At 73.9% G+C, this 57671-nt stretch carries 33 protein-coding genes and 2 pseudogenes (2 of these 35 cut by a window edge); 15 read left to right on the top strand and 20 right to left on the bottom strand.

The annotated features are described in order from the left end of the window. Positions 1–2323, top strand: partial view of an amino acid adenylation domain-containing protein gene (locus ACZ5FU_RS30750; RefSeq protein WP_468834973.1) — the 3' portion only. Its footprint begins 1316 nt before the window's first position; the window shows 2323 of its 3639 coding nt (coding positions 1317–3639); its start codon lies off the left edge, out of view; the stop codon is at positions 2321–2323. Positions 2324–2491: 168 nt separating this feature from the next. Beyond that, entirely contained in the window at positions 2492–3592 is a 1101-nt protein-coding gene (locus ACZ5FU_RS30745) for a hypothetical protein (RefSeq protein ID WP_468834976.1), read from the top strand. 77 nt (positions 3593–3669) lie between these two features. On the opposite strand, the gene ACZ5FU_RS30740 is transcribed toward ACZ5FU_RS30745, so the two are convergent. The 3 genes from ACZ5FU_RS30740 to ACZ5FU_RS30730 all read right to left on the bottom strand — a co-directional run bounded on the left by ACZ5FU_RS30740 (position 3670) and on the right by ACZ5FU_RS30730 (position 6280). Continuing rightward, positions 3670–4314, bottom strand: a complete 645-nt coding sequence (locus tag ACZ5FU_RS30740) for a hypothetical protein (protein WP_451781123.1) — start codon at positions 4312–4314, stop codon at positions 3670–3672. Next, complete coding sequence (locus tag ACZ5FU_RS30735; protein ID WP_451781121.1) at positions 4311–6065, bottom strand: S9 family peptidase; 1755 nt, start codon at positions 6063–6065, stop codon at positions 4311–4313. Before ACZ5FU_RS30735 ends, ACZ5FU_RS30740 begins: the two co-directional genes overlap by 4 nt. A gap of 92 nt (positions 6066–6157) precedes the next feature. Beyond that, a complete protein-coding gene (locus ACZ5FU_RS30730) occupies positions 6158–6280 on the bottom strand; it encodes a hypothetical protein (RefSeq protein ID WP_451781119.1) in 123 nt (40 codons plus the stop codon). 491 nt (positions 6281–6771) lie between these two features. On the opposite strand from ACZ5FU_RS30730, the gene ACZ5FU_RS30725 reads away from it, so the two are divergent. Next, on the top strand, positions 6772–7308 hold the full coding sequence (locus ACZ5FU_RS30725) for a hypothetical protein (protein WP_468834981.1): 537 nt from the start codon (positions 6772–6774) through the stop codon (positions 7306–7308). Here the strand turns inward: ACZ5FU_RS30725 and ACZ5FU_RS30720 are convergent. Continuing rightward, entirely contained in the window at positions 7299–8129 is an 831-nt protein-coding gene (locus ACZ5FU_RS30720; RefSeq protein WP_468834984.1) for a thioesterase II family protein, read from the bottom strand. The two genes, ACZ5FU_RS30725 and ACZ5FU_RS30720, sit on opposite strands and share 10 nt — an antisense overlap. Positions 8130–8194: 65 nt before the next feature. On the opposite strand from ACZ5FU_RS30720, the gene ACZ5FU_RS30715 reads away from it, so the two are divergent. Beyond that, positions 8195–9520 carry a cation:proton antiporter gene (locus ACZ5FU_RS30715; RefSeq protein ID WP_451781114.1) on the top strand — a complete coding sequence of 442 codons (1326 nt, stop codon included), beginning with the start codon at positions 8195–8197 and terminating at the stop codon, positions 9518–9520. A gap of 968 nt (positions 9521–10488) precedes the next feature. Here ACZ5FU_RS30715 and ACZ5FU_RS30710 read toward each other — a convergent pair. From ACZ5FU_RS30710 to ACZ5FU_RS30700, 3 genes are all read right to left on the bottom strand, one after another. Continuing rightward, a complete protein-coding gene (locus tag ACZ5FU_RS30710) occupies positions 10489–10650 on the bottom strand; it encodes a hydrophobic protein (protein ID WP_451525876.1) in 162 nt (53 codons plus the stop codon). Between the two features lie 267 nt (positions 10651–10917). Beyond that, positions 10918–13140, bottom strand: coding sequence for a helix-turn-helix domain-containing protein (locus ACZ5FU_RS30705; protein WP_468834987.1), 2223 nt, complete (start codon positions 13138–13140; stop codon positions 10918–10920). A 358-nt stretch (positions 13141–13498) separates the two neighbouring features. Beyond that, entirely contained in the window at positions 13499–15007 is a 1509-nt protein-coding gene (locus ACZ5FU_RS30700) for a DUF4246 domain-containing protein (protein WP_468834990.1), read from the bottom strand. A gap of 614 nt (positions 15008–15621) precedes the next feature. Here ACZ5FU_RS30700 and ACZ5FU_RS30695 point away from each other — a divergent pair. The 7 genes and pseudogenes from ACZ5FU_RS30695 to ACZ5FU_RS30665 form a co-directional block, all read left to right on the top strand. After that, the gene (locus ACZ5FU_RS30695; RefSeq protein ID WP_451781111.1) at positions 15622–16983 is read left to right on the top strand and encodes a bifunctional o-acetylhomoserine/o-acetylserine sulfhydrylase; all 1362 of its coding nucleotides are present in this window, start codon (positions 15622–15624) and stop codon (positions 16981–16983) included. Positions 16984–16988: 5 nt separating this feature from the next. Next, positions 16989–18125, top strand: a complete 1137-nt coding sequence (metX, locus tag ACZ5FU_RS30690; protein ID WP_451525872.1) for a homoserine O-acetyltransferase MetX — start codon at positions 16989–16991, stop codon at positions 18123–18125. A 478-nt stretch (positions 18126–18603) separates the two neighbouring features. After that, positions 18604–19248 carry a GAP family protein gene (locus tag ACZ5FU_RS30685; protein WP_451525871.1) on the top strand — a complete coding sequence of 215 codons (645 nt, stop codon included), beginning with the start codon at positions 18604–18606 and terminating at the stop codon, positions 19246–19248. Between the two features lie 237 nt (positions 19249–19485). Then, on the top strand, positions 19486–19989 hold the full coding sequence (locus ACZ5FU_RS30680) for a hypothetical protein (protein ID WP_469047486.1): 504 nt from the start codon (positions 19486–19488) through the stop codon (positions 19987–19989). A 702-nt stretch (positions 19990–20691) separates the two neighbouring features. Beyond that, positions 20692–22410, top strand: a complete 1719-nt coding sequence (locus ACZ5FU_RS30675; RefSeq protein ID WP_451525868.1) for a VanW family protein — start codon at positions 20692–20694, stop codon at positions 22408–22410. Positions 22411–23176: 766 nt separating this feature from the next. After that, positions 23177–23569, top strand: coding sequence for a hypothetical protein (locus ACZ5FU_RS30670; RefSeq protein ID WP_469047484.1), 393 nt, complete (start codon positions 23177–23179; stop codon positions 23567–23569). An 81-nt stretch (positions 23570–23650) separates the two neighbouring features. Further along, positions 23651–23832: pseudogene (locus ACZ5FU_RS30665) on the top strand (IS21-like element helper ATPase IstB); the annotation flags it as partial. A gap of 46 nt (positions 23833–23878) precedes the next feature. On the opposite strand, the gene ACZ5FU_RS30660 reads toward ACZ5FU_RS30665, so the two are convergent. Then, positions 23879–24412, bottom strand: coding sequence for a GNAT family N-acetyltransferase (locus ACZ5FU_RS30660; protein ID WP_469047483.1), 534 nt, complete (start codon positions 24410–24412; stop codon positions 23879–23881). A 425-nt stretch (positions 24413–24837) separates the two neighbouring features. Beyond that, the gene (locus ACZ5FU_RS30655) at positions 24838–25611 is read right to left on the bottom strand and encodes a response regulator (RefSeq protein WP_451525865.1); all 774 of its coding nucleotides are present in this window, start codon (positions 25609–25611) and stop codon (positions 24838–24840) included. A 115-nt stretch (positions 25612–25726) separates the two neighbouring features. Between ACZ5FU_RS30655 and ACZ5FU_RS30650 the strand changes: the two genes are divergently transcribed. The 3 genes from ACZ5FU_RS30650 (at position 25727) to ACZ5FU_RS30640 (ending at position 29729) form a co-directional block, all read left to right on the top strand. After that, complete coding sequence (locus ACZ5FU_RS30650; RefSeq protein WP_451525864.1) at positions 25727–27331, top strand: sensor histidine kinase; 1605 nt, start codon at positions 25727–25729, stop codon at positions 27329–27331. After that, on the top strand, positions 27328–28521 hold the full coding sequence (locus ACZ5FU_RS30645; protein ID WP_451525863.1) for a PP2C family protein-serine/threonine phosphatase: 1194 nt from the start codon (positions 27328–27330) through the stop codon (positions 28519–28521). The genes ACZ5FU_RS30650 and ACZ5FU_RS30645 overlap by 4 nt, the downstream gene beginning before the upstream one ends. 125 nt (positions 28522–28646) lie before the next feature. Further along, a complete protein-coding gene (locus tag ACZ5FU_RS30640; protein WP_451525862.1) occupies positions 28647–29729 on the top strand; it encodes a protein kinase family protein in 1083 nt (360 codons plus the stop codon). A 239-nt stretch (positions 29730–29968) separates the two neighbouring features. Here the strand turns inward: ACZ5FU_RS30640 and ACZ5FU_RS30635 are convergent, their stop codons facing one another. The 4 genes from ACZ5FU_RS30635 to ACZ5FU_RS30620 all read right to left on the bottom strand — a co-directional run bounded on the left by ACZ5FU_RS30635 (position 29969) and on the right by ACZ5FU_RS30620 (position 35192). Further along, positions 29969–30796 (bottom strand): hypothetical protein, encoded by an 828-nt coding sequence (locus ACZ5FU_RS30635; RefSeq protein ID WP_451525861.1) that lies wholly within the window; start codon positions 30794–30796, stop codon positions 29969–29971. Between the two features lie 306 nt (positions 30797–31102). Further along, complete coding sequence (locus ACZ5FU_RS30630; protein WP_451779214.1) at positions 31103–32071, bottom strand: zinc-binding dehydrogenase; 969 nt, start codon at positions 32069–32071, stop codon at positions 31103–31105. Between the two features lie 151 nt (positions 32072–32222). After that, on the bottom strand, positions 32223–33443 hold the full coding sequence (locus ACZ5FU_RS30625) for an acyl-CoA dehydrogenase family protein (protein ID WP_451525859.1): 1221 nt from the start codon (positions 33441–33443) through the stop codon (positions 32223–32225). A 114-nt stretch (positions 33444–33557) separates the two neighbouring features. Then, on the bottom strand, positions 33558–35192 hold the full coding sequence (locus ACZ5FU_RS30620; protein ID WP_451525858.1) for an acyl-CoA carboxylase subunit beta: 1635 nt from the start codon (positions 35190–35192) through the stop codon (positions 33558–33560). A 231-nt stretch (positions 35193–35423) separates the two neighbouring features. Between ACZ5FU_RS30620 and ACZ5FU_RS30615 the strand changes: the two genes are divergently transcribed. Beyond that, positions 35424–36215: a putative protein N(5)-glutamine methyltransferase gene (locus ACZ5FU_RS30615; RefSeq protein ID WP_451525857.1), complete on the top strand. Its 792-nt coding sequence runs from the start codon at positions 35424–35426 to the stop codon at positions 36213–36215. A 64-nt stretch (positions 36216–36279) separates the two neighbouring features. Here the strand turns inward: ACZ5FU_RS30615 and ACZ5FU_RS30610 are convergent, their stop codons facing one another. The 7 genes and pseudogenes from ACZ5FU_RS30610 to ACZ5FU_RS30580 form a co-directional block, all read right to left on the bottom strand. Next, entirely contained in the window at positions 36280–37566 is a 1287-nt protein-coding gene (locus ACZ5FU_RS30610) for a phthiocerol/phthiodiolone dimycocerosyl transferase family protein (protein WP_451525856.1), read from the bottom strand. A gap of 56 nt (positions 37567–37622) precedes the next feature. After that, positions 37623–38441: an arylamine N-acetyltransferase family protein gene (locus tag ACZ5FU_RS30605; protein ID WP_451779224.1), complete on the bottom strand. Its 819-nt coding sequence runs from the start codon at positions 38439–38441 to the stop codon at positions 37623–37625. Between the two features lie 60 nt (positions 38442–38501). After that, positions 38502–54302, bottom strand: a pseudogene (locus ACZ5FU_RS30600) (SDR family NAD(P)-dependent oxidoreductase); the annotation flags it as partial. Positions 54303–54503: 201 nt separating this feature from the next. Continuing rightward, positions 54504–55772 (bottom strand): cytochrome P450, encoded by a 1269-nt coding sequence (locus ACZ5FU_RS30595; RefSeq protein ID WP_451525854.1) that lies wholly within the window; start codon positions 55770–55772, stop codon positions 54504–54506. A 41-nt stretch (positions 55773–55813) separates the two neighbouring features. After that, entirely contained in the window at positions 55814–56524 is a 711-nt protein-coding gene (locus ACZ5FU_RS30590) for an O-methyltransferase (protein ID WP_451525853.1), read from the bottom strand. Continuing rightward, entirely contained in the window at positions 56521–56772 is a 252-nt protein-coding gene (locus ACZ5FU_RS30585; RefSeq protein ID WP_469047480.1) for an MbtH family protein, read from the bottom strand. The genes ACZ5FU_RS30590 and ACZ5FU_RS30585 overlap by 4 nt, the downstream gene beginning before the upstream one ends. After that, positions 56769–57671: the 3' portion of a cytochrome P450 gene (locus ACZ5FU_RS30580; RefSeq protein WP_451525851.1), read on the bottom strand. The gene runs 339 nt beyond the window's last position; the window shows 903 of its 1242 coding nt (coding positions 340–1242); the start codon falls outside the window, past its right edge; it ends in the stop codon at positions 56769–56771. The genes ACZ5FU_RS30585 and ACZ5FU_RS30580 overlap by 4 nt, the downstream gene beginning before the upstream one ends.

The following is a 57671-nucleotide window of genomic DNA, read 5'->3' as shown; positions in this document are numbered from 1 at the left end:
CTTCCCGGGCGTGCGCACGGTCGTCACCGGTGGTGACGGGTTCGGTCAGGCGCTGGTCGACCGGTGGCAGCCAGGGCGGGACCTCATCTACGTCTACGGGCCCACCGAGGCGACCGTCTTCCAGTCCTGGCACCGGTGTGTCGCGGACGCGACGGTCCCGCCGGCGACCGTCGGCCGCCCGCTGCCGAATCTGCGGTACCAGGTGCTCGACCGGTTCGGCGAGACGACGGTTCCGGGGGCCGTGGGCGAACTGCACATCCGGGGCGCCGGAGTGGGGCGCGGCTATCTCGGCTCCCCGGCCCACACCGTCTCCGCGTTCTACGCGGATGCCGCGGGGCGGTGGACGTACCGCTCGGGCGACCTGGCCGGCTACCGGGCGGACGGCACCATCGACTTCCGGGGGCGGGCCGACGGTCAGGTGAAGATCCGCGGCTTCCGGATCGAGCTGGGCGAGATCGAGGGGGCGCTCGCCGACCGGCCCGGCGTGCGCGCGGCGGCAGCCGTGGTGCACCGGCCGGCCCCGGGCGCCGATCCTCTGATCGTCGGGTACGCGCAGCCGAAGGATCCGGTGGAGCACCCGCTGGACGGGGAAGGGCTGCGCACCGCCGTCGCCCGCGTCCTGCCGCACTACATGGTGCCCGCGGTGGTGGTGCCGGTGGAGAGTCTGCCGTACACCCCCAACGGCAAGATCGACCGCCGGGCTCTCGCCGCCCTGCCGACGCGGCGGGAGCCGTCCGCGCGCCCGCCCGCCGACGAGGCGGAGCGCCGGCTGACGACGTTGTTCGCCGAGGTCCTGCCCGGCGTGGAGGTGGGCCCGGACACCGACTTCTTCCTGTCGGGCGGGACCAGTCTCGCCGCGGCCGAACTCGCGGCGGCCGTCAGCGCCTCGTGGGGCCGGCGGGTGGGGGTCCGGGACGTCTTCCTGTGTCCCAGCCCGGCGCGGCTCGCCGGCCGGATCGGCCCCCCGGCCGGCACCGCACCGCGGGTCGGCGACGCCGCGGCCGAGGGCTCCGCGGCCGGGGGCTCCGCGGCCGGGGGCATCGTCAACTGGCTGTGGCTGGAACGGCAGATCCGGCCCCCGGACTACGCCGGCTACAACGTGCCCGCCCTGTTCCGGGGCGAGGGGACCGTCGACCCCGGCCGGCTGCAGCAGGCGTTCCACGCGGTGCAGTGGCGGCATCCGGTGCTGCGCACGGTGGTCTCCGAGCGCGGTGGCCGGCCCGAGGTGACGGTGACGGACCGGGTGGCGCCGCTGGAGGTGGCACGGGTCGACGGCCCGGCCGAGCTGGACCGGGCCGTCGAGCAGCGGGCGAACACGCCGTTCGACCTCGCTCGCGGCCCGCTGTTGCGCGCCACGCTGTTCCTGGGCCGCGACGGTGGGTGGTGGCTGCTGACGGTCGCCGATCACCTGGTCTGCGACGGCCGCGGCCTGGAGATCCTCCCGGCCGAGATCGCCGCCGCGTACGACGGCGAAGCCCTCCCCGTGCCGGTCGTCACCGAGCCGCCGCAGGACCGGGAACGCGCCCTCGCCCACTGGCGGGAGCTGCTGACCCCGGTGCCGGACGCCCTGCCGCTGCCGGTGGACGTCCGGCGGTCGGGCACCGCGCGCACCGCCTGCGCGAACGTGGTCGCCGACATCGACGCCACGACCGTGCGGAGGCTGCGCGCGCTGGCCTCGGCGGTGCACGCGGGGATCTTCGCCCCCCTGGCCGTGGCCGTCGGCACCGTCCTGCGGCAGACGACGGGTGCCACGGACGTCTGTCTCGGTACGGCGGTCGACCGCAGGCCCGCGCTGCGTGCGGCGAACGCACTGGGTTGCCACGTCACGACCGTGCCGGTCCGGGTCGACGTCACGCCCGCCAGGCCGGTGCGCGCCGTGGTCGGCGCGGTGGCCGAACAGACCTTCAGCGCCATGGACCACGGCGTGGTCCCCTTCGACGAACTGGTCGCCGCCCTGTCCGTACGGACCGCGCCGGGCCGGCATCCGCTGTTCGACGTCTGGTTGTCGCACTACCACCGGACACGGGTGCCGCGCGCCGCCGAGGACGGCATCGGCTTCACCGGCGAACCGGTTCCGTTGCGGCACGGCAAGCTGGACCTGGCCTTCCTGTTCTGTGAACACCCCGACGGGCTCCGTCTGACGCTGCGGTACGACAGCGAGCTGTACCGCGCGAGCACCGCGCGGGCGTTGGCGGACCGTGCGGTGAGCGTGCTGCACCGGCTCGCCGCCGCGCCCGCCGACGCGAGCCTGGCCGTCGCCGACGACGGGCGGGATCCGGCCGCCCCGGTGTTCGCCGGTTTCCGCTTCGACCCGTCGGACTGATCCGACCCCGCTCATGACACTGCGACTCGAGGAGCGATCGTGCCGAAGATTGAGGTCAGCCGCGGCAACTGCCCGTGCTTGCGCAAGGATCCGAGGGAACTTGCGGCCGACGGACAGGCTCCCCGGTGCCCCGGGGGGAACTGCGGGCCGGAGGAGATCTGGGGCGCCATGCCGGACCCCGCCGTCAGGCAGCTGGCCGAGGTCGCCTCGGACGAGTACGCCGAGCTGCGGGTCTCCGGGCTGCGCGGTCTGGTCGACGGCGACTTCGGCGACCAGATCGTCCTCGTCTGCGCGCCGGCGGTACGGGCCCAGCTGAAGTTGTACCGGGACGTGCCCACCCCGGTGCACGAGCTGGTCTGGTCGGATCCCGACAGCCGCACGGACCTTCTGGAGGTCCTGCGGGAGGCGCGCCGGGTCGGCCTGCGGACCACCGTGCTGTGGATCGCCGACGACGAGTTCGAGCACCTGCTGCCCGAGGACATCCAGGACACCAAGCTCGGCGCGATCTCGTTCTTCTCCACCGGCTTCTCCGTGCGGTCGCTCGCCCGGCATCTGGAGATCGTCTGCGCCACCGACTACCGGAGCGAGCTGGAGATAGAGGAGCGGCTGATCGACAACCTGGAGGAGGCGGACAGTCTGCTGCTGCTGAACTCCGATTTCGACACCTCCTGCCGGTTCCACCACCAGGAGTCCCCGCACTGGTTCTCCCTGCACGGCCCGCTGCGCTGGGGGGACCAGACCGTGCTGCCCACCGGGGAGCTGTCCACGCTCGCCGACGACGCCGGCCGGTTCGACGCCGACAGCAGGGTCCGGGTCAACGGTGACATCGTCCTGAAGGGTTCGCCGATCATCCACCGCGGTGAGGCGGCGGTGACCCGCGAGGACACCGCGCAGACCTACGCGCGGCTCGCGGGCATGGAGGACGCCCCGGTCATCGCCCGGGTCTCGGGCGGGTGGATCCAGGAGTTCGTCGCGCCGACCGCGGTGTCCCGGCGGGTCAAGGACGCGTTCACCGCGCTGGTGGAGGCCGAGCCCCGGTACCGGAAGATCCACGAGTTCGGTTTCGGGACGCACCCCCTGTGCGCGGACCGGGTGCGTGGCAACTTCCACCCCAACGAGCGCCAGCCGGGAATCCACCTCGGACTGGGGCTGGGCCACTACACGCCGTTCCACATCGACCTGGCGCTGACCGGGGTGCAGGTGCTGCTGGAGGCCTCCTCCGGGGAGCCGAAGCCGCTGTACCCGAGCCTCGGCCTGACCGCCTCCTGAGCGCGCGCACGGGTTCTGGGCACGCGCACGGGCCGGACACCGACTCCTCGGTGTCCGGCCCGTGCGCGTGCCGCGCGTCAGGCGGCGTCGGCGAGGATCCGGGTCAGCCGCTCCGCGGCGTCCGTCCCGCCCGGGCGCTCGGCGAGATGTCCGGCCAGCAGCTTCAGGGCGGCGATCGCCTCGGCCGACTGGCCGACGGTGTCGAGCAGGTGCAGGGACGTCCTGATCTCGTCGCCCGTCCCGGGGTCGAGGACCAGCGTGCCCTGCTGCTCCTCGACCCGCATGGCCGTCAGGGCGACGACGGGGTGCAGGCCCGCGCGGATGGCCTCCATGGCGGGCAGCAGCCGGGTCGCCAGGGTCTGCAGCTGTGACACCGCGACCGGATGCGTGTCCGGCGCCGCCAGTGCGTTGGCCAGGTCGAACAGGGTCATCACGCATCTGCGGACCTGGTCGTAGGAGGCCGGCAGCATCAGGCGCAGGGGCGCGGAGCCGAGCAGTTCGGGACGGTAGCCGGCGCCGGGCTCGCCGGCCACCCGGACCGAGTCCTCCGCGAGCTCGCGCAGCGCCTGGGCGGCCGGTTTCGTGGATCGGTCCGGTTCCCGCTCCAGTTCCGCGGCCAGTGCCGCGATGTCGGCCAGCGGCTTGCCGAGATCGGCCCCCGCCGCGGTCCTGGCAGCAGCGGTGGCCGGGGCGGGGACTGCGGAAGAGCCCTGGTCTGTCACGGTGAGACCTTTCTTGTTCCTGCCTTGCGCCGGGCGAAGTCCAGTTGGAGGCGCAGCCGGTGCAGTTCGTCGTGTCCGGACGCCGCGCCGTGGCCGCCCTGGACGAGGTGGAACTCCACGTCCGCGCCGCGGGCGCGGAGCCGGTCGAGGTAGCCGCGGGTCTGCTGCGGCGGGCAGCGCGTGTCGGCGTTCCCCACGATCAGCAGCAGCGGCGCCTCCACCCGGTCCGCGTAGCTCGCCGGGGAAGCCCGGCGGTACCGCTCGGGCACCTCGGACGGTGAGCCGCCGAACATGGCGCGGTCGAACGCCTGCAGGATGGGCGGCTCCTGTTCGTAGGCGGCCGCGTAGTCGGCGATCGGGCTGCTCGCGAGGACGCAGGCCCAGTTCCGCGGCTCCAGGCCGGCGCCGAGCAGGGCCAGATAGCCGCCCCAGGAACCGCCGGCAAGCAGACAGCGGTCGGGGTCGACGAGCCCTCGGGAGACGAGATCGGCACGGACCGCGTCGACGTCCCGCAGTTCCGCGAGGCCCACGTCGTCGAGGGCGGCGTCGCGCCAGGCACAGCCGTACCCGGTCGACCCGCGGTAGTTGACGCGTACGACGGCGAATCCGGCGTCCTGCCAGGCGAGGGCCTCCGCGGAGAACTCCTCCCCGTCGTGCGCGCGCGGCCCTCCGTGCAGCAGGAAGACAGCGGGTGCGGGACGCGGCACGCCGAGCGGCATCGTGATCCAGCCGGGTATCCGCAGACCGGTGGGGGTGCGGGTCTCGGACGGCTGCGGGACGGCGTGTGCGGCGGCTTCGAGGGCGGTCCCGGTCACCGGGCGGAGCACCGGTCGGCGGCCCTCGTCGAGCACGGCCGGCGGGGACACCGACGACGACCACACGTACCAGGCCCGCCCGTCGGGCAGTGAGGTCACGCCCTCGACGACGCCGTACCGGGTCTCGATCTCCTCCAGCCGGGCGGAGTCGAGGTGGTACCGGTACAGGCCGGTACGGCCACGATGGGTGTGGACGATCAGCAGGGCCGAGCCGTCGGTGGTGAACCCGCCGGTGACGTCACCGGGCAGCGGGAGCGGGAGTTCCGTCACCTCGCCGGTGCGGACCGACCACAGGAGCAGCTCGGTGCGCCCTCGCCGCTCGTGCCGGGCCACGACCCGGTCGTCCCCCGGGACGGGCGAGAAGCTCGCCAGTGACGGGTACGTCTCCAGGCCCCGTCCCACCCCGTCCCACAGCTCGCGGACCGTCCGGCCCTCGGTGTCGAGGACCTGCATCGCGGGGCAGCGGGCGTTGCCGTGACGTGCGTGGAGCAGGAGGACGAGCGACTCGTCCGCGGACAGGCCGGCGACCTGGAGGGGGGCCTCACCGGAGTGGATGTTGCGGCAGTCCCCGTCGGGCGAGAGCAGGTGGACCTCATGGCCGGCGCCGGGAACGGCCAGTGCGGCGACCGCGGTTCCCGTCGTGCCCAGCGCCAGCCCCCGGGCTCCTCCGGAGGGCGCGCGGGGCATCGCGTCGACGCTCTCCCCGCCCTCGAAGGGCGTACGGCGCCACCGGCCGGCCTGGTCGCCGAACAGATCGTCGAACCACCAGATGTGCTCACCCGAAGGGGAGATCCGGACGTTCGACCCTATGCCGCGCAGGGACGGGAGAGGACGCGGCTCTTCCTTTCCGGGCTGCCAGCCGTGCCAGGTACGGCCGTGCCGGTCCTGGACGCTGAAGACGCAGCGGGCCGGGGCGGTGCGCGAGAAATCCGGCAATGAGCAACGGGCGGACATCAGCCACTCGGCCCAGGCCGTATGCGGAGCTGATTCGTCGGATTCGTCGTCGTGCTGTGGCGCGGTGACCGTGCTCACTTGCCGGTGGCGGGCGTGGCGACGGCTTCGCGTTCCTGGATCCGGGAGAGCGCGGCGGTTCCCGCGACGAGTTCGAGGGCCAGCCGCAACCGGTCGGATCCCACCGGAATGGAGTGCATGCTGGCACCTATTCCCTGGCTGGTGATCATCGGCAACCTCCCAGTAACGCACACGAGTTGACGCCCGGTACTACGTTCTTGCGGAGCCCTCGCATGGTAGCCGCAGGGGTTGCGCGGGAGCAATGGGGCAGTGATCTCGGTGACGTGCGGGGATTCCCGGGGAGTCATGAACGACTGATTGACCCGTGTCCCGCGCAACGCTAGCGTTGCGCGGGATGACGACTTCATCATGGCGCGTCCTGGGGTCTGCTGATCCGGCATCCGGGATCGTGCTTGCCGTGGACTTCCCCTCCCTGTCACGGAGGGATTCCGGATTTCCCGACCTGGAACCGCTCCTGACCCCCCGTCGACCGTTATGGCTCACCGGATCCCAGGATTCACCGATAGCCGAGAAAGCAGATTTCGACTGTCTTTCCGCATGGTTGGGCGAGGTTGAATCCAGCGCCTTTCCGGTACGTGCCGTACTCGGTTACTGCATCGGAGCGGCGTTCGTGCCACGTATGGTTCAGGCGGTGGCGGCGCGGCAGGGAACCCGCCCGAGAGCGATCGTCCTGGAGCCCGAACCGGCGAGCGCGGCCGGTCTCGTCAAGGATTTCGGCAGGGCCGTGGAGCAGTTCTCCGCGGTGCTGTCCGAGGAGGAACTGGCCGATTGCCTGCAGTCCGCCGACCGGTTGCGGACCCGGGGGGACGGACTCGCCGGACTCGGCCGCGGCCTGCTGGATCTGTTCGGCGAGTCGGCGGGTCGTTCGTTCCGGCGGGCCGGCGTCCCGGAGGCGTCGATCGGCGAACTGACCGAGGACCTGGTCAGCCGGTTCGCGGCGTTCGTGGCGTACACCCGAGCCGCGCACCGCGCCGATCCCGAACCGGACTTCTCGTCGACCGTCGTCATCCGCTCGGCGGGCCCGGCACGTCATCCGACCCCAGGGGCGAGGGAGTTGTTCTTCGACGTCGAGCGGTCCGAGATCGCGCGGGACCCGAGGGTCGCCCGCGCGATCTCGGAGCTGCTGGCGGACGGCGGTCAGGGGTGACCGGAGGATGTCCGCTTCGGCCGGCGCGCACGCCGGAAGCGGTCGGCGACGAGTTCCGTCACGGCGTCGAGATGCTCCACGAGGAGGAAACGGCCGCCGGTGAGGATCCGCCGTCCGGACTCGCCCGTGGTGTGCTGCCGCCAGGCGTCGGCGTCCGCCCGCGTCGCCGTCCCGTCGCCGCCCCCGACGAGGGCCACGACGGGGCAAGTGAGGACGGCACCCCGAGTGCCGGTGCACGTCTCGGCCGCGCGCTGGTCGGCACGCGGCGCAGGGAGGACCGGACGCAACAGTCCGGGGTCCGCGAGCAGCCGGGGGTCGGTGCCGCCCAACGCGCGGACCTCGTCGATCAGGGCGCTGTCGTCCACGGCTCCGTACATCGTGACCGGGGCTTCCGTGCGCGGGCGGGACGGCGCCGGGCACCCGGACACGAACAGCCCGCTCGGACCGCCGGGTTCGCCCGGCAGGCGCAGGGCCACCTCGTACGCGAGCGTGGCGCCCGTGCCGTGTCCGAGGAACATCCTCGTCCGGGCGGGCGGCCGGGCCGCGAGGACCTCGCCGATACGGTCCGCCAGACGGTGCAGATCGTCGACCGGCGGTTCCAGGTGGCGGTCCCGGCGGCCCGGATACCGGATGGCGAGCACCTCGACCGACGGCGCCGAGGACGCGGAGAGCGGGAACCAGTGGCCGGCAAAGCCGCCGGCATGCGGGAAGCAGATCACCTCCTCGCCCTCGGCGGCCGGATGAAAACGGCGGCCCCGGACATCCTGTCGTCTCCGCGCCCTTTCGTCTCCTTCCCGCTCGTCCTGCTCCAGAGTCGACACCGTAAAGACCGGCGTCAAGCGTGAGGTTTCGTGACGGAGCCGGTCCACAGGGAGGTTGGTAATCCATGAGTCAGTCCGTAAGTCTTGCGCTCGCTCGTGACCCGAACCTGAATCTCATCCTCAAGGTCCTCCCGGCGATCGTGCTCATTCTGGCCGCCTCGGCCCTGTGCGGGCGGCTGGCGGTGGCCGTCAGACAGCCGAGAGTGGTCGGCGAGATGGTCGCCGGCGTCCTCCTGGGCCCGACCCTCTTCGGAGCCCTCTTCCCGGGGGCGCAGGAGGCGGTGTTCGCCCCGGAGGTGAAACCGGTCCTTTACGTGCTGAGCACCATCGGGCTGACCCTGTTCATGTTCCTGGTGGGCGTCGGCCTGGATCACGGCACCCACGGGAACCGGGAGTTGGGGAGGAATTCGGCGGTCCTCGCCGTGTCCGGAATAGTGCCCGCCCTCGCCCTCGGGGCCGGTGTGGGTTTCCTCCTGCACGGCAGGCTGTCCCGAGGGGACGTCAGTCCTGTCGAATTCGCGTTCTTCGTCGGCGGCGCCCTGTCGGTCACCGCCTTCCCGATGCTGGCGAGGATTCTCTACGAACAGGGCCGGCAGAACACGCATCTGGGACGCCTCGCCCTGCTGGGCGCTTCCATCGACGATGCCGCGGCGTGGTGCTTCCTGGCCCTCCTCACCGCGCTCCACTCCGGAGCGCCCACCGACGCACTGGTGACCATCGGTTTCTCCATCGTCTTCGTGATTGTCATGCTCACGGCGGTTCGGCGGCTGCTGAGGCCGCTCGGCACACACGTGGCACGCACGGGCTCCCTCTCCTTCGACCACATGTACATCGTCGTCGGTGTCGCACTGCTCGCCGGCTACGTCACCGACTACATCGGCATCTATTCCGTGTTCGGCGGCTTCATCGCCGGCGTCGCCATGCCTCGGGACGCCGCGTTCCGCGAGGCCGTCCACGGCCGGATGATGGACCTGGTCTGCGTCTTCCTGCTCCCCATCTTCTTCACGTACTCCGGACTCAACACGGAGCTGAACGGCCTGGCCGGCTGGTCCATGGCCGTTCCGTTCCTGCTCATCCTCCTGGCCGGCTTCGCGGGCAAGTACTTCGGCTGTGGTCTCGCGATGCGCGCCCTGGGGTTCTCGTCCCGGGAGTCCTACGCGATCGGGGCCCTGATGAACGCCAGAGGACTGATGATCCTGATCTTCATCAACATCGGCCTCGCCCAAGGACTGATCAACCGGGAGGTCTTCTCCATGCTGGTCCTGGTCGCGGTGATCACGACGGCGGCAGCCGTCCCCCTCTTCCGTCGCGCGCTCCCCGATCCCGTGCCCGCGCCGCCGGCTCCCGAGTCCGCCGCCGAGGAAGGAAAGAGCGTCCGCGCGGTCCCGTGACGCTCGGGACCGGAACCCCGCACGGCGCTCCGCCCGCTGCGAGAAGAGGATTCCCGGGCCGTCCGCCGGGGCCGTGCCCCCGTCGCTCGACGCACGAGCACAGGCCGAGGAGGGGAGGCAGCAGACGGCGACCGGGACGCACGGCGGCATGGCGTATGCGGCCGAGGAAGGCGTACGGGTGCGGGCCGCGACCGGGCAGAGCCTTGACGGCGGCCGGCGGGCGAGCCACCCGCACCGGGTCGGGCACGCGGTCCGGGTCGACCTCATCGGTGGCCTCCGGCGCAGACCACCGCAGAACGCTCGGCGGGTTCCGCGCGAAGCACCCGCGCTCCGCTGCCACCCCGAACACGCTCGGCGGTGATCTGGCGGGTCGGCTCCGGTGAGCTCAGCGGGACCACGACGGCGGGCCGGGCCCGAGGAGTGCCTCCGGGCCCGGCCCGCCGTTCAGCGGGCGTCGGACGTGCCCCGTCGGAAGGTCGTCGCGGCCCGGTGCCGCCGGCCGCTGGTGCGTGGGCGCGGCCGGCTCCGCGGGCGCGGCCGGCCGGGCGGCACCGGTCGAGGGGGTGGAGTGCCGGCGGGTCCGGTGTGCCGGAGGAGCGGGCCGCCGGAGCGCCAGGCCGGGTGGTGAGGGCGCGCGGGGACGACTCCGGCCGGGCGGCCCGCGAGCCCTGCTGCCGGGCGGTGCACCTCGAAGGCGTCGACCGATGGGGGCGGGCCTTCTTGCGAGGGTCCGACAGCGAGGCGCGACCGGACCGGTCCCCGCTCCGTGGAGGCCAGCAGGTTCCCTGCCGCATCACGGCGACGGGCACGCCTGATCGCCGCACACCCCGGGCCGGCGGCCCCATCCCCTTCGTCCCCACGTGCCGGTCCGTGCGAAGCGGCGGAGGCCGCTGCAAACGGCGGTGGTCCGCCCCCGATGTCGGGGGCGGACCACCGCCGTTTCGCATCACGCCGCCCGGCGCTTGTCGTTACCAGCGGTACCAGCGGCCGCTGCCGCCCTTGGGACGGGCGACGAACCCGATCAGCCACAGCACCAGCACCGCGATCGCGATCCACCAGAGGATCTTCACCGCGAAACCGGCACCGAAAAGGATCAGGGCGAGCAGAAGAACGAGAAGCAGGGGAACCATAGTCATCAACCTCCGAAGCAGCAGGTGCCCGCCCCGCCGCCAGTCATGCACGCATTTCTTTATCTGCTTCTTATTCGCGCAGGCGGGCAGGCGGGCAGGTGGGCGGCACGCCGGTCGCCCCGGACGGCCGCAGTGCGAAGACGGTTCCCCGACACGGCACGGACCGAGCTCGACGGCATCGGCATCGGCGCATCACCCTGGACGATCTCCGCGACGAGGCGCCGCCGGGGGCCGGGCCCTCAGCGGGCGGGTGTCGGCCGCCCGGTCTCACGTCCGCTTCGTGAGGCGCGCGACCGCCGCGTCGTACCGTGCCTGGAGTCCCGCGTCCGCCGACACCCGCAGCAGCGCGCCGAGCGCCCGTACCGCGCCGTCCTCGTAGCCGGACGACTCCGCCTCCCGGGCCGCCAGGTCGAGTTGTCCGATGCCCCCGGCCTCGTCCCCGAGCCCCAGCAGCGCCTCTCCCCTCACCATGAGCAACAGTACCCGCGGCACGTCGGCCGTGCCCGACCGGTCGTCGAAGGCCAGGGCCTCGGTCGCCGTGTCGAGGGCTCGGCGCCATTTCCCGGCGTCGGCCCAATGCCGGGCGAGGTGCTGCATGGCCAGTCGCTCGATGGTCCGGTCGCCCGCCTCGCGCGCCAGCTCCACCGCCCGCTCGCATCCCCGCGCGGCCTCGTCCAGGCTGCCGAGCGCCGCTTGCGCCACCGCCAGGACGATCAGGGCGTTCGCCTCGGCCACCGTGTCGCCTGCCCGGGAGGCGAGCTCGGAGCCGGCCCTCAGGTGAATCAGCGCCTCCTCGATGCGTCCTTCCTCGATCAGCACCCAGCCGAGCACGTTGAGCACCCGTGACTCGCCGTACTGCTCGTCGTCGGCCCGTGCCGCCTCGAGCGCGGTCTCCAGGAGCGGGACCCAGCCGTCTCGCACGCGCCACACGATCAGCGGCCACAGCGTCAGGACGATCCGCCAGGTCCTGCCGTGCAGCCCGGCGGCGTGCGCCGCGGCCACGGCCAGCGTGAGGTCGTCCCTCTCGGCCGCGTACCAGGCCACGGCGGCGGACCGGTCGCCGAACTCCCGTACGGCGGCGGGCGGCAGGTGGTCCGCCGGCAGCGGGAGGCATTCCTCGTTGCCGGGCTCGGCCGCCGCCACGGCTGCGAGGGCCGTGGCGATGTAGTGGTCGAGCACGCGCTCGAGTGCGTGGGGCCCGACGTCCAGGCTGCGTGCGTAGAGCCGTACGAGATCGTGCATCGTCCACCGGTCGGACGCCGTCTCCGTGACGAGGTGCGCGGCGGCCAGCCGTTCCAGGGAGGTTTCGGCGGTTGCCGGGTCCGTGTCCGCCAGGGCCGCCGCCGCGAACCGGTCGACGTGCGTACCGGGGTGGCGGCCGAGATGGGCGAACTGCCGGTAGACCTGCGGCGGGAGCTGTTGCAGCGTCACGCGCAGCGCCGCTCGCACGCCGGTGTCCTCCACGTCCAGCAGACTCAGCCGGCGCGTCTCGTCGGACAGCTCGGCGGCCAGCGAGCCCAACGACCGGCCGGGCCGTTGCGCCAGCCGGGCAGCCGCCACCCGCAGCGCGAGGGGCAGCCCGCCGCACAGCTCGGCCAGCCGTCGCGCGGCCACCGGCTCCGCGCGTACCCGTTCGGTGCCGAGCACCCCGGCGAGGAGCATCGTGCCGTCCTCCGGCCCGAGCACGTCCACGGCGACGGGCCGGGCGGTGTCGGTGACGATCAGCCCCGACAGCCGGTGTCTGCTGGTGACGACGGTGACGCAGTGGCGACCACCCGGCAGGAGCGGTCTGACCTGCTCGGAGTCCCTCGCGTTGTCGAGTACCACGAGGAGCCGGCGGTCGGCGGCGAGCGACCGGAACAGCGCGGCCGCGCCGTTGGCCGACTCCGGTATCCGGCCGTGCGGCACGCCGAGCGCCGGCAGGAACTCCCGCAACACCTCCTCGAGGGCCGGCTCGCCCGTGTCGCCGAAGCCGCGCAGGTCGGCGTAGAGCCGCCCGTCGGGAAATCCGTCACGGCCGTGGTGGGCCCAGTGCAGCACGAGGGCCGTCTTCCCCACCCCGGCGGGCCCGACGACCAGGCAGACGGGCGCCTCGCCCGCGGCGGCGCGGGACAGGGCGAGGAGCTCCTTCGCCCGCCCGTGAAAGCCGCGCGGCGCGCGCGGCAGCAGATCGGGCGCGCCGTTTCGGGCAACGGCGTCCGGTACGGCGGCAGGTGGCGGAACGTCAGCCGTGGGGGCCCGGCGGGTACGGCCCAGGCTCGCGGTGTGCTCCAGTTCGCGGGCACAGGCCGCGTTCAGGTCCAGGGCCGTGGCCAGCGCCTGCACGGTGCGGCGCTGCGGACCCCGGGAGTGTCCGCGCTCCATGTCCGACAGGGCCCGCACGCTCACTCCCGCGGCATGCGCCAGTTCCTCCTGGCTCAGCCCGGCCCCCGTCCGCAGCCCGCGCAGGAGCGCGCCGAAGCGGTTGGTGGCCGGTGTACCGGTGTCCACGTCTGGATGTCCCCTGGTCAGTTCGGCCCAGCCAGAACGCCGTACCTCGCCCGCAAAAGTATGCACGCCGATACTTTTGCAGGCGAAGGCGAAATATACGTTCCCGGCCTCTCCCCCGGAGTCGGCCGGGCCCGTCCCGGGGCGGAGGTCATCTGCCGGTGGCGGCCCTCGCCGGGCCAGGGGGGCGCCCGCTTCGTGCGGCTTCAGGTGTCCCCGTCGCACACCTTGCGCAAGGAGCGGCCTCTCCCCGCCCGGCGCACCGTCCACCCGCCGGGCGAGGCCCCCTCCCCGGAGTCCCGGCCAAGGCGTCCCGGGTGACCGGTCCACCGGGCCCCGCGAGCGGACCGAGGCGCCCGCCTCAGTGCTCGCAGAGGGAGAATTCCCGCTCGTAGAGCTGCTCGTTGTGCTCGTCGACGAAGAACTTCCGCTCCTTCATGAGTTCCTCGCGGTAGGTCTTCGCCTGCTCGAGCGTCATGGTCGACGTGTCGGACCACGGCTGCTGCGGTGGCACGTCGGAGGTCGAGACGATCTCCGTCGACGGGTCGACCAGGAAGAAGGCCAGAATCTTGCGGTGCCCCGGCCGGGTGGGGTCCGCGAGGCGGAAGGAGCCGACCCGGTGCTGCAGGGTGTTCGGGAACGCCAGGCAGCGTCCCGCCGGGGTCGACGCCGTTCCCAGCGGCTGGTTCAGAGCGTCCGCGTCCTCCAGGCCGTACACCTCACGCAGGCCGTCGTCGTCGTTCTGTGCGTAGTCCGGGTCGTCGAGGGCGGCCCGGAAGCTCAGCGAGCTGTCGGTGATGTTCTCGCTGTCCCAGTAGTAGATGCCGGTCGAGACGATCCGCTCGTTCAACATCCCCTCGACGTGCCAGGAACCGCCACGGTACTCGGGCTTTTCCGGGGTGAGACGAATGGTGGCGAGCTTGACGACGACCTGGAGGCGGCGGCCGCGCAGGTCGACCCGGGCGGATGCGTCGGGCACCTCGGGCGGGGTGAAGGACGGGGCGTCCGGGACGATCGGCCGACGGTTCTCGTACCAGGCCTCGTAGGCCTGTTCCCATGCGTCACGGGCTTCGCGGTACGCGTCGTCGTCGGCGTGGTCGGACCTGTCGGGGTACTCCGGCTCCGAGTCGTACCACCCGTAGGGATCGGCCTCGATCCGCGGAGGCCGTGGATGACGGAGATCGGTGAGCACGTTCTCCAGCAGCGGGCGCATACGCGCGAACAGGTCGGGCAGGACGGAGGCCAGTTCGCGGTGCTTCTCGGGGTGGACGTTGTTGACGTACGAGCGGAAGGCGACACCACCGTCGTCACTCACGTCCACGTCCGTGGGCAGCCACTGGAACCTCTCCGAGAACTCGTACGCCGAGTACCGGTCCGTCGGGTTCCGCCAGGCCCGTTCGGGTGCGCCGCTCACCTCTCGCACCAGGCAGAACATCGAGGGGTGAACCAGATCCAGCACCTGGCCGTCGGATCCGGGATGCCAGTCCTGTTCCGCTTCGGGGACCTGCTCCAGGACCTGGACCGCGTCGCGCAGCCGCGCACGGAGCGTGTCGTCGACCAGCGCGTCCGACTGCCACACCCCGTCGACGGCCGACACCTCGACGCCGGTCCGTTCGTCGCGCAGCGCGGCGTAGTGCGCGAGCTCGGCGAGAACGTAGCGGACCTGCGCCTCGGTGAGGCCCTGGGCGACTGCCTCCTGCGTCCACCGGCCGACGACGACGGCGTCGTTCATCTTCTCGAACCACCCCGACTTGGCCCGGATGCGGGAGCTGAACTCCATCATCTGTAGCTCCCGCAGCGTTCGGGGTGTCGCGAACGCCGTGGAGCGCGAGGCGTGGAAGGGCAGCGGAAAAGCAGACAGGCCGGACAATGCTCCAGTCCTCCAAGTCGGTGTGCGGTGGGCCGGAACGATACTTCAGCGCACCGACACCCCGGCCGCGGCAGGCGCCGCCGCGCTCCGACGCCCAGGTCCGCTTCCGGTGCGCGGGTCGCGTCCGTGAGCGGGTGTCCGGTGACACAGGCCTGGACGGCCCGTTCGATCCCGGTTCCGGTGTCGTAGGCGGACGGCGAGGCTCGACCCGATCGCCCGCGCCGTGGGACGGCAGGTGCGGTCGCCGTCCACGCACCGGACGTCCCGACGGGCTTTCACGACGGCTGTGTTGCGGGCGCGTGTCAGGATCCGCTTCCCTGCCCGCCGTGCTGGTGCTCCAACGCCGGCGTGTGCTTCTCTGACCTCATGACCGTGCTCGTGACCCGCCGCCACGTCGCCTACGTGCGTGTCACCACCACGGGCTGTACCTCTCGGGGCTGACACCTCACCCGGGCCTTCGCCCCGCCCTTCCCCCGCACCGCACCGACCGCTGCCCTCGTCCGGCGCGGCGCCCGGTCCCGCGGCCCTTCCCCGCACCGTCGGCGCACCACGGCGCGCTGCCGCGATGCGTGCCCGCGTCACGTACTCGACCCTCCGCACAAGGGAGCAGCACCATGAGCCAGCCGATCGACTCCGTCACCGCCGGTCACACACCGGACGAGGAGTCCACCGGGCCCGACACCTCGGCCTGGTCCTTCGAGACCAAGCAGATCCACGCGGGTGCCGCCCCGGATCCGGTGACCGGCGCCCGGGCGACGCCGATCTACCAGACGTCGTCGTTCGTGTTCCGGGACACGCGGCACGCCGCCGACCTGTTCTCGCTCACCGAGCCGGGCAACATCTACACCCGTATCCACAACCCCACCCAGGACGTCCTCGAACAGCGCGTCGCCGCGCTGGAAGGCGGCGTCGCGGCGGTGGCCCTGGCGTCCGGGCAAGCCGCACAGACCCTGGCGATCCTCACGCTGGCCGGCTCCGGTGACCACATCGTCTCCAGCGCTTCCCTGTACGGGGGCACCTACAACCTGTTCCGCCACACGCTGCCCAGGTTCGGCATCGAGGTGTCCTTCGTCGACGACCCGGACGACGTGGAGGCCTGGCGAGCGGCGATCCGGCCCGGCACCAAGGCACTGTTCGCCGAGACGCTGGGCAACCCGCGCGGCAACGTCCTCGACGTCCGGGCCGTGGCGGACGTCGCGCACGAAGCAGGCGTCCCGCTGATCGTGGACAACACCGTGCCCACGCCGTACCTGCTGCGGCCCATCGAGCACGGCGCCGACGTCGTCGTCCACTCGGCGACCAAGTTCCTCGGCGGGCACGGAACCACCATCGGGGGCGTCGTCGTCGACGGCGGAACCTTCGACTTCGGCGCCCACACCGAACGCTTCCCCGACTTCACCGAGCCCGACCCCAGCTACCACGGCCTGCGGTACTGGCCCGCGTTGGGACCCGGTGCCTTCGCCGTCAAGCTCCGGGTCCAGTTGCTGCGCGACCTCGGCCCCGCCGTCTCCCCGCACTCCGCGTTCCTGCTGCTCCAGGGCGTGGAGACGCTCAGCCTGCGCATCGAGCGACACTCGGCGAACGCCCAGGCCCTGGCGGAATGGCTGGAGCAGCGCGACGAGGTCGCCGCCGTCCACTACCCGGGGCTGCCGTCCAACCGCTGGTACGAAGCCGGTCAGCGCTACCTGCCGCGCGGCGGGGGCGCCGTTCTGGCCTTCGAACTGCGCGACGGGGTCGAGGCCGGGAAGCGATTCGTCGATGCCGTCGAGCTGTTCAGCCACCTCGCGAACATCGGTGACGTCCGCAGCCTCATCATCCATCCGGCGTCCACCACCCACAGTCAGCTGGACGAACGGCAGTTGGAGGCCACCGGCGCCTCGCCCGGCCTGGTGCGGCTCTCGGTGGGCATCGAGAACCTCGCCGATCTGAAGGCCGACCTGGAGGCCGGGTTCCGGGCGGCGAAGGGCGCGTCCTGAACACCGTGCTGACGCCCCCGCAGCTCCCCCTCCCGCCGGTCTCCGGGGCCTGGCGCGAGGGGGACCCGCCCGGGCGTCGTCAGTGGTACGAGCGTGGGACGCCGCTCGTCCTGGAGGCCGGCGGTCGACTGCCGACGCTCCGGCTGGCCTTCGAGACCTGGGGCCGGCTCGCACCGGACCGCTCCAACGCCGTACTGGTACTGCACGCCCTCACCGGTGACAGCCATGTGAGCGGACCCGCCGGACCCGGACATCCGACTCCGGGATGGTGGGACGGGCTCGTCGGACCCGGACGGGCGCTCGACACGGACCGCTGGTTCGTCGTCGCCCCCAATGTCCTCGGCGGATGCCAGGGCAGCACGGGGCCGGCCTCGCTCCGCCCCGACGGACGGCACTGGGGAGGCGACTTCCCGTTCCTGACACCGTGTGACCAGGTCGCCGCCGAGGCCGGCCTGGCGGACACACTGGGCGTCGACCGCTGGGCCCTGGTGGTGGGCGGCTCCATGGGCGGCATGCGGGCGCTGGAATGGGCCGTGGCGTGTCCCGCGCGGGTGGACGCGCTGCTGCTGCTCGCCACGACGGCCGCCGCGAGCGCCGAGCAGATCGCGTGGACCGACATCCAGCTGCACGCCGTCCGCTCCGATCCTCACTGGCGCGGAGGCCATTACCACACCACGACGCGGGGGCCGCACGCAGGACTCGGCCTCGCCCGACGACTCGCCCACGTCACCTACCGCAGCGAACCGGAACTCCAGGCCCGCTTCGGCCGCTCCGCCCAGGCCGGGGAGGACCCGTGGTCGGGCGGGCGGTATCAGGTCGGGTCCTACCTCGATCATCACGCCGCCAAGCTGATACGCCGCTTCGACGCGGGCAGCTACGTCGCGTTGTGCGAGGCGATGAACAGCCACGACGTCGGCCGTGGCCGCGGGGGCGTGCGAGCCGCACTGGGCCGGGTGACCGCCAGGACCCTGGTGGCCGGGGTCGATTCCGACCGGCTCTACCCCCTCTCGCAGCAGGCGGAGTTGGCGGCGGGCATCGGTACGGCCGACGGCCTCCGGGTCATCGCGTCCCCCTACGGTCACGACGGCTTCCTCATCGAGGTGGAACAGGTCGCCGCGCTCGTGGACGAGCTCCTGCCCTGAGCCGGCCGACTCGCCGACCCACCGGGTCGCCAGGGGGGCCGGCGCCCGTCGGCCCCCCTGGCGACCCGGCCAGGATCGGTGTCCCGGTGCGTCCTCCCGGTGCGCCCTTCCCGCGTGGTGGAGAGGCGGTGCATGAACTGTTCCGGCGCTTCGGCGGCAGGACCCGTACGCGTCCACCGGCAGCACACGGTGTTCCGACGGCCCGGAGCCGGCGAGGCCGGTCCCCCGGAAGGGCGAAACCGACTGCCGAGCCTGTGCCGGTCGCCGTCACCGTCACCGTCGCCGTCGCCGTGGATCGGCTGCCGGCCGTGTGAGCCGGTGAGCCCCGTCCCGGCCGCGCGGGCGTGGCCTGCTTGACCGGCCGGGACGCCGCCTGCAGAGTCGGGGTGCGGTCCCACAGCCCCACCCCGTTCCCCTGCCGACCGCTTCCTCGTCGACGGGTGACGGACAGCCACGAGATCCAGGAGCAACTGATCCGATGGTCCTCGACCTGGCGCTGATCGGTATGGCCATCACCCTGGGGCCCCTGCACAACAGCGCCTTCATCCTGCTGCTCTCCTCGCGGCGCGGCGTTCGACAGGGTCTGGCGTTCCTGCTGTCGTGGCTGGCCGACCTGGTGGCGGTGATCGCCTGCGTGCTGCTGCTGACCGGCGGTCACCCCCCGGCCCGGCACAGTGCGCCCTCGACTGCCGCGATCGCCGCGAAACTCGCCATCGGACTGGCGCTGGTGCTGTACGGCGCGTACCGGTACCGTCGGCCGCCCCGTCCGCACGGCCCGCCACGCTGGGCCGCACGGATCGACAACGCCTCCCCGGCCACGGCAGCCGGTCTGGCGTGGCTGCTGCAGCCCTGGGCGCTGGTCGGCGCCGGCGCCGCGACCGCCCTCGACGCGAACCTCTCCGCCCTCGCCGACTGGCTGGCACTGACCGGCTACTGCCTGCTGGCCACACTCAGCCTCCTCCTCATGGAGATGTACGCGGTCCGGGCGCCCGCGATCGCGAACGCCCGCTTGAACGCTCTGCGGAGCCGGCTGGAAGAGCACCAGGAACAGCTGGTGGTCACGCTCTCCTTGCTGATCGGCGTGCTGCTGACGGCACGGAGCGTCTACGAGCTGGTCACCTGACGCAGGCATCGTCGGCTTCGTCCCCTGTGTCCCGGCCCGGTACGTCGCCTCGACGCACCGACCTGTGATCGACCGGACAGGTCCCGGGCGGTTCGGTCCCCGGATCCCACCGGGCGACGAGCGTCCCGCCCGGGCCCATAGGACAGTAAGAACCATGAACCGTCACCGACGCTCGCCCCGACGGGCTCCGTGGATCGCGGGTGGTGCCGTCCTGCTCGTCCTCGGCGGTGTCGGCGTATGGGCCCTGGTGGGGCAGCACGGCGACACGTCCCGTCCGGAGCCTTCTTCCTCGGCCGACCTGTCCCTGCCGACGCTGAACCCCCTGCCGACCTGGAGGCCCAAGCCGGAGACGCCGGGCACGCCACCGCCGACGGCGTCGGAGCCACGCTCGACCGGGTCGACGCCCGCAGGGTCGCGCTCGCCCGTACCGACAGGAGCGGGCTCACGCTCGCCCGTACCGACGGGAGCCGGATCGCACTTGCCCGTACCGACAGGAGCAGGCTCACGCTCGCCCGTACCGACAGGAGCGGGCTCACACTTGCCCGTACCGACAGGAGCGGGATCACGCTCGCCCGTACCGACAGGAGCGGACCGTACCCGTACGGCCAGACCGCCCGCCGAGCGGTCGACACCGGTGGACGGAACCGGGCAGCGGCAGCCGTCCGCACACCGGCCGGCGTCCCCGCGGACGACGGCGAGAACGACGACGAAAGCAACGGCGAGAACGACGGCGACGGCTGAGGCGTCTGCCGGTCGGACGCGGAAAGCGACCCCGACGCACACCCGGCCCGCGGCACCCGAACCCTCGGCCCGGCCGCCGCGAACCACGACGACACCGGCACCGGTACGGCCGGCGAGGCCGGCGACACCCTCACCGTCTCCCTCCGCCACCCCTCCCCCGCCCGAGCCGGCGGCACAGACGCCGACGCCGACGCCGACGCACGGCGGCGTCGAGGCGGCGACGACCACGTGGTACACGTCTCCGACAGCGGTGGCCGCCGCCCGGCGGATGGCCGTGGCGGGGGTGGTCGGTGACCCGGCGTGCTCGATGGCGGCCGTGGGGCGGCCGGACCCGGGCCTGGTTCCGCGAGGCGGCCGTATCGGCATCGGCCACCACGGCCACTACTGGTGCCTGATCTGGTAGGAAGAGGCCGGCCCCGGACGCCGGTCCCGTTCCAGGCGGCCGGGCAGTCGGGCGGCCGGGCGCCGCCGGAAAGTCGTGTCAGAGCCGAGGCCCCGCTCCTGGGGCAGGTACTCCCACCGGGTGATCGGGGCGCCGAGCATGCCGGGGGCCATCGCGCCCATCACTCGGGCCTCTGATCCAGAACGCCCGATGTGACCTGAGCTATACGCTTTGAAGCTTTTTGCGCGTAACCTGGCCGACTGCTTTCGCCCACATGCCGCGACATCAGGTGTACGTGCCATCGATCTTTCAGGAAACCTATGCGTCCCCGATTCCCCTCCGTCCGTCGTACTGCCTCCCTCCCGCCCGTCGCCCTGGCGGGCGGTGCGCTGGCCGTCGGCATGGGTGGCCTGTATCTGGCCGCGCTGCTGCTCACCGGCGGTGAGATCGAAGCGGGTACGACGGTGCGCGGCGTGGACATCGGGGGCCTGACCCACGAGGAAGCCGCCCGAAAGCTGGAGCGGCACCTGGTGGCGGACGGCCCCCGGAAGCTGGCCGTGCGGGTCGGTGACCGCAGTGCTGTGGTCGATCCGCGGCAGGCGGGGCTCACCTTCGACATCCGGGAGACCCTCGACCGGGCGGCGTCCACCGGCACCGGTCCGGTCAGCGTGATCGGCGGTCTGTTCCGCTCGGGCGGTGACCTGGAGCCGGTGGTGCGGACGGACGGGAACAAGGCCCGTGCCGCCGTCGGGAAACTGGCGGGGAATCTCGACGAGAAGGTCCGCGACGGCTCCGTCTCCTTCGCCGAAGGCCGTGTCGAGCAGATCGCCCCGCGCACCGGGTACGCGCTGGACGTGGACGCCGCGGTCGGCGCTCTGCGGACTTCCTTCCTGAACGGCGCGGCCGACTCGGTCACGGTGCTGCCCGTACGCGAGACCCGGCCGAGCGTCACGGCGGAAGAAGTGCGACGGGCGGTGCGCGAGTTCGCGCAGCCCGCGATGTCGGCACCGGTCACGCTCACCGCGGGCGGCAAGCGGTTCACGATCACCCCGGCCGTGCTGGGCGAGCACCTGACGATGCGGCCGGACGACGCCGGCAGGCTCACCCCCGAGCTCGACGGCAAGGGCCTGCGCGCCGCCCCCGCGGTGGCCGGCGCCCTGAACGACCTCCCCAGGACACCCCGGAACGCCCGGCTGGGGCTCGACGGCGACAAGGCCGTGGTCACCGCCGACGCCGCACCGGCCGTGGAGGTCACCGACAAGGCCCTGAGCAAGGCCGTCCTGCCCCTGCTCACCGAGTCGGGCGCCGCCCGCAGCGGCAAGGTGACCACACGGCAGATCCAGCCGGAGGTCACCCGTGCGAACGCGGCACGCCTGGGACTGACCGAGAAGATGTCCTCCTTCACCGTCGACTTCGAACCGGCCCCCTACCGCACGACGAACATCGGCCGGGCCGTGGAACTCATCAACGGTTCCGTCGTCATGCCGGACGAGACCTGGAGCTTCAACCGGACCGTCGGCGAGCGCACCGAGGCGAACGGCTTCGTCGAGGGCATCATGATCTTCGGCGACCGGTACACCAAGGCGCCCGGCGGCGGTGTCTCCGCGGTGGCCACGACCGTCTTCAACGCGATGTTCTTCGCCGGCGTCAAGCCCGTCGAGCACGGCGCCCACTCCTTCTACATCGAGCGCTATCCCGAAGGCCGCGAGGCGACGGTCGCCTGGGGCAGCCTCGATCTGAGGTTCACCAACGACTCCGGCAAGGCCGTCTACATCCAGGCCGAGGCCACCGACACCTCGGTGACCATCACCTTCCTCGGCACGAAGAAGTACGACGAGATCACGTCCGTCAAGGGGCCGCGCACCGACGTGCGGCAGCCGGCGGAGAAGGTGAGCACCGCTGAGAAGTGCGTGCCGCAGACCCCGCTCGAGGGTTTCGACGTCACCGTGGAGCGGGTCTTCAAGAACGACGGCCGGGAAGTCAAGCGGGAGCCGTTCCCCACGCGCTATGCCCCGCGTGACGAGATCACCTGCGAGTAAGGACCGGGCAGGCGTCAGCCCGGAGCGGGCAGCCGGACTCCCGGCATTCCCCTCCGACGTGACCGAAGGGCACAGCAGCCGCCATCAGGACGCTCGAGCGGCAGATGTCCGCGGGGAGAGCGCTCACGGCCGGTGGTGACACCCCGTCGGCGGCGCCGAGGACGAGCGCCGACGGGGCCGGCGGCCGCACTCCGGGACCGGTGGGGAACAGCCGTGCGACCATCACGAGGACGGCCGCACGGCGTCGCCGGCGGGGCGGACGCGGACGCGGTCGCGGTCGCGGTCGCGGTCTACTGATGCGCCTCGCGATGACCGAGTTGTCGGGGAACGCGGAGCTCAGAGCCGCGTTCCACCTGAGGGTGAGAGTCCACGAGGTGGCCGTGGCGTCGACCGCCGGCGTGGCGTGGGACGGCGCCGGAGTGCCCGCGGGGCGTCGCCGGCCGTCGAGGGTGAGGCCGCCGTCGGAGGACGTGCTCTCCCAGATGTGACCATCGGTCCCGGCACAGGCGATCAGCACACGCTGCCGACTGGCGTACCCGTCCGCGCTGAATCCAGCCGACCCCGGTCGGCCTCGTAGGTGAACTTCGCGCCGCCCCGCCCCCGGACGACGACGGGGTGTCCTCCCCTCGAGCGGATCGGCGGGCCTCTTCGACCATGGCCGACACCTCCACCGGCCGGTGGGCAGGCCCGGACCGGACGGGCTGACACGGGCCGGACGGGGCATCCGCAACTGCACCAGGAACAGCCCACCCACCGGGAGCCACCCGTGACCCGACACCTCGTCACCGCCCGCACCTGTCGCGCCCTCGCGCTCACCGAACTGGCCGCCGCGGCCTGGCTCCTCGTCCACCACGAGTGGCTGCTCGGCGTCCTCGTCGCGTGGGCCGCGCCCAGCCTGCTCGCCGCCGACGCCGTATGCCGGTGCGCACACCGCCGCGCCCGGGCCGAGGCGCGGCGCGCGGCACGGCTGGAGGCCGGCGAGCAGGTCCGGCCGCTCGCGCCGTGCTGCCCGTTCTGGAAGCACTCCGACGGCCAGGTCCACGGGCCGGGCTGCACCCGCCCGCCCCTGCCCCGCCGCGACACCTACCGCCTCGACGACGCCGACCGGGACGCGTTCGACGAGATCGTCCGCCACTACAACGACCGGAGCGCGGCATGACCGGCCCGTCGTCCGCTCCGGGTCGAAGGTGTGGTGGCGGCCTGGTCGTCGCGGTACCCGACGTCGGTGACGGGGCCGATGGCGGCCGCGGACGAGAAGCAACCGGACAAGACCGCCGCCCGCTACGACCGTGCGGACCTGCTCCGCGTCGATGAGCTCGACCGCGGGAGCCCGACCGCCGCGGCGCCGAGCTCCTCTTCCGGTTGCCGACCGGGCGCGAGGAGAGGAATGGCATCGCCATCGCATCCGACGAGCCCTCCGGTGAAGCGCGCACGTCGCGGCGGACCCGCGCGTGGTGTCGCCGGAACCTCACGGGTTCGCGGTGGAGGGGGGAGGAGGCGACGTCTCCCTCGGAAACAGTTCGGCGCGGATCCCGGCGGCGTCCCGGCTCGCGACGAGCGTCGCGCCGTTGCGGCGCAAGGCACCGAGTGCCGCCGTGTTGTGGGCCTCGGTGTCCGCGACCACGGCCCGTGCACCGGCTCCGGCCGCTTCGTCGAGGAGGATGCGGACCGTGGCGGTGCCGATTCCGCGTCCGCGGTGTGAACGGCCGAGCCACATGCCGGTTTCGAGGACGTCGTGGCCGGCGCGGAGAGCCAGACGGGCCGACCCCACGACCTTCCCGTCGTGGGTGATCGCGAACGTGGACTCGCGGAGCGGGCCGGCGAGTCCGGGGCGTCGGGCCCGGTGCCAGTTCCGGAAGGCGTCCCGTCGTTCCGCCGTCCATCCGGGTGGACCGGTCACGGGAGGCATGACCTCTTCGGGCACCGCGTCCTCGACGGCCACCGCGAGGAGTTCTTCGAGGCTTTCCTCGTCCAGCTGCCGCACTTCCACCCGACCGACCACGCCGGTTCCCTTCCGCCGAGTGCTGGACACCGTTCGTCGATCCTCACGTTCCGTGCGGTGGTGCGCCAGCGGTTTTCGACGGCGGGTCCGGCAGCCGTCCGGGATCGACGCGGGCGTGGACGGGGGGACGCGCGAGGAGCGCCGGGGTCGGTCCCCTCCCCCCTGCCCGGTCAGTGGCGCGGCAGGACGGCGGCCTCGTGACCGTGTTCGCGTCCGCGGGCGCGGGCGCGGGCGACCGGATCAGGCGTGTCCGGGCGGTGCGCAATCCCGGGAAGCTCCGTCCCCGGCGGATGGCCCGAGGAGCGGTCCGGGGCACCGCGGCGACGGGTCCACGGCCGGTGCCGGCCCTCCACCCGCCCGCACCGGCCCACCCGACGCGCACCGACCCGCACCGATCCGCGCCGGGACCGTGTCCCGGACGCTTCCTAGTCGCGGGGCGGGCGGGTGGCGGTGTCGAGGTAGAAGGCGTCGATGCTCTGGACGGCCTGCTCGAACTGTTCCAGGTTGACCGGCTTGGTCACGTACGCGTTCGCGTGGCTGGTGTACGCGCCGGTGACGTCCTCGGGGGCGGCGGACGTGGTGAGGACGACGACGGGGATGGTCTGCAGGTCCTCGTCGGTCTTGAGGATCCGCAGGAGTTCGCGTCCGTTCATCCGGGGCATGTTCAGGTCCAGGACGATCAGGTCGGGGCGGGGGTTGCCGGGGGTGCGCAGGTGCTCGAGCGCGGCGACCCCGTCGGTGACCTGGACGAGGTTGCGGGCTCCGCGCTCGGAGAGAGCTTCCTCGATGAGGAGGGCATCGGCCATGTCGTCCTCGACGAGGAGGACGTCGAAGGGCCGTGCGGGGGTGGACATCATCGGGTGCTCCATGGGTGCTTCGTCGGAGTGGTGGAAGAGTCCGGGCCAGCGGCGCCGGGCGCCCTGCCGGGTCATGCCGCAGGCGGCACCGAGTTGGGGGTATCCGGCACCCGCGCGGGCGGCGGAGACGGCCGCGCTCCGCTGGAGGCGTTCGGCGGCCCGCTGGAGCTGGTCCAGCATGTACAGCAGGGTCAGCGCCTGCGCCGGGCCGTCCGCCGGCACGGGTGGGGCCTCTTGCAGGAGTTGGAGAGTGAGGTGCCTGGCGAGCCGGCCGACCGCCGCGTCCGCGACGGCCGCCGTTTCCTCGGGAGTGGTCCGCGGACTGAAGTTCTTGCCAGGCACATGCAGCACCTTAGGCTCCGATCAGCCACCTCGACAACAATCGTTGTCACGATGCATCTAAAGTGGCGGCTGCCCCCGCATGGTGCAGGCGGCATCACATCAAAGGGGTCACGGCATGAGCGGGAACGCGAGACCGCGTGCGCGAAGGTTCTCCACCTGGACGACGCGGCGGTGGCTGCGTGTCGGGGTGGCGGTCTCGCTGACGGTCCTCGCGCTCCTCGGGACGGCGGGCGCGGCGGTGCTGGCGCGGACGGAATCCATCAGCGAGGACCTCGTGGAGGTGAGGTCCCCCGCCCTGAGCACGTCGTTCCGGCTGGAATCGGCGCTGCTGAACCAGGAGACCGGCATTCGCGGGTACGGCGCCACGGGCACCCCGGAGTTCCTCGTCCCCTACCGGCAGGGTCTCAGCGACCAGGCGGCCCACACCGCACGCCTGACGGAGCTGCTGCACGACGACGCGGCCGACCTGAAGGACCTGAGGGCCGTGCGGGACGCCGCGGAGGCCTGGCAGGCGAGGATCGCCCGTCCGATCGCCGCCGCGCCCAGCGGGACGCCCTCACCACTGGCCACCGAACGCGCCGCGGAGGGCAAGAAGGCGTTCGACGCGCTGCGTTCCGCCCTGAGTGATCAGCAGGAGCGGCTGCGGACGGAGCGGGCGCACGCGGCGGAGGACCTCTCGTCCACGATGACGCTGCGGAACTGGGTGTTCAGCGCGATCGCGGTCGTCATCCTCGCTCTGACGATCCTGATCTTCGAGGGACTCCGCCGCGGCATCACCGCCCCTCTGGCCCAACTGGGGGCGGACGCCCGCATCATCGCCGGCGGTGTCTTCGACCACCCCATCACCCCTGCCGGGCCGGCGGACCTGCGACAACTCAGCGGCGAGATCGACTTCATGCGCCGCCGTCTGGTGCGCGAGCTGGCGTTCACCGAGGAGGCCCGTCTGCGCCTCGACGCGCAGACCGCCGACCTGCAACGCTCGAACGCCGAACTGGAACAGTTCGCGTACGTGGCCTCCCACGACCTCCAGGAGCCGCTGCGCAAGGTCTCCAGCTTCACCCAGCTCCTCCAGCGCCGCTACGGCGGCCGGCTCGACGACCGGGCCGACCAGTACATCGACTACGCGGTCGACGGCGCGAACCGCATGCAGACCCTGATCAACGACCTGCTCGACTTCTCCCGTGTCGGCCGCGTCCACCACGAGCTGCGGAGCGTCGACCTCGACTCCGTGCTGGAGCAGACCCTGTCCACCCTCAGCGTGAGCATCGAGGAGACGGGCGCCTCGATCACGCACGATCCGCTGCCGTCCCTGATCGCCGACCGCACCCAGATGGGCATGCTCTGGCAGAACCTGATCGGCAACGCCGTCAAGTTCCACCGCCCCGACCGGACACCCGAGATCCACGTCTCCGCCGTGCGGGAAGACTCACTGTGGCGGTTCTCGGTCACGGACAACGGCATCGGCATCGACCCCGAGTACGCCGAGAAGGTGTTCGTGATCTTCCAGCGGCTCCACACCAGGGAGGCCTACAACGGCAGCGGTATCGGCCTGGCGATGTGCAAGAAGATCGTCGAGTTCCACGGCGGCACCATCCACGTCGACCCCGAACACCGCGACGGGGCCCGCATCACGTTCACCCTGGCCACCGAACCGCCCGAGACCGCGGCCGCGGTCCCCCTGCCGGAAGCGACCCGCGCCGACGCGGAGCCGGCGCGATGACCGCGCCCGCGACGCACGCCCCCGGCGGCCCCTCGCCGGAGCCGGTGTACCGCATCCTCCTCATCGAGGACGACCAGGCGGACGCCCTGCTCGTGGAGGAGCTCCTGTACGACACGGGGTTGCGATTCGACCTGACCACGAGAGCGACCCTGGCCCAGGCCCGCACCGAACTCGCCGCCTCCGCGATCGACTGCATCCTGCTCGACCTCCACCTGCCCGACGTGTCGGGCACCAAGGCCATCGCCGCCGTCCGCGAACTCGCCCCCCACACCGCCGTGATCGTCCTCACCGGTCTGTCCGAGACCCAGGCGGGAGCCGAGGCGATGGCCGCCGGCGCCCAGGACTACCTGGTCAAGGGCAAGGTGGAGGCGGACCTGCTGCACCGCACCGTCCGCTACGCCGTCTACCGCAGCCAGACCGAACGCAGCGCCGCCGACGCCCAGAAGGCCCGTCTGCGCGCCGAGGAGAACGCCCGCCTGGAACGGGGCCTGCTGCCCCAGCCCCTCCTCTCCACCTCCACGGTCACGGTGACGACCCGATACCTGCCCAGTGCCGAGAGGGCCCTGCTCGGAGGGGACTTCCTCGACGTCGTCGAGGACGACGACGGCCTTCTGCACGCCGTGGTCGGCGACGTCAGCGGGCACGGTCCGGACGCCGCCGCGCTCGGTGTCTGCCTCCGCATCGCCTGGCGCTCCCTCGTCCTGGGCGGGCACCACGGCCAGGGTCTCCTGCACCTCATGGAACGCCTCCTGATCGCCGAGCGCGGCCCGCAGCCCCTGTTCGCCACCTGCACCCTCCTCACCCTCGACCGGAGCGCCGCCACCGCCACCCTGTACCTGGCCGGTCACCACGAGCCCCTCCTCACCACCGCCGAAGGCACCCGGGAACTGGCCGCCGCCCACGGAATGGCCCTGGGCATAGCCCCCCGGCTCGGAACCTGGCCGGCCACGACGGTCCCGCTGCCCGCCGCCGGAGCCCTGACCCTCTACACCGACGGTCTCACCGAGGGACACGACGGCCCGCGCGCCGAACGGCTCGGTGTCGAAGGGCTCCTCGCTCTGATCCGGGATCTGCCGGCGGCGGACCCCGCGGCCCATGTCGACCGTCTCATCGAGGAGACCCAGAGGCGGAACGCGGGACGTCACACCGACGACCTCGCCGTACTCCGCCTCGACTGGGACCACCGGTAGACGGTGGGCGCCTCTCGGGTGGGGGGATCCCTCCTCGGGCCGTCCGGCGAAGAATTCGGCGGTCGCCTCCACCGACCTGGCATGATCGGCGGAAGTCGGTGTCGAAGCGGGGGCTGGAGCGGTCGATGGATGTGAACGGGTCGGAGCACGCCGCGCGCGTGTCCGCTCACGCGGCCGTGGGGGCACGGCTGTCCCTGTTCAGCGACCGTCGGCTCCAGGACGCGGTGTCCGCCGCGCCAAGTCTCGGCTCCGGCATCGGGGGCAGGTCGGCGTGGATGGAGGTCGACGGGACACGCGTCTTCGTCAAGCGGGTCCCGCTGACCGACGTGGAGTTGCGGCCGGAGCACGTGCGGTCGACCGCGAACGTGTTCGGGCTTCCCCTCTTCTACCAGTACGGGGTGGGGTCGGCTGGGTTCGGTGCCTGGCGCGAGCTGGCCGCGCACCTCATGACGACGGGCTGGGTGCTGGAGAACGAGTACGCGGGTTTCCCCCTGCTGTACCACTGGCGGGTGATGCCCGACAGTCCCCCCGCCGGCTTCGTCGACGGGCTCGGCGGCATCGAGGGGGCCGTGGCGCACTGGGAGGGCTCCTCGGCCGTGCGCCGTCGGCTGGAGGCCGTCGGGAGGTCCTCCTTCAGCCTGGTGCTCTTCCTGGAGCACCTGCCGCAGACGCTCGCCGAGTGGCTCGGCGGCATACGCGAAGCGGCCTCCCCGGAGCCGGGGAGCGGGTCGCCCTACCAGTGGGTCGAGAACGCGCTGCTGCGGGGGACGGAGTTCATGAGCGCGCGTGGACTGGTCCACTTCGACGCGCACTTCGCCAATCTGCTCACCGACGGCCGGCGGGTGTACTTCGCGGACTTCGGGCTCGCGTCGAGCCGCGATTTCGCGCTCTCGGCGAAGGAGCGCGATTTCCTCGCCGATCACCTGGTGTACGACCGCTCCTACGCGCCGGCCCACCTGCTTCGCCACCACCTGCCGGACGCCGTGCGTGGTGGGGTCGAGCACGGGGCCTTCCTGCGCGCGTGGGCCGACGGCCACCGGTCCCCGGACGTCCCGGCCGACATCGGCGCGATCCTCGACCGGCACGCTCCGCATGCCATCGTCCTGGACGACTTCCACCATCGGCTGCTCACCCGGAGCAAGCGCACCCCCTTCCCCGCGGCCGAGGTCGGGCGGGCCCTGGCCGGCACCTCGTGGTCAGGGGGGTGAGGGTCGGTCGCTCCGCTCCGGTCGGCGCCGTCGGGCGCGTGCCGCGGTGCGCCGGCGGCACGACGCCGGGCGGCTCCGGGCGCGCACGGCGGCCTCCGGCCGAATGACGGGGACGGTCCCGGGCGCCGAGCAGTGTGTCCGTCCCCTCGGGAACGAATCGGGCGAGGGCCCCGGTCCTCCCTGGCCAGGGTGTCGGGGTGCGGCTGCCCGGGACGACGGGACGGTGCCTCCGGCGGTGCTCAGCGCGTCACGGGAGCGGACGGTGCCGGGCTCGGCCCGTCCTGCGGGGCGAGGCGGACGACCGTGATGTCGAGCTGGCCGAAGTCGTCCTCCCAGCCCGCGACCGGTTCGAAGCCGTGCTCCTCCGGGCCGGCCGCCGCGACCGGGGCCTGGAGGGGCATCAGGCCCGCCCCGCCGTCGGTGCAGAAGAAACCGAGGTGGGTGCGGAGACCGGGATGGGTGATCGTGGCGAGCCGCTCCTCCCACTCCTCCTCGGGCTCCGCGGTGAAGGGGACCAGCTGCTCGGGGGTGCGGCCGGTGGCGAGGGCGCTCCGCAGGGCGTCGAAGAGGGTGCCGTCGGAGACCAGGCAGGCCAGGTGGACGGACCAGGTGCCGTCGAACCCGGGATCGGTGAGGTCGATGCCGTACCGCGTCAGCAGCGGTGCGAGGTCGGCGCCCCGGACCGGGCCGCGCGCGAAGCGCACGGCGTCGAGGGCTGCGGCGAACTCCGCCCCGAGAGGTGCGGACGGCCCTTGCGGGACCGGGAACTCGAAGAGGGAACGGCTCGCGTCGAAGACGGGGATGTGGTCGGCCTCGTCGAACAGGGAGCAGTCCCAGACGACCGGTTCGGCGCCGGTGAGGGCCGCCGGACGCACCCAGGCCGGGTCCCTGTGGAATCCGGTCTCGTACAGCAGGTTCCCGCCGACGCGGGCCGCGTAGACCGCGTCGGGGTCGTACTCCCCCAGGGGACGGCCGAGCAGCACGGCGAAACCGTCGGCGAGGTGCCGGTCCCAGTCGGCTTCGGAGGGTGCGGAAAGGCCGTCGGGGACGGTGGGTTCAGGTGCCATGGCGGCACCGTACGCCGCCGCACCGACGACCGGCGCCCGGGGTGACGGTGCGCGGGGCGACGGTGCGCGGGGGGCGGCGACGGACCGCCCGGTGGCGCCGGCGGGCCGGCACCGCGCTCCGGACACCGGCACGGCCGGCCCTCCCCCGCGACCGCGCCGGCGGTCCGGCAGGCCGGCGGTGACCGGGCCGGGGAGGGCGGGGGCGGTGGGCGACGGCGTCGTCGTCGTTCGCCCCATGACCCCCATGACGCCCCGTGGCCTCGGCCCCGGCTCGGCGCGCGGGGCACCGCTCAGGGGGCGCGTGTCCTACGGCCAGCTCAGGACGAGGTTGCCGCGGACATCGCCGTCCAGCAGCCGCTTGAACGCCGCTCGGGCGTCCTGGGGCGGCAGCACGTCGTCCAGGAGGGGCCGGATCCCCGTGGTGCGCATCAGCGCCAGCATCCGCGCGTACTCGTCCCGCGTGCCGCTGAACGACCCGACGATGTTGATCTGGTGGAAGTAGACCCGGTGCAGCCGGGCCGGCGAGACGTCACCGGAGGTGGCGCCGGCGACGACGACCGTGCCGCCGGGGCGCACGCTGTGCAGGGAGTGCGTCCACGTCGCCCGGCCGACGCTGTCGATGACGGCGTCCACCTGTTCGGGCAGTGGCGCCTTGGGCTCGAACACCCGGTGGGCGCCCAGTCGCACGGCCAGCTCCCGCTTGTCGGCGGTACGGCTGGTGCAGTACACCCGGAGTCCGCCGGCCGCCCCCAGCGCGATCAGCGCGGTGGAGAGCCCGCCCGCGGCGCCCTGCACGAGCACCGAATCGCCGGGCTGCAGCCTGGCCTTGGTGAACAGCATGCGGTACGCCGGCAGCCAGGTGCAGATCAGGCAGGCCGCCTCCTCCCAGGTCAGCTGGTCGGGGACCGGCAGCAGGCTGGCCGCGGGCGCGGCGATGTACTCGGCCAGTGTGCCGGGCCGGGCGCCGGCGAGTTGAGCGGCCGGCAGGACCAGGGTCTCGTCGGCGGTGCCCGGCGGGGACTCCAGGACGGGATAGAGCGTCACGCGCCGGCCGTCGGGGGTCTCCCCCGCCGCCTCGCAGCCCAGGATCCGCGGGTACTTGTCGTGGTTCAGGCCGACGCCCCTCAGGGTCCACAGATCCTTGTGGTTGAGGGAGACGGACCTGATCCGCACGCGCAGCCAGCCCGCGGGCACCTCGGGGTCGGGGCGCTCTCCGACGACCAGGGCGGACAGCGGGTCCTCGGCGTCGGGACGCGCCGCGTAGACCGCCTTCACCTTCCCGCCCTCCCGCCCCGGCGCGTGCCCCGCGGGCGGGGACCCCCGGCTCGAAGGGGTGGTGGAACGTCGTGCCGCCGCATGGCAACTCCTCGTCGTACGGGGGGCGGATGTCGCGCGCTGCCGGGCGGCAGCGTCACGCTCGGGACCGTCAGCGGAACGCCTGAACGCCGGTGACCGCCCGGCCGATGCTGAGGGTGTGGACCTCCTCGGTCCCCTCGACGGTGAGCACGGCCTCCAGGTTGGACATGTGCCGCATCACCGGGTAGTCGAGGGTGATGCCGTTGGCGCCGAGGATGCCGCGGGCCGTGCGGGCGACCTCGGTCGCGGCGCGCACGTTGGCGAGCTTGCCGAGGCCGAGCTGCGTGGGCAGCAGCCGGCCGGTCTCCTTCAGCCGGGCCAGCCGCAGCGCGGTCATCCCGGCGTGCGTGAGGTGCACCACCATGTCCGCGAGCTTGCGCTGGGAGAGCTGGAAGGAGGCGAGCGGGCGGCCGAACTGCTCACGACGGGCGGCGTAGTCGAGTGCTTCGGCGTAGCAGGTGCGAGCGGCGCCGACCACACCCCAGACGATGCCGAAACGGGCCTCGTTCAGGCACGAGAACGCCGTCTTCAGACCGCGGGCCCCGGGAAGGGCGGCCGAGGCGGGCACCCGCACCTCGTCCAGGGTCAGCCCGGCGGTGTTCGAGGCGCGCAGGGCGAGCTTGCGGGTGATCTCCTCGGCGGCGAACCCCGGCGTGTCGGTGGGCACGAGGAAGGCGCGCACCTCGTCCTCCGCGTGCGCCCAGATCACGGCGACGTCCGCGAGGGCGCCGTTGTTGATCCACGCCTTGGTGCCGTTGAGCACCCAGTCGTCGCCGTCGCGACGGGCGTACGTGCGCATCGACCCCGGGTCGGAGCCCGACTCGGGTTCGGTCAGGCCGAAGCAGCCGAGCACCTCGCCCGCGGCCATGCGGGGCAGCCATTCCTGCCGCTGTTCCTCACTGCCCCAGCGGTGGACGGCACACATCGCGAGGCAGCCCTGCACGGACACGAAACTGCGCAGTCCGGAGTCCACCGCCTCCAGCTCGCGGCAGGCGAGGCCGTAGGCGGTGGCCGATAGGCCGGCGCAGCCGTAGCCGTCCAGCTGCATCCCGAGCAGTCCGAGCCCGCCGAGTTCCTTGGCGATCGAGCGGGGCAGCTCCGCGCGTTCGTACCAGTCGGCGACGTGCGGCAGCAGCTCGGCCGTCGCGTAGGCGCGCACGGTGTCGCGCACGTCCCGCTCGGCGGCGTCCAGTTCGTCGTCCAGGGCCAGGAAGTCATGGGGGTCGGGTGCGCCCGCCGACCCGGGTGTCCTCACCGACCCGGAATGCTTGACGTTTTCGGGGAGAGTCATGCTTTCACGCCCTTTTCGGTCCGTCGGCTGTCAGGTCCGGGTGCCGCCGTGTTCCCGGTGGTTCCTTCGCGTCTCCGGCCCGGGAGCGGGTCCCGCCCCGGGCCGGGGTCCCGCTCAGAGCGGGATGTTCCCGTGTCTGCGCGGCGGCCCTTCCACGCGTTTGGTCGCGAGCAGCCGCAGCGCCCACCTGATCTGTGCGCGGGTGTGCGACGGCTGGATGACCGCGTCGACGTAACCGCGGTCGGCCGCTGCGTAGGGCGTGGCCTGGTCCTCGTACTCCTGGACCAACTGGGCCCGCCGTTCGGCCAGTTCATCGCCCTCGAGCGTCGCCAGCTCCTTGCGGTAGAGGATTCCGACGGCTCCCGCCGCGCCGGTCACGGCGATCTGCGCGGTCGGCCAGGACAGGTTGACGTCGGCGCCGAGGTGCTTGGACCCCATGGCTCCGTAGGCACCGCCGTACGCCTTGCGGGTGATCACCGTGATCTTGGGGACGACCGCCTCCGCGTACGCGTAGATCAGCTTGGCGCCCCGCCGGATGATCCCGTCCCACTCCTGGTCGACGCCGGGCAGGAAGCCCGGTACGTCCACGAACGTCAGGACGGGCACGTTGAACGCGTCGCAGGTGCGCACGAACCGCGCCGCCTTCTCCGAGGCGTCGATGTCCAGGCAACCCGCCACCCGCACGGGCTGGTTGGCGACGATCCCGACGCTGCGTCCGTCCACCCGGCCGAAGCCGACGACGATGTTGGGCGCGAACAGCTTCTGCACCTCGAGGAATTCGCCGTCGTCGAGCACCCGGGTGATGACCTCGTACATGTCGTAGGCCTGGTGGGAGGAGTCCGGGACGATCGTGTCGAGTTCGAGGTCGGTGGCGGTGAGCCCGTCGGCGTCCGGGTCCGCCGGCTGCGGCGGGGGGAAGGCCGGCGGCACGGAGAGGTTGTTGCTCGGCAGGTAGCCGAGCAGGTCCTTGACGTAGGACAGCGCGTCGTCCTCGTCGGAGGCCAGGTAGTGCGCCACCCCCGACCGGGCGTTGTGCGGGCGGCCGCCCCCGAGGGTCTCGAAGTCGACCTCCTCGCCGGTGACGGTCCTGATGACCTCGGGCCCGGTGATGAACATGTGGCTGGTCCGGTCGACCATGACGGTGAAGTCGGTGAGCGCCGGCGAGTACACCGCGCCCCCGGCGCACGCGCCCATGATCAGCGAGATCTGCGGGACGACGCCGGAGCAGCGCACGTTGTGGTAGAAGATCTCGCCGTAGCGGCCGAGCGTGCCGACGTCCTCCTGGATGCGCGCGCCTCCGCCGTCGTTGATGCCCACCAGCGGGCAGCCGACCTTGGCCGCCAGCTGCATCAGCTTGATGATCTTGTCGCCGTGCACCTCGCCGAGTGTTCCGCCGAACACGGTGGCGTCCTGGCTGTAGACGGCCACCGGACGTCCGTCGATCGTGCCGGTGCCGGTGACGACGCCGTCCCCCATGGCGTGGTTCTCCCGGGTGCCGGGGGCCGGCGAGTGCCGGGCCAGCGCGTCGAGTTCGACGAAGGAGCCGGGGTCGAGCAGGGCGTCGATGCGCTCGCGGGCCGTTCCGCGCCCCTTCGCCCGCTGGCGTTCCAGCGCGGCGGCGCTGCCGGGGTGCAGCGCGGCGTCGGTGCGCTGCCGGAGGTCGGCCAGCTTGCCCGCCGTCGTCCGCGGGCCGGCGGTGTCGGGGGCGGCGGCCGCGGAGACTTCCGCGGGCCCGGTGACCGTACTCATGATCGCCCGGCCGCCCGCCGCCGTGCGGCCCTCATGGCCCTCGTCCCGCCGTCGGCGCCGACTTCCCTGGTCATGAATTCCATCGACCTCTCCTGCTAGGCTGCGTGAGCCGTCCGCTGATCAACGTAAGTTGATATCCCCTCACGCCACATCCCCCGGTCTGACGGCACGGGACGCATCCGTGGCCGGCGGGCCGGGCCGGCCGGCCGGTTTCTTCCTCGAAGGGCTTCGATGTCGATCACTCCCGCCGATGAGGTGCTGTCACGCACGGTGACCACCCTGCGAGGCGCTGGATGCGTGTTCGCCGAGGAGGAGGCGCGACTGCTCCTCGAGGCCGCCGCGACACCCGCCGAGCTGGACGTGCTGGTGCACCGCCGTGTCGTCGGCGAACCGCTCGAAGTCATCCTCGGCTGGGCCGAGTTCTGCGGTCTGCGGGTCCGGGTGGACGCCGGTGTGTTCGTCCCGCGTCAGCGCACCCGGTTCCTGGTCGACCTCGCGGCGGAACTGGCCCGGCCGGGCGCGGTCGTCGTCGATCTGTGCTGCGGGACCGGAGCGATCGGCGCCGCCGTCGCCGCGCGGGTCCCCGGGGTCGACCTCTCGTGCGCCGACGTCGACCCGCAGGCGGTCCGCTGCGCCCGGCTGAACGTCGGTCCCGACGCCCATGTGTACGAGGGCGACCTCTACGGCGCGTTGCCCGACTCGCTGCACGGCCGCGTGGACGTCCTGGTCGTCAACGCGCCGTACGTGCCGACGGACGAGATCGCGATGATGCCGCCCGAGGCGCGCGACCACGAACCGAAGCACGCGCTCGACGGCGGCTTCGACGGGGTCGAGGTGCACCGGCGGGTCGCCGCCGGCGCGTCGGCGTGGCTGGTGCCGGGCGGCAGCCTGTTGATCGAGACCAGTGAGGAGCAGGCACCGCTCACCGCGCGGGCGATGGCCGACCACGGCCTCGTCCCGCGCGTGTCGACGAGCGACGAGATGTACTGCACGGTCGTCGTCGGGACCCGTCCGGGCGATTAGGGCCCGTCCCGCGGGGCCTCACCCGGCCGGCCGCCGGCCGCTCCCCCTGTCGGACCCCGGCCGTTCACCCGGCCGGGACCGGCACCCGGTCGGTGAACTCCCGCAGGGTCGCCCGGACATGGTCGTGGACCGCGTCCATCTGCTCCTCCGTGAAGCACTCGGTGCTGTAGGGCATCTCGATGCGGAAGCGGTCGCGGACCGTCGTCAGCGAGGCGAGCACCGGGCCGTGCCGCAGGAACGACGGCGCCTTGCTGGACACCGCGAACCCCCGCATGTCGACGATCTCCCGTCCGGGCGGGGACGCCGGGAGGGTGACGCGCCCGATGTTGGTCATCACCATGCTCGCCGCGAGCAGGTGCGGGGTGGCCAGCAGCCGGTCCAGCGACCGCAGTTCCAGGGCCGGGTCGCCGCGGTCGACCGCGGCGCCCAGGCCCGCGCCGAGCCGACGGCCGAGCGCGACGAGGTCGGCCCCGGCCGGCACGTCGACCAGATCCTGGTACCACGAGGCCGCGGGGACCATCACCTCGCGGCTCAGCGGGGGTTCCACCCGGTCGCGCAGGTCGACCGTGGAGACGCAGGCCAGCCGGTGGTCGGCGTACTCCGCGGGCAGGCCGGACCGTACGGCCGCCAGAACCGCCGCGCCGACCAGCCCGTGCACCGAGACCTCGGCGTTCCTGGCGAACGTCAGCAGCGCCGACGTCTCCGAGGAGGTCAGCCGGAGCCGGCGCGACTGGGTCCGGCCCGGCTTCGGCGCCCCTTCGCCGGCGCCGGCCGCGAGATGGGGAAGGGCCGCCACGGGGGCGCCCTCGGCCCGGTCGAGCCGCGCCCGGACGTAAGCGGCCACGTCGGCCTCGGTGACGGGTGCCAGCCGGTCGTCGATCGCCGCCGGCCAGTCCTCCCGGACGGGCCGGACGGCGGAATGCGTGCCGGCCTCGACCTCGGCGTAGTACCGCCACAGCCGGAAGCACAGGGCGGTCGCGCTGCGGCCGTCGCAGACCACGTGGTCGACCCCGAGGAGCAGCGTGTTCTCGTGCTCCCCGGTCAGCAGGACCAGGCGGACCAGCGGGCCGCCCAGCGGCAGCGGTGTGTTCCACTCCTGGACCAGCACGTCCGGGCCGTCGGGACGCACGACCGGGACCGGCAGTTCGTCGGGCTTCAGCGGGCTGAGGAAAGCGCCCTCGGTGTCCTGTTCGAGCCGGCTGCGCAGCGAGGGGTGGTCGGCGAGCACCGCGGCGAACGCCGTGGCGAGCGCGTCGGGGTCGACGTGGCCGCGCACCGTGAACATGCGTACGGCCTGCGTTCTCATCTCCCCGGCGTAGAGGCTCTCCGAGCGGGACAGTGTGCGACGCATGTCCATCCTGTTCTGTCGGTGGTGACGGGACGAGCGGGGGGACGGGGTGCCGTGTCTCAGTCGAGCGTGCCGGCGAGGATCGCGTCCCGGACCGCGCGCAGTTCCCCGTCGTCGGTGAGGGTGCGGGACTTCTCGATGCCGGCCCGCACGGTCAGGAGGCGCCGGCCCTTGAGCACCACCTGTCCGTCGGCGACGGCCCGGCTGTGAAGCTGGGGCGCGCTCTCCCCGGTCACCGCGGCCAGCTTCACGTTCGCCAGGTCCTGGAAGGCGTACCACTCGGCCGGATCACGGACCTTCGGGGTGAAGCGGAAGACCACGCTCCAGCGTCCGAGCCTCGGTCTGCGCTGCAGGAGCACGCCGTCGCCGTCCTCGACGAGGCGGTACCGGCAGCCGTACTGCGTCTGCTCCCGCCCGTCGGTGGCACCGTCCAGACGCAGCGGTGCGAGGAACGAGGGGCCGGCGTATCCCACGTCGACGAGCCAGCGCACGCCGTCGACGCGGGCCACCATCAGCATGTGCTCGACCTCGGCGCCGTACTCGGCCCGCCCCTCGGCCGTGGTGCCGGCGATCAGGTCGACGTCGTAGCCGAGGTCGCGCAGCAGGCGCAGGAACAGCCGGGTCATCTGGACGCAGCCGCCGCCGTGGCCCGCCGCGACGACGGCGTCGAAGGTGGCGTCCTGGTCGAAGTCGACCAGGTCGACCACCTCGCCGCTCGCGGTCGGCACGGCCAGGGAGCCGGTGCTGCTGAAGGGCACGGTCTCCATGTGCCGTTTGTGGAGCCGGACGAGGGTGGCCAGGTCGGGCGCGGGACGCCCGGCCCGCTCGGTGTCGTGGCCCAGCCGTCGCAGGTAGATGTCGGGGTCGAACACGGTCACTGCCTCTCTGCTCCAGGACGTCGCGCGGTGCGTCCGGTCGCTGCCGCGGGTGAGGTTCCGTCAGGCATCGGCCTTCGCCCCCTCCAGACGTGCCAGGAGGTAGCCGGTGAGCGCCGCCGGGGTCGGGTGGCCGAAGACGGCGGCGGGTGCCAGCGCGGTCCCGGTGCGGCCGCCGAGCCGCCGGGACAGCTCGATCGCCAGCAGCGAGTCGAGGCCCAGCTCGAAGAACCCGCGCTGCGCGTCGACCGGCTCGGCCGGGTCCAGTTCGAGCACTTCGGTCAACTGTGCCCGCACCAGGTCCAGTACGGTCCGCTCCCGCTCCTCGGGGCTCTGCCCGTCCAACAGGTCCGTCCATCCGTTCCCGGCGCCCCCGACCGGTTCCGCCGTGCGAGCGGCCGACCGCCGGCGGAGCCGGACCAGTCCGCGCAGCAGCGGCGGCACGGGACGGCCCGCCGCCGGGGCGGCCCATCGTTCGGGCCGGCCGGGCACCGGGAACGGCTCGCCGGAGCGCAGCGCCTCCTCCACCCCGGACAGCGCCACATCCTGGCCGGGCGCGCCGTCGGCCTCGGGGGCGGCCGCGGCGGGCAGCAGCACCGGGGCACAGCCGGCGAGCCCGGCGGCCCGGCGGCGGGCGACGATCGCCCGCGCGAAGCCGTCGGCCGCGGCGTTCGCCGGATGGTGCTCCGGCCCCAGCAGGGCCGCCGCCGACGTGATCACCAGGAACAGGGCGAGGCCGTCGTCGGCGGTGAGGTCGGCGAGGTTCCGCAGCGACTCGGCGCGCGCGGCGATCACCTCGGTGAGCCGGTGCGCGTCCAGTTCCGCGAACCGGGTGTCGTCCGGCAGTCCCGCGGCGTGCACCACGCCGGTGAGCGGGTGGTCGTCCGGGACGCCGTCCAGCAGCCGTCGCAGCGCGTCGCGGTCGCCGGCGTCGCAGGCCCGGACGGTCACCGACGCGCCGAGCGCGGTGAGGTCGGCGGCGAGTGCCCCGGCCTCCTCGGTCCCGGGGCCGCTCCGGCCGGCGAGGACGAGGTGGCGCACCCCGTGCTCGGCGACCAGGTGCCGGGCGACCCGCGATCCGGCCGCGCCGGTGCCGCCGACGATCACGACGGTGCCGTCCGGGTCGACGGCCGGGGCCGCCGCGTCCGTGGGGTCCGGAGCCGCCGCGTCCACCGGTACCAGCCGCGGAACGTACACCCGGCCGTCCCGCACGGCGGCCTGCGGTACGTCCGCGGCCAGGACCCGGCCGAGACGCTCGTCGCCCGGGCTCCCGGGCGAGTCGTCGGCGTCCTCGGGCGGGGTGTCCAGCAGCACGAACCGCCCCGGGTGCTCGGCCTGGATCGCGCAGAACATCTCCCGGACCGCCGCCGCGGCCGGGTCGGGCGCCGCGGGACCGGTGTCCCGGGGACCGGCCGGCACCGCGACGCGGGTGCGCACCACCAGGCGACGGCCCTCCAGGGCCGGTTCGTCCAGCCACGCCTGGGCGACGGCGAGCGCACGACGGCAGGCGTCCCCGGGCTCCCCGCCGGTGCCCACGTCGAACACCACTGCCGTCGCGGTCGGCGGTTCGGCGGTCGGCGGCTCGGCGGCGAGCTCGAGGACGGCGCCGTCGCCGTCGACGGTGACGACCTCGACCGGGGCGCCCTCCCCCGGGGTGTCGAGCGGGACCCATGCGGTCCGCAGCGCACCGCGCCGCCGGCCGGCCGGCGCGGGGGTCGCCGGCCGGGCCGCGACGCCGGCCGCGGTGAGGACCGCGAGGCCCGCGTGGTCGGCCGCTTCCAGAGCGACGCCGTCGCCGGTCCGCCGCAGCCGGACCCGCAGCGCCGAGGCGCCGGACGCGTGCAGCACGACCTGCCGCCAGGCCGACGGGGTGTGGCCCGCGGGGAAGCCCGCCGCGCGGACCGCGGCCTCCAGCAGCAGCGGGTGGACGCCGAAGCGGGCGGCCTCCTCGCGCCGGTCGTCGGACAGGGCGATCTCGGCGTAGGTGTCCTCGCCGCGCCGCCACACCGCTTTCAGGGCCGGCGGCACGGGGGTGCCGGCCGCCGCGGGCAGCGTGTCGAGGCCGACCGGTTCGGCGTCCGCCGGCGGCCAGGGGGCCGGGTCCGGTTCGGGCGCGGCGGCGGTGGTGGGCGACAGCACGCCTTCGGCGTGCAGGGTCCACACCGGGCGGCCGAGGTCCGTCGTCGCGGGCGCCGACCGTACCGTCACCGGACGGCGGCCGGCGGCGTCGGCGCCGTCGACGCGGACCTGCAGCCGCACCGCCTCACCGGGACCCAGCACCAGGGGTGCCCTCGGTTCCAGCTCGTCCAGGTTGCCGCAGTCGACCTCGTCACCGGCACGGACGGCCAGCTCGACCCAGACCGAGCCGGGCACCTCGACCGGCCCGCCCCCGGTGCCGTCGGTGAGCCAGGGTTGGTCGTGCGCCGAGAGCCGCGCGACGGCCGTCAGTCCGCCGGAATCGGGCAGTTCGATCACCGTGGCGAGCAGCGGATGCCCGGTGCGGACCAGACCGAGGGCGCCGGTGTCGGTCGTCGGCGCACCGCGCAGCCAGTAGCGCCGGTGGTCGAACGGATAGGTCGGCAGTGCGTGGCAGAGCTCCCGCCAGTCGGCCGGTTCGGCCGGCACCGTCGTCTCCCAGGAGACCGGCAGCCCGGCGGCGAAGGCCTCCGCGAGGGCCGCCGTCCACCTCTCCCGGCCGCCCTCGTGGCGCCGCAGGGTGGCGAGGACCGGCGTGGTGCGGCCGGTGTCCTGGACGATGTCGAGGAGGGAGGGCACCAGCCCGGGGTGGGCGGAGACCTCGACCACGGCCCGCGCGTCGGCGCTCACGGCGCGGACGGCGGCGTCCAGTTCGACCGGCCGGCGCAGGTTGCGGAACCAGTAGGCGGCGTCCAGGGGCTCGTCGGGTCCGATCCAGCGGCCGTCGACGGTGGAGTAGAACCGGCAGCCCGGGACGAGGCCCCGCGCCGGCCGTTCCCCGATCCCGTCCAGGGCGGCCAGCATCGGCTCCCGGAGTCCGTCGACGAGGAACGAGTGGGAGGCGTAGTCCGCCCGGATCCTGCGGAACCAGATCTGCCGGTCGGTCAGGGCGTCCGCCAGTTCCTCGACGGCGGCGCGCTCGCCGGAGACGGCCACGGTCGCCGGACCGTTCACCGCGCCGATCTCCACCCGGCCGGCGTACTCGGCGAGCATCTCGGTCATCCGGGCGCGGCCCACGCCGACCACGAGCATCGCGCCGGTGGACGGCAGCCGCGCGGCCATGCGGGAGCGCAGCACGATCGCGCGCAGCCCGTCCTCCACCGACAGCAGGCCCGCGACGCACGCCGCGGCGATCTCGCCCTGCGACGCGCCGAGCACCACGTCCGGTGCCACGCCGGCGGACGCCCAGAGCCGGGCCAGGCCGGTCATCATCACGAACGAGGCGGGCTGGATCACGTCCACCCGGGTCAGGTCGTTCTCGCCGCCGAGCGCCTGTTCCAGCGTCCAGTCGAGGTCGTACTCGGCGAGCAGCGCGTCGCACCGCCGCACCCAGTCCCGGAACTCGGGCGAGTGGTCCATCAGTTCGCGGCCCATGCCGACCCAGTGGCCGCCCTGCCCGGGGAAGACGAACACCACCTCGGTGCCCGGTCCGGACGGCCCGCCGACGGGTGCGCGGTCGGTGCCGCCCGCGGCCAGGGCCCGCAGCTCGTCGACGAGTCCGGCGCGGTCGGCCGCGATCACGGTGGCGCGCGCCTCGTGACGCGTCCGCCCGTGGGCCAGGGCGGCGGCCAGCGCCGGCAGGGGTACGGTGCCGCGCTCGGCGAAGTCGGCCAGCCGGGCCGCGAGCGCGGCCAGCCGGGCGGGGTTCGCCGCCGTCAGGACGAACGGCAGGGGGGTGTCCTCGGCGGGGCGCCGCGGCGGCTCGTCCGGGCGCCGCGGCGGCTCCTCGAGGATGAGGTGGGCGTTGGTGCCGCTGAGGCCGAACGCGGACACGCCCGCGCGGCGGGTCCGGCCGGGTCGGGACGGCCACGGCCGGGCGTCGGTCAGCAGCCGGATCGCGCCGCTGGACCAGTCCACCTCGGGGGTGGGGGCGTCCACGTGCAAGGTGGCCGGCAGGGCCTGGTGACGCAGGGCCAGCACCATCTTGATCACGCTCGCCACGCCCGCGGCGGCCTGGGTGTGCCCGATGTTGGACTTCACCGAGCCGAGCCACAGCGGCTGCTCGGGATCGCGGCGGCCGTAGGTGGCCAGCAGCGCCTGGGCCTCGATCGGGTCGCCCAGCCGGGTGCCCGTTCCGTGCGCCTCCACGACGTCCACGTCGGCCGGGGCCACCCCGGCGACCGCGAGGGCGCGCCGGATCACCCGCTGCTGCGCCGGCCCGTTGGGCGCGGTGAGCCCGTTGGAGGCGCCGTCCTGGCTGATCGCGGAGCCGCGCACCACGGCGCTGACGGCGTGTCCGTTGGCGTGGGCGTCGGCCAGGCGCTCCAGCAGCACCACGCCGACGCCCTCGCCGTTGCCGGTGCCGTCGGCCGAGGCGGCGAACGCCTTGCAGCGGCCGTCGGCCGCGAGCCCGCCGTTCTTGGCGAACTCGACGTACGCGCCCGGGGTGGCCATCACGGTGACGCCGCCGACCACGGCCAGCGAGCACTCCCCGTTGCGCAGCGCCTGCATGGCCAGGTGCATCGCGACCAGGGAGGAGGAGCAGGCGGTGTCCACCGACACGGCCGGGCCGGTGAAGCCGTACACGTAGGACACCCGGCCGGAGACCACGGAGACCGCGCCGCCGGTGCCGCGCAGGCCGTCGGACTGCGCGTCGCCGCCGAACATGCCGTAGCCCTGGCCCATCACGCCGACGAACACGCCCACGTCGGTGCCGCGCAGGGCGGCCGGGTCGAGACCGCCGTCCTCCAGCGCCTCCCAGACCACCTCCAGCAGCAGTCGCTGCTGCGGGTCCATCGCCACCGCCTCGCGCGGGGAGATGCCGAAGAAGCCGGCGTCGAACTCCGCGGCGTCGGTCAGGAAGCTGCCGGCCTCCACCGGGAGGGTGGACAGGTCCCAGCCGCGGTCGGTCGGGAACGGCGACCGTCCCTCCCCGCGGCGGACCAGCAGGTCCCAGAAGTCGTCCGCGCCCCGCACCCCGCCCGCCAGCCGGCAGCCGAGTCCCACGACGGCGATGTCCTCGTGCGCTCCGCCGGCCACCGCCGGCGCCGCCCCGGCCGCCTCGGCGGGCGCGGCGGTGCCGGCCAGCTCGTCGCGCAGGAACACGGCCAGCAGGCGGGGGGTCGGGTGGTCGTAGACCAGGGTGGCGGGCAGGGTCAGTCCGGTCGCGGCGGCCAGGCGGTTGCGCAGTTCCACGCCGCCGAGCGAATCCATGCCGACGGCCTGGAAGGCGCTGTCGGGCTCGATGTCGTCGGCGGACCCGTGTCCCAGGACCAGGGCGGCCCGGGAGCGGACCAGGGTCAGCAACCGCGCCTCCCGTTCGGCCGGGGACCGTCCGGTGAGGGCGGCGAGCAGCTCGTCCGCGCCGGCCGTGCCGCCCGCGCGCCGTCGCGTCCTGACGAGCCGGCGCAGCAGCGGCTGGACCGGACCGCCGGAGGCCGCGTCGGCGCGGGCGGCGGCGAGGTCCAGCCGGATGGGCACCAGGTGCGCCTCGCCGCTGTCGAGGGCGGCGTCGAACAGGGCGAGTCCTTCCTCCGGGCGCAGCGGCAGCACGCCGCCGCGGTTCATCCGTGCCCGGTCCGCGGCGTCCAGGTGCCCGGTCATGCCGCCGGCCTGGTCCCACAGGCCCCAGGAGAGGGCCGTGCCCGGCCGGCCGGCCTCGCGGCGCGCCGTCATGAGCGCGTCCACGTAGGCGTTGGCGGCGGAGTAGTTGGCCTGTCCGGCGGAGCCGAGCAGGCCGGCGGCCGAGGAGAACGTCACGAACGCGGCGAGATCGAGGTCCCGGGTCAGCTCGTCCAGGTGCCGCGCGCCCTCGGCCTTCGGACCGAGGACCGCGGCCAGGCGGGCCGGGTCCATCGCGGCGAGCAGTCCGTCGTCGAGGACGCCGGCGGTGTGCACGACGGCCGTGAGCGGGTGGGCGGCCGGGATGCCGGCGAGGAGCGCGGCCACGGCGTCGCGGTCGCGGACGTCGCAGGCGGCCACGGTCACCGTGGCGCCCAGCGCGGACAGTTCGGCCACGAGTTCCCCGGCGCCTTCGGCCGCCGGTCCGCGCCGGCCGGCCAGCAGCAGGTGCCGGACGCCGCGGGAGCGGACCAGGTGACGGGCCACCAGGGCGCCGAGGGATCCGGTGCCGCCGGTGATCAGGACGGTGCCGTCGGGGTCCGTGCCGGGCTGCCCGGCGCTCCGCTCCGCGAGCGGCCCGGCGGGCGCCAGGCGGGGCACCAGGAGGGTCGTGCCGCGCACCGCCAGCTGCGGTTCGCCCGTGGCCAGGGCCGTCGCGACCGCCGCCCCGGTGTCGGCCCCGGCGTCGAGGTCGAGCAGCAGGATCCGGTCCGGCATCTCGGCCTGGGCGGCGCGCACCAGGCCCCAGACGGCGGCCGAGGGGACGTCGGTGACGGTGCTCGTGCCGGCGGGCACGGCGCCGCGGGTCACGACGGCGAGCCGGGCGTCGGCCGGAGCCTCGTGCTGCCAGGCCTGGAGCACCGCGAGCACGTCGGCGAGCAGCGGCTGTGCGTCACGGCCGGCGGTGACCTCGAGCACCGCGGTGGCCGGCGGGTCCTCCTGCGGGCATTCGCCGTGTCCGCTCTCCTGCTCCCGCACGCCGGTCGGCGCGGGTCCGGCAGCCGGGTCGGAGGCCGGTCCGGCGAGCCGCCCGGCGAACGCCGTCACGTCCGCGGGGCCCGCCACCGGAACCGCCGGGGCCGCCGGCCGCTGCCCGGACGGCACCGCGGCCGGTTCCACGGCGGTCCACACGACCCGGTACGCCGCGTCCGCGGCGGCGCCGGCGCCCACGTCCTGGGGCCGGACCGGTGCCGCCGTCCAGGACCGGGCGGACAGGACCGGGGTCCCGGACCCGTCGGTCGCCTCCAGGGTCCACCGGTCGTCGCCGAGCGGGGCCAGCCGGGCGCGCAGGCGGCGCGCGCCGCTCGCGTGCAGCACGACCTCCTCCCACACCGTGGCGGCCGTGGCATCGGCGGTCACCGTCCGGGTCACCGCGTCCAGCAGCGCCGGATCGAGGCCGAACTCCGGAGCGTCCCCCGGTCCGGTGCCGTCGGGGAGCTCGACCTCGGCGTACGTCTCCTCTCCGCGGCGCCACACGCCCAGCAGTGCGGGGCTCTCCTCGGGCGTCCCGGCCGGCTCGGCGCCGGCCGGCGGCCAGGCCCGCGGCTGCGGGTCGGGCGCGGCCGGCGTGCGCGCGGACAGCTCACCGCTCGCGTGCCGGACCCAGGTGCCGGAACCGTCCCGGGCGCCGTGGATCGTGACCGGACGGCGGCCGCGCTCGTCGGCCGCGCCCACGGCGATCTCCACCCGCACCCCGGCGTCCGGCGGCACGACGAGCGGGGTCTCGACGGTGAGGCGCTCCACCGTCCCGCAGCCGGCCTCGTCACCGGCCCGGACGGCCAGGTCCAGGAGCGCCGCGGAGCTCACCACCGTGGCCCCGTGCACCCGGTGGCCGTCCAGCCACGGGTGGGTGGCCGACGACAGGCGGACGGTGCCGACGAGGCCGCCGGTGTCCGGCACGGGGACGACGGCGGACAGCAGCGGGTGGTCGGCGGCCACCTGTCCGAGGCGGGTGGCGTCGGTGCGTCCGCCGGCGGTCTTCACCCAGTAGTGCGTGCGGTCGAAGGCGTACGTCGGCAGTTCGACGGCGGGCGCGGCGGCCGGGAGCAGGGCCCGCCAGTCGGCCGGCACGCCCCGTACGAACAGCTCGGCGAGCGCGCCGATCGCGGTCCGCGCCTCGTCGTGTCCGTCGCGCAGCATCGGCAGGCACACCGGCTCGGCCCCCCTGGCGGCGGCCGTCTGCAGGATCGGCGCGGTCAGCGCCGCGCCGGGCCCGACCTCCACGAACAGCTTTCCGCCCTGGTCGAGCGCGGCGGCGGTGCCGTCGGCGAAGCGCACCGTGCGGCGGACGTGCTCGACCCAGTAGTCGGTGCCGGTCATGTCGCCGTCCTGGTGGGCGACGACGCGGATCCGCGCCGGCTGCCAGGTGACGCCGTCGATCGCCGCGCGGAACTCGTCGAGCATCGGGTCCATCCGGGCGGAGTGGAAGGCGTGGGAGACCTGGAGCCGCTTGACCTTGCGGCCCCGGGCGCGCAGTGCGTCGGCGGCGGCGAGCACCGCGTCCTCGTCGCCGGACAGCACCACCGAGGAGGGCTCGTTCACGGCGGCGAGGTCGACGCCGGAGCCGAGGAAGGGGCGGACCTCGTCCTCGCCGGCGGCCACCGCGGCCATGGCGCCGCCGGCGGGCAGCGCCTGCATGAGCCGGCCGCGGGCGACGACGACGGTCGCCGCGTCGTCCAGCGAGAGCATTCCGGCGACGTGCGCCGCCGTGATCTCGCCGACGGAGTGGCCGAGCAGCAGCCGGGGGCGGACGCCCCACGACTCGGCCAGGCGGAACAGCGCGGTCTCGACGGCGAACAGCGCCGCCTGCGTGTAGAGGGTCTGGTCCAGCAGCGCGGCCTGCGGGCTGTCCGGTTCGGCGAGGACGACGTCCCGCACGGAGGTGCCGGCCACGTCGAGGAGCCGTTCGTCCAGGCGGGCGCAGGCCTCGTCGAAGGCCGCCGCGTACACCGGGAAGCGCGCGTACAGCCCGCGTCCCGTGCCGGGCCGCTGGGAGCCCTGCCCCGGGAACACGAACACCACCGACGCGGCGGCGCCGGCCGCGGCCGTCCCGACGGTGACGCCGGGGACGGACTCGCCCGCGGTGATCGCGCCGAGCCGCTCGACGAGGGTCTCCCGGTCCGCCGCGGCGACGACGGCCCGGTGGGCGAGCAGGGCGCGGCCGTCGAGCAGGGTCCGCGCCGTGCCCGGCAGCGACAGTCCGCCCGCGACGGCGGCGCGCAGCCGTTCCGCCTGGCCCGCCAGGGCGACCGGGGTGTGCGCCGAGACGACGAAGGGCAGTACGGCGTCGGTCGCGTCGTCCGGTGACGCGGACGCGGACGCGTCGGCCGCGGTGCCGGGTCCGCCGGGCGCGGCCGGTTCGGCCGGGGCCTGTTCGAGGATCAGGTGCGCGTTGGTGCCGCTGATGCCGAAGGAGGAGATGCCGGCCCGGCGGGGCCTGCCGGTCTCGGGCCAGGGGCGCTCCCCGGTGAGCAGGGCGACGGTGCCCTCGGACCAGTCGACGTGCGGCGTGGGCTCGTCCACGAAGAGGGTGGCGGGCAGGACGCCATGAGTCAGGGCCCCGACCATCTTGATCACCGAGGTCACGCCGGCCGCGGCCTGGGTGTGGCCGAGGTTGGACTTGACCGATCCCAGCCACAGGGGCCGCTCGGGCGAGCGGTCCTGCCCGTAGGTGGCGATGATCGCCTCGGCCTCGCTCGGATCGCCGAGCGTGGTGCCGGTGCCGTGCGCCTCCAGCGCGTCGACCTCGTCCGGAGCGACCCCGGCGGCGGCCAGCGCCGCGCGGATCACCCGCTGCTGCGACGGGCCGTTCGGCGCGGTGAGGCCGTTGGACGCGCCGTCCTGGTTGACGGCGGAGCCGCGGATCACCGCGAGGACGCGGTGGCCCTTGCGCCGTGCCTCGGACAGCCGCGTCAGGAGGACGACGCCCACGCCCTCGGACAGCACGGTGCCGTCGGCCGCCGCGGCGAAGGCCTTGCACCGGCCGTCCGCGGCCAGTCCGCGGGCACGTGAGAAGCCGGTCACGCCGACCGGGGAGCCCATGACGGCGACGCCGCCGGCGAGGGCCAGTTCGCACTCGCCCTGGCGCAGCGCCTGGGCCGCGAGGTGGATCGCCACGAGGGACGAGGAGCAGGCGGTGTCCACGGTGATGGCCGGGCCCTCCAGCCCGAACACGTAGGACACCCGGCCGGAGGCGACGCTGCCGGCGGTGGCGGTGGTGGTGAAGCCCTCGAGTCCGGCCGGTACGTCGGACAGGGAGCCGAGGTAGTCGTGGATCGACATGCCGGTGTAGACGCCGACGCGTTCGCCGCGCAGCGACGACGGGTCGATGCCCGTGCCCTCCAGCACCTGCCAGGTGGTCTCCAGCAGCAGCCGCTGCTGGGGGTCCATGGCCAGCGCCTCCCGCGGGGAGATCCCGAACAGGGCGGCGTCGAAGTACCCGGCGTCCTGCAGGAATCCGCCCCGCCGCGTGTAGGCCGTGCCGGCGCGGTCGGGGTCGGAGTCGAAGAGGCCGTCGAGGTCCCATCCGCGGTCGTCCGGGAAGGGCGAGATGCCGTCCCGGCCGTCGGCGACCAGTTGCCACAGCTCGGCGGGTGAGGTGACCCCGCCGGGCAGCCGGCACGCCATGCCGACGATCACGACGGGGTCGTCGTCCGTGGCGGCGGCCGTGGTGTCGGCCGGCCCGGCGGGGTGTGCGGGGCGGGCGGGGACGACGGCGTCGGCCGTACCGCCCACCTGTTCGAGCAGGTGCCGGGCGAGCACACGGGGCGTGGGGTAGTCGAAGACGAGCGTGGCGGGCAGCTTGACGGCGGTGGCCGCGGACAGCCGGTTGCGCAGTTCGACGGCGGTCAGCGAGTCGAAGCCGATGTCACCGAACCGTTCGGAGTCCATGGCGGGGTCGGCCTCGCCCAGCCCGAGAACGACCGACACCTCGGTGCGGATGAGGTCGAGCACCAGCTCGGTCCGCTCCTGGTCGGAGAGTCCGGCGAGCCGGCGCACCAGGGCGTCCGCCGTGCCGCCGCCGGCCCGGGCCGTCCGCCGTTGCGGACGCACCAGGGCGCGGAACAGCGGGGGGACGGGCCCCTCCGCGGCCGCCTCGGCGCGGACGGCGCCGAGGTCGAGCCGGATCGGTACGAGGAGCGGGTCTCCCGAGCGGATGCCGAGGTCGAAGAGGGCGAGCGCCTCGGCCGTCGACATCGGGCGGACGCCGCCCCGGCTCATCCGGGTGCGGTCGACCTCGGCGAGCTGTCCCGTCATCCCGGTGGCGGGGCTCCACAGGCCCCAGGCCAGGGACACGGCGGGCAGTCCCGCCGCTCGCCGGGCCGAGACGACCGCGTCGACGTAGGCGTTGGCCGCCGCGTAGTTGCCCTGGCCCGCCGAGCCGAAGACGCTCGCGGCCGAGGAGAACGCGGCGAAGACCTGGGGCGGGCGCTCGCGGGTCAGCTCGTCCAGCAGGCGCAGCGCGTCCGCCTTCGGCGCGAACACGCCGGCCATGCGGTCCGGGTCCAGGCCGGCGACGACACTGTCGTCCAGGACGCCGGCGGCGTGGACGACGCCGGTCAGCGGGTGCTCCGGCGGGACGGCGGCGAGCAGCTCGGCGAGCGCGTCGCGGTCCGACACGTCGCACGGGGCGACGACGACGGACGCGCCCTGTCCGGTCAGTTCCTCCACGAGTTCGGTCACGCCCTCAGCGGCCGGGCCGCGCCGGCTCGCCAGCACCAGTCGGCGCACCCCGTGCTCGTTCACCAGGTGCCGGGCGAGCAGCGCGCCGAGGACTCCGGTGCCGCCGGTGATCAGCACGGTGCCGTCCTCGGCGAACTCCCCCGGCGTGTCGGCTCCGGTGAGCCGGGCGCGGCCGAGTCGCGGGGCGAGCACGGCGTCGCCGCGCACGGCGGTCTGCGGTTCGCCGGTCGCGAGGGCCGCCGCGACCGCCCGGTCCCGGTCGGCGCCGGACTCGACGTCGACCAGGACGAACCGGCCGGGGTTCTCGGCCTGCGCCGCGCGCAGCAGTCCCCACACCGCGGCGCCGTCCGGGTCGGTGACCGGGCCGGGCGCCGGTACCGCGCCCCGGGTCGCCACGACCAGCGGCACCGCGGCGAGGGCCGGCTCCTCCAGCCAGGCCTGGAGCACTCCGAGCACCCGGCCCAGCAAGGGCAGCGGGCCGTCCCCGGTGTCGGGACCGGCGTCGGCGTCGGGACCGGCGTCGGCGTCGGGACCGGCGTCGGCGTCGGGACCGGCGTCGGCGTCGGGACCGGCGCCGGCGTCGGGACCGGCGCCGGTGTGCGCGGTGAGGTCGAGGACGGCGAGGTCGGGCACCGGATCGCCCAGGTCCTCGGCGAGGGCGATCCGCGCCACGTCGCCGGAGGTGGCGACGAGGGCCCGGTGGCCCGCCGGCTGCCCGGACACCTGCGGCACGCGCTCCCAGTCGAGCTGCCACAGCGTGTCGGGGGCCTGGCGGGCGGGTTCCGCACCCAGGTCGGAGATGGGCAGGGAGACCAGGGACTGCATGGTCAGGACCGGCGAGCCGGTCTCGTCCGCGGCGTCGAAGGACAGCGCGTCCGGGCCGCACGGCGCGATCCTGACACGCAGGGCGCCCGCGCCCGCCGCGTGCAGCCGGACGCCGTTCCAGGCGAAGGGCAGGACGTTGCGGTCGTCGTCGCGCCGGTGGAAGGCGTTCGCGTGCAGCGCGGCGTCCAGGAGCGCGGGATGGATGCCGAACTTCTCGACGTCCTCGCGGTGTTCGGCGGGCAGGACGGCTTCGGCGAAGATCTCCTCGCCGCGCCGCCAGACCGCGGTCAGTCCGGCGAAGGCCGGCCCGTAGTCGTATCCGCGGTCGGCGAGGCCGGCGTAGAAGTCGTCGGTGTCCTGCGGCTGCGCGCCGGGCGGCGGCCACTGGCCGAAGTCGAACCCGCTGCCGTCGGTGTCGGCCTGGGAGCCGGCCAGCGTGCCCGCCGCGTGGCGGGTCCAGCTCTCCCCGTCCCGGGAGCTGTACACCCCGACTGGGCGGCGTCCCGTCGCGTCCGTGCCGCCGACCGCGACCTGGACCCGGACGGCGCCCTCGGCGGGGAGCACGAGGGGGGCCTCGATCACGAGTTCGTCGAGGACCCCGTGGCCGAACTGGTCGCCGGCCCGGATGGCCAGGTCGACGTAGGCGGTTCCGGGCACCAGCACCCTGTTCTGGATGCGGTGGCCGGCCAGCCAGGGATGGGTGGCGAGTGACAGCCGCGAGGTGAAGACCAGGCCGTCGGTCTGGGGCAGTTCCACCACCGCGCCGAGGAGCGGGTGGTCGCTGGTCGCCTGGCCCAGCGACTCGGCGCCGCCCCCGGTGCCGGGCATGCTGATCCAGTACCGCTGGTGGTCGAACGGGTAGGTGGGCAGTTCCACCGGGGCGGGCCCGTGTCCGGGGAGGGCCGTGCTCCAGTCGACCGGCACGCCGCGCACGAACACCTCGGCCATCGAGGCGAGCAACCGGTCCGTGCCGCCCTCGTCCCGGCGCGTCGAGCCGACCGCGAGGACGTCCGCGTCCAGTTCCTCGGCGATGTCGACGACGGCCGGCACCAGGACGGGGTGCGCCCCCAGTTCGACGAAGACGCGGTGGTCCTGGGCGATCAGGTCCCGGACGGCCGGATCGAACAGGACGGTCCGGCGCAGATTGCGGTACCAGTAGTCGGCGTCGAGCCGGTCGTCCTCGCCGAGCCAGCGGCCCTCGACGGTGGAGTAGAGGGGGACGCGCGGCGCCGCCGACGACAGCCCGCCGAGGTCGTTCTCCAGGGTGGACCGGATGCTCTCGACGTAGTGGCTGTGCGAGGCGTAGTCGACGGGGATCCGGCGGAACCGGAAGCCCTGCGCGGCCGCGTGCGCGGTGAGTTCGTCCAGGGCGGCGCCCTCGCCGGCCACGACGACCGTGGACGGCCCGTTGACCGCGGCGACCTGGAGACGCTCGGCCCACAGTTCGATCAGTGCGCGCACCTCGTCCACCGGCAGCCCGACGGAGGCCATCCCGCCGCCGCGCGGCAGCACCTCGGCGATGGCCTGGCTGCGCAGGGTGACGACTCGGGCGGCGTCGGCGAGGGACAGCGCACCGGCCACGCAGGCCGCCGCGATCTCGCCCTGGGAGTGGCCGATCACCGCGTCCGGGACGACTCCCGCGGACTTCCAGACCTCGGCCAGGGCGACCATCACCGCGAAGCACACGGGCTGGACGACGTCGACGCGCTCCAGTTCGGTGCCGTCGCCGCGGAGCACGTCGGTCAGCGACCAGTCGACCCACGGCTCGAACGCCTCCTGGCACTCGGCCACCCGGGCGGCGAAGACCGGGGAGGTGTCGAGCAGTTCACGCCCCATGCCCGCCCACTGGGTGCCCTGTCCCGGGAAGACGAAGACGGTCTTCCCCGGCCCGGCCTGGCCGGCGACACCGGTGACCACGCCGGTGCCGGTGCGGCGTTCGGCGAGCAGCGCGAGCCCGGCACGCACCTCGTCCCGGGTGCGCGCGAGCAGTACGGCCCGGTGGCTCATCAGCGCGCGACCGGTCACCAGGGCGGAGGCGAGGTCACCGAGGGCGACGCCGTCGTCGACGGGGCCGCCGAGCAGCCGGGCCTGGTTGGCCAGCGCCGTCGGGGTGCGGGCCGAGACGATGAACGGAAGCTTTCGCTCCGGTTCCTGCTCCGGCCCTTGCTCCTGATCCTGCTCCGTCGGGGCGGGGGCGGGGGCCTCGGCGGCCGGGGGGCGGGGAGCCTCCTCCAGGAGCATGTGGACGTTGGTCCCGCTCGCGCCGAACGAGGAGACGCCGCACCGGCGCGGCCGGCCGCTCTCCGGCCACTCGCGCCCCTCGGTGAGCAGCTCGACGGTCCTGGAGGACCAGTCGACCTGCGGGGTCGGGGCGTCCACGTGCAGGGTCGCCGGCAGGTAGCGGTGGCGCAGCGCGAGCACGCTCTTGATGACGGCGGCCACGCCGGAGGCGGCCTGGGTGTGGCCCAGGACCGACTTGACCGAGCCGAGGAGCAGGGGCCGTTTCGGGTCGCGGCCCTGCCCGTAGGTGGCGATGAGCGCCTGCGCCTCGATCGGGTCGCCCAGGGTGGTCCCGGTGCCGTGCGCCTCGACGGCGTCGATGTCGTCGGTGGACAGGCCCGCGGCCGCCAGCGCGCTGCGGATGACGCGTTGTTGCGAGGGCCCGTTCGGGGCGGTCAGCCCGTTGGAGGCGCCGTCGGAGTTCACGGCCGAGCCGCGGATCACGGCGAGGACCCGGTGTCCGTTGCGTTCCGCGTCGGAGAGGCGTTCCAGCAGGACGACGCCGACGCCCTCGGCCCAGCTGCTGCCGTCCGCGGCGGCGGCGAAGGACTTGCACCGTCCGTCGAAGGCGAGGCCGCGCTGGCGCGCGAACCCGACGAAGCCGCCCGGGGTGGCCATCACGGTGGCCCCGCCGGCCAGGGCCAGCGAGCACTCGCCGCGGCGCAGCGCCTGGGTCGCCAGGTGGATGGCGACCAGCGACGAGGAGCACATGGTGTCGACGGTGACGGCCGGGCCCTCCAGGCCGAAGCAGTAGGCCACCCGGCCGGAGGCGATGCCGCCGGCGCTGCCGAGCGCGCGCTCCAGGCTGAGGAAGTCCTCCGCCCCGGGGAGGTCGGGGGCGTAGTCCTGGTGCACGATGCCGGCGTAGACCCCGGTGTCGGAGCCGCGCAGGCTCTGCGGGTCGATCCCCGACCGCTCCAGGGTCTCCCAGCACACCTCGAGCAGTTGCCGCTGCTGGGGGTCCATCGCGACGGCCTCCTGCGGGGAGATCCCGAAGAAGCGCGCGTCGAACCGGGCCGCGTCGTGGAGGAAGGCACCCTGGTTCACGTAGGTCGTGCCGGGGTTGTCCGGGTCGGGGTGGTAGAGCCCTTCGAGGTCCCAGCCGCGGTCGTCGGGGAACGGCGTGTACACGTCCGCGCCCTCGGACACGACCTTCCAGAAGTCCTCCGGACCGGTGATCCCGCCCGCGAAGCGGCAGCCGATCGACACGACGGCGATCGGCTCGGAGCCGGCGGCGAGCAGCTGGGAGTTCTTCTGCCGGAGGCGTGCGGTCTCCTTGACCGATGCGCGCAGAGCCTTGACGAGATCCTGTTCCGGCGTGCTCAAGTCCGTCCTCCAGCTTGTCGAATCGAACGCGTCGGGGCGTGGGTGCGGTGCACGTCGAGCGACGGCGCCCCGTGCCGCCGGTGCCGCGGATGCGGCGGGCCGGCCGGAGTCCCCGGCCGGCGGGGACGGTCACCGCCGCCCCGGAAGGGAGCGGGCCGGTGTGCGGGCGCGGCCCGCGTCGCGGCGGCCGGGCCGCTACGGCGCCGGCCGCGCCGTGCGGGGGCCGGCCACGACCGTGACCGGCAGGTGCACCGGTCCGAAGAACAGCACGGACGGCCGCCACCGCGGCGCCCCGGCGGGGCGCAGTGCCGGTGCCCGGTGCAGCGCCCCGCACACGGCTTCGACCAGCAGCTTCGCCAGGGCCGCGCCGAGGCAGAAGTGGATTCCGGAGCCGAAGGCCAGCGAGGCGGTCTCGGGGCGTCCGACGTCGAACTCCTCCGGGTGGCCGAACGCCTCCGGGTCGCGGTTGGCCCCGGCCAGCAGGAGCACCACGACCGAGCCCGCGGCGATCGGCACCCCGCGGATCTCGGTGTCGCGCGTCGCGTAGCGGCGGGTGATGTGGTAGCCGCCGCAGTAGCGGAACGCCTCGGCGGCCGCCCGTTCGGCCAGGGCAGGGTCGGCCGAGAGCCGCTCCAGCCGGCCGGGTTCGGCCAGCAGGGTGTGCATGAGGTTGCCGAGGGTGTCGCTCAGGGTGGTCAGGCCGGCCCCGAAGACCGGGAGCACCGCGAGCGCCAGCTCACGGTCGGTCAGCCGTTCCGGATCGTCCGCCTGCTCCACCAGGCAGGCGCTGACGAGGTCGTCGCCGGGCTCGGCACGCTTGCGGGCGATCAATTCGGTGAAGAAGGAGGCGAGTTCGTCCGCCGCTTCGTCCGCCCGGCTGCTCATGGCCGCCCTGGCCGCCTCGTCGGCGGCCGGGTCGGGGGCCGGGACCGCCTCGTTCAGCAGCGTCCAGCAGCGGTGGTGTTCGCTCGCGGGGATGCCGAGCAGGCCTCCGAGCACCGCCAGGCTCAGCGGGACGGAGACGAGTTCCTGGAAGTCGGCGGCCCGGCCGGGCGGGACGGCGGCGAGCCGGTCGAGCGCGCGCAGCACCTCCTTCTCCGCCACCGGGCGCAGCGCCTGCAGCCGGCGGGCGGTGAACCCCCGCGACAGCTGCCGCCGCAGCCGGGTGTGGTCCGGCGGGTTGCGGAAGAACAGCGACGACAGGAACTGCTCCTGGCCCGGTGACGGCCGCCATCCGGGGATGTTGGCCGCCATCCAGTCCGTGTCGACGACCCGGAAGGTCTCCTGGTCGCCCAGGACCTGCCGGCAGTCCGCGTACCGCGACAGGAGCGTCGTGCCCGTCCGTTCGCTGCGGTGGACGTCGGCGAGTTCGCGGAGTCGGAGGTAGTGGGCGAACGGGTCGTCGCTCGTGCCCGGCGCCAGTGCGAACCGCACCAGCTCCTCGATGTCCTGCCCGGTCGTCATGGCGCTCCCCTCGTCGGTGTCGGTGGACCGCGGCCCGGTCCTCAGGCCGTGCGCCGCGCGATCCAGAGACCGTCGCGCACCGGCAGGATCACGCCGTCGAAGTCGGGGTCCTCGGCGAGCGCCTTGTTCATGTTCCGCACGCCGACCAGCTCGTTGGAGGGCTCGGCCGCCTCCCCGTCGACGACGCCGCCGCCGCAGAAGGCGTTGTCGATCATGAAGAGGCCGTTCACCTCGAGATGCGCCTTCGACAGCTTGAGCAGCTCGGTGGCGAGCGAGGGGTCGCTGCCGAAGTACCGGTGCTTCATGATGTCCTGGAAGATCAGGTCGTAGGCACCGAGCCGCGGGATCAGCTCGAAGGCGTCGCCGACGAGGATCTCCACCCGGTCGGCCATGCCCGCGCGGTCGATGAAGTCCGCGGCGCGTGCCGCCCGTTCGGGGTCGATCTCGATGCTGGTGACCTTGCCGCCCTCGGGCAGCGCGTACGCCAGCCACAGGGCCGAGTAGCCGATCGCGGTGCCGATGTCGAGCACGCGCGTCACGGCGTCGCCGCGCAGTGCGGTGAGCGTCCGGACGATCGCGCCCTCGAGCCGCCCGATGACGGGGATGCCCTCGTCCCTGGCGACCTTCTCCATCTCCAGCATGACGGTGTTCAGCCGCTCGGGCAGCGGCGCCTGGCGGACCAGGGCGGTGGCGAAGACCTCCCGCCGGTCGGTGCTGTCCTGCGGGACGATGGGCAGGGATGTGTTGATCACGAATGTATTCCGTTCTGCTGGGTCAGGTCGCCGGTCGCGGTGAGCGAAGCCGGCCGCAGGTCACGCCAGTTCTGCTCGACGTACAGGAGACAGTCGGTGCGGGCGGCGGGTCCGGAGACGGCCTGCCAGCCGCCGGGTACGGCGAGGTACGCCGGCCACAGGGAGCACTGCCGCTCCGCGTTGCGCAACACCAGGTAGTCCGCGTCGTCGTCTTCGAACACAGGGGACACGCCGTGCTCCTCGGTCATGGGGACAGACCCGCCGGATCGGCTTCGAACGCGACGGGCAGGGTGTTCATGCCGTGCAGGACGCTGGAGTAGATCCAGGTCTCCGGCGCGGTCTGCCGTACGCCGGACACCGTCCGGCGCAGGCTGTCGAGCACCGCCTCGATCTCCACCCGGGCGAGGTAGTGACCGAGGCAGTAGTGCGCGCCGAACGCGAAGGTCAGGTGCTTGTTCGGCGTGCGGGTGAGGTCGAAGCGGTCCGGGTCGGGGAAGGCGTCGCCGTCCCGGTTGGCCGAGGCGATCCAGGCGCTGACGATCTCGCCCGCGCGGATCACCTCTCCGTTCACCTCGACGTCGGCGGTGGCCGTCCGGCCGCCGTGCAGCGAGGGCACGGTCCAGCGCAGGACCTCGTCGGCGGCCGTCTGCAGGTTCAGCGCCCCGCTCCTGAGCGCGTCCCACTGCTCCGGGTTCTCGATCAGGGCCAGCAGCCCTCCGGAGATGGCGTGCCGGCCGGTCTCGTCGCCGCCGATCATCAGGCCGTAGCAGTTGGCCATCAGCTCGGCGTCGCTGAGCGGCTCCCCGTCGATGCGGCAGTTGGCGAGGAGGCTCACCACGTCGTTGCCGTCACCGCCGCGCCGGGTGCGCGCCAGGTCGGCGAAGTAGAGCAGGATCTCGCTCTTGGCGGTCCAGGAGTCCTCCGGCGGGGCGTCCGCGTGCTCGGAACTCCAGGCGTGCGAGGTGAGGCCGAGCAGGTACTGCCGGTCGGAGCGCGGCACGTCGAGCAGGTCGCACACCGCGCCGAGCGGGATGTTCGCGGAGACGTCCCGGACGAAGTCGCACTCGCCCTTGGCGACCGCCGCCGTCATGAGGTCGTCCACCGTGCGGCGGACGCCGTCCTGGATGGCGGCGAGCACCCGCGGGGA

The sequence above is a fragment of the Streptomyces sp. NPDC031554 genome (genome assembly GCF_055580685.1).
This window is presented reverse-complemented; position numbering and strand designations above follow the sequence as displayed.

Excerpts from the sequence above, each read along its gene's own strand:
- ACZ5FU_RS30745 (WP_468834976.1), top strand. The coding sequence starts at position 2,492 with ATGCCGGACCCCGCCGTCAGGCAGCTGGCCGAGGTCGCCTCGGACGAG.
- ACZ5FU_RS30730 (WP_451781119.1), bottom strand. The coding sequence starts at position 6,280 with ATGCACTCCATTCCGGTGGGATCCGACCGGTTGCGGCTGGCCCTCGAA.
- ACZ5FU_RS30715 (WP_451781114.1), top strand. The coding sequence starts at position 8,195 with ATGAGTCAGTCCGTAAGTCTTGCGCTCGCTCGTGACCCGAACCTGAAT.
- ACZ5FU_RS30710 (WP_451525876.1), bottom strand. The coding sequence starts at position 10,650 with ATGGTTCCCCTGCTTCTCGTTCTTCTGCTCGCCCTGATCCTTTTCGGT.
- ACZ5FU_RS30695 (WP_451781111.1), top strand. The coding sequence starts at position 15,622 with ATGAGCCAGCCGATCGACTCCGTCACCGCCGGTCACACACCGGACGAG.
- ACZ5FU_RS30685 (WP_451525871.1), top strand. The coding sequence starts at position 18,604 with ATGGTCCTCGACCTGGCGCTGATCGGTATGGCCATCACCCTGGGGCCC.
- ACZ5FU_RS30680 (WP_469047486.1), top strand. The coding sequence starts at position 19,486 with ATGGGCCCTGGTGGGGCAGCACGGCGACACGTCCCGTCCGGAGCCTTC.
- ACZ5FU_RS30675 (WP_451525868.1), top strand. The coding sequence starts at position 20,692 with ATGCGTCCCCGATTCCCCTCCGTCCGTCGTACTGCCTCCCTCCCGCCC.
- ACZ5FU_RS30650 (WP_451525864.1), top strand. The coding sequence starts at position 25,727 with ATGAGCGGGAACGCGAGACCGCGTGCGCGAAGGTTCTCCACCTGGACG.
- ACZ5FU_RS30645 (WP_451525863.1), top strand. The coding sequence starts at position 27,328 with ATGACCGCGCCCGCGACGCACGCCCCCGGCGGCCCCTCGCCGGAGCCG.
- ACZ5FU_RS30640 (WP_451525862.1), top strand. The coding sequence starts at position 28,647 with ATGGATGTGAACGGGTCGGAGCACGCCGCGCGCGTGTCCGCTCACGCG.
- ACZ5FU_RS30635 (WP_451525861.1), bottom strand. The coding sequence starts at position 30,796 with ATGGCACCTGAACCCACCGTCCCCGACGGCCTTTCCGCACCCTCCGAA.
- ACZ5FU_RS30625 (WP_451525859.1), bottom strand. The coding sequence starts at position 33,443 with ATGACTCTCCCCGAAAACGTCAAGCATTCCGGGTCGGTGAGGACACCC.
- ACZ5FU_RS30620 (WP_451525858.1), bottom strand. The coding sequence starts at position 35,192 with ATGAGTACGGTCACCGGGCCCGCGGAAGTCTCCGCGGCCGCCGCCCCC.
- ACZ5FU_RS30615 (WP_451525857.1), top strand. The coding sequence starts at position 35,424 with ATGTCGATCACTCCCGCCGATGAGGTGCTGTCACGCACGGTGACCACC.
- ACZ5FU_RS30610 (WP_451525856.1), bottom strand. The coding sequence starts at position 37,566 with ATGCGTCGCACACTGTCCCGCTCGGAGAGCCTCTACGCCGGGGAGATG.
- ACZ5FU_RS30595 (WP_451525854.1), bottom strand. The coding sequence starts at position 55,772 with ATGACGACCGGGCAGGACATCGAGGAGCTGGTGCGGTTCGCACTGGCG.
- ACZ5FU_RS30585 (WP_469047480.1), bottom strand. The coding sequence starts at position 56,772 with ATGACCGAGGAGCACGGCGTGTCCCCTGTGTTCGAAGACGACGACGCG.